The organism is Saccharospirillum impatiens DSM 12546, assembly GCF_000423605.1.
Lineage (GTDB): Bacteria > Pseudomonadota > Gammaproteobacteria > Pseudomonadales > Natronospirillaceae > Saccharospirillum > Saccharospirillum impatiens.
The window spans coordinates 1-57,671 of sequence record NZ_AUIH01000013.1; the positions used below are offsets into that span (position 1 = coordinate 1).

Consider the following 57,671-nt stretch of genomic DNA (forward strand, 5'->3'; position numbering starts at 1 on the left):
GTGGCACGCTCATGGGCTATCAAAGAACATTTCCGACCCTTTTGGGACTACCACAGTAAAGGTTGGGCGAAACGCTATTTTGAGAAGTGGTACAGCTGGGCTATTCGTTGCCGTTTGGAGCCCATCAAGAAAGTGGCCAGAATGCTAAAAGCGCATAAAAATGGCTTGTTGAATTACTTCGATCACCGGATCAGCAATGCCGTCGCCGAGGGATTAAACTCAAAGATTCAGACGGTAAAGTCCAATGCTCGAGGTTATCGTTCTTTCGAAGGCTTTAGAACGAGCATACTGTTTCACTGTGGGAAGCTGGATATGCTGCCATAGGGTTCCACAGAGTTTTACGAAGAGCCATAATTTGATCAGTACTGGCTTCTGTTAGTGGATCTGCCTTGCGAAAAAATGGACATTCAAGTCGAAAGTGGGGGGTTTTTCCACCTAGGCGATCAGTGTCGGCCTCGAAACATGTACGTTTAGAGTTCCAAGCCCGAGGGTGCATGGTCACAGACAGTCCATCGAGTTCCTCATCCCAATCAAATTCTATTATATTGTATGTGAACGTGAAAATGGCATCAGATTTGAAAGGAACAGTGGCACCGGCAGCCACCATCATTAAATCGTTACCATCTTCGACACGGTCAACCGAAACCTTTGGATCATGCTCATGACCTGAAATGAAAACTCGTGCTCTACTCCGGATGTAAGACTTCACTTCACCTTGATCTTTATACCAATGCAAAGGGTGGTGAACCAAAACCACATTCTCTACTCCTTCAGTCCGAGGAATAGTGAACTGACGCGCACCTATCATCAGCTCAGGGTGTTCATCCCGTTCCTCTCCATGACAAAGGAGTGCAGAATTAAGTCTGATAAATCGAATTGAGCGACCAGGTGCTAGCTTAACCTCCATTCCTGTCCCATATGCGCCTTCATCATTGAGGGGGCAATTGTACCCAAAGCTAAACTGGCCATAGTCTTCGAACCGTGCAAAAAGAGCCGCTCGGTCAGTCGAATTGCTGAGGATTTTCTCGTATTCAGTAGCACCGCCTTTGCGAATGTAATCTAGTATCTGCCCACCTGAATATGATAGCTTGGATCGGTCCAGATCATGATTGCCAGGTACCATCTGTACACAGTGGATTTCAACACCGATACTCGCAGCCAAATCGTCTAGCCATTTGCCCGCTTCCTCATACTCAGCTTTCTTGCCTGAATGAGCGATATCTCCAGTTACTAAAACACCACTAGCAAACCCACCTGCAATACCGGAAACCACCTCTCTTGCGTCGTTAATCAATTGCTGTTTTACATCGTTATGTATGTGAACCCGGTCATCCCTCTCTTGACCGAAATGGATATCAGAGACGTGAACAAATACTGCGGACATGCATCCCCCTTCATAAAGGCTCACATATACCAAGCAGAAAGCATGCTAGCTAGTAGAGCAAGATCTACCTTTTCTGCAACTGTCGACTTGTCATACTAAGTTGAATTGAGAGAGACTACAACATACCTTATTGGAGTATTTCATTGATTCTGGACACCAATGTTAGTGGTAGTATTGACACCTTAAGCTAGGTGTCTAATGGCCAGGAAACGACGTTACGTTACTCCTAAATTCAAGCAGGAAGCGGTCCATCAGGGGTATGCTCAACGGTCGTGGTGTTGTCATTAGACGCCTCAAGGCTCTGACCTGCCCCCAACTTTCTAATCCACCCAGAACTTAGTAATGTTCATCACCAGAGAGGACGATGAACATGAAGAGGCTGATTCGGAGCCTGAAGGCTAAATAGATACTAGATTGGAGTATCGGAACATGCCTGAAGCCCAAAAAGGATGCAGGTGAACAACTGATGACCTACTACAACCGGCAGCGACCTCACACATTCAACGACGTCATTTCACATACTGCTGCTAAGAAAATTTTCAAATATGTCCGGGATTTGTTGACCTCTACACTGACCTCCTACATTGGGAAGCAGCTACTGCGAGACGGTTCGGAGGTCGAATATGTCGCCGTTAGGTCCGGGGCGCCCTCCCAGCAAGGCGCGGGATAGTGAGCAGTTAGTTGGCTAGCGTTAGCTGATGGCGTTTAGTTGGTGGCTACAACCGCCTCACAGCCTCAACAGCCACCTCATTCAACCCATCACCCCCAGCCTCCAAATACGCCTTCACCTGCACCTTCATCGGCTTCGCCCAAAACTTCCGCAAATGCCCCGCCACTGCCTCCGCAGTAGCCTCCGGCGTCTCCTGCCTCGGCGCATTATCCGCAATCTGATTCACCATCTTAATCAGCGTATCAATCTGGCGGCTCATGAAGCGCTCTCTTCAGTCGGTTTCAACAACCCCCACTGCTTCTTGTGCTGCGCCCGGTGCCGCTCCTGCCAGGCACTCGGCTGCGCGACTTTCTCGCACTGAACTGCTGTTACCTTGTACTCGGGGCAGTTGGTGGCCCAGTCTGAGTTGTCAGTAGTAATCACGTTGGCACCGCTCACCGGGTGATGGAAGGTGGTGTACACCACGCCCGGTTGCATGCGGGTGCTGATTTTCGCTTGCAGCACGGTGTCGCCAGCGCGGCTGGTCAGGCCGACCCAGTCGCCTTCGTTAATGCCGCGTTCTTCAGCGTCGTGGGGGTGCAGTTCAATGATGTCCTGGTCGTGCCAGGTTTGGTTTTTGGTGCGTCGGGTTTGCGCGCCTACGTTGTACTGGCTGAGGATGCGGCCTGTGGTCAGCAACAGCGGGAACTTGCGGTTGGCGCGTTCGGTGGTGGGCACGTAATCGGTCACCACGAAGCGGCCTTTGCCGATCGGGAAGTCTTCTTCGTGCATGATCGGGGTGCCGTTCGGGTGCTCGTCGTTGCAGGGCCACTGAATGCTGCCGAGTTCGTCGAGCTTTTGGTAGGTCACGCCCTTGAAGCTCGGCGTCAGGCTCGCGATCTCGGCCATGATCTGTTCCGGGTGTTCGTAATGCATGTCGTAACCCAGGGCGTTGGCGAGGTCCTGTGTGATTTCCCAGTCTTCCTTGCCGGCGAGTGCGGGCATCACTTTGCGCACGCGGTTGATGCGGCGTTCGGCGTTGGTGAAGGTGCCGTCTTTTTCCAGGAAGGACGAACCCGGCAGCAATACGTGCGCAAACTTGGCGGTCTCGTTCAGGAACAGGTCCTGCACGATCAGGCATTCCAATGAGCCGAGCGCCCGCTCGACATGCTGGGTGTTCGGGTCGGACTGGGCGATGTCTTCGCCCTGCACATACAAGCCCTTGAAGCTGCCGTCTATGGCGGCGTCGAACATGTTCGGAATGCGCAGGCCGGGTTCGGAATCGATGGTCACGCCCCAGGCGGCTTCAAACGCCTTGCGCGGTGCCTCCTGGGATACGTGCTGGTAGCCCGGCAGTTCGTGCGGGAAGCTGCCCATGTCGCAACTGCCCTGCACATTGTTCTGGCCGCGCAGCGGGTTTACGCCCACGCCTTCGCGGCCGATGTTGCCAGTGGCCAGTGCCAGGTTGGCAATGCCCATCACCATGGTCGAGCCCTGGCTGTGTTCGGTGACGCCCAGGCCATAGTAAATCGCGCCGTTACCTGCGGTGGCGTACAAGCGGGCGGCTTCGCGAACGCTGGCCGCTGGCACACCGGTAATGCTTTCGGTCGCCTCCGGTGAGTTGCGCTCTTCTTTAATGAAGGTGTTCCAGGCCGCGTACTCTTTCGAATCACACCGCTGCGCAATAAACAGGCGGTCTTCCAGGCCTTCGCTGACGACGACGTGCGCCAGGGCGTTTATCAGCGCGACGTTGGTGCCGGGCTTGAGTGGCAGGTGAATGGCTTCGCCGCCGTGGGGCGTGGTCATCAAATCAATCTGGCGCGGGTCGGCGACAATCAGTTTTGCGCCCTGGCGCAAGCGCTGGCGCATCTGGGAGGCGAACACCGGGTGGGCGTCGGTCGGGTTGGCGCCAATCACCACAATCACGTCGGACTTCATCACAGAGTCGAACGTCTGGGTGCCAGCGCTTTCGCCGAGGGTTTGTTTCAGGCCATAGCCGGTGGGCGAATGGCACACGCGGGCGCAGGTGTCGGTGTTGTTGTTGCCAAAGGCGGTGCGCACCAGTTTTTGCACGAGGTACGCTTCTTCGTTGGTGCAGCGTGAGGAGGTGATGCCGCCCACGCTGTCGCGGCCGTATTTGGCCTGAATGGTTTTGATGCGGTCGGCGGCAAAGGCCAGGGCTTCGTCCCAGCTCACTTCGCGCCAGGGTTCGTCGATGTGGTCGCGAATCATCGGTGCAGTCAGGCGGTCCGGGTGGGTGGCGTAGCCGAAAGCGAAGCGCCCTTTTACGCAGGAATGGCCATGGTTGGCGTGGCCATCCTTGAACGGAACCATGCGCACCAGTTCGTTGCCTTTCATTTCGGCCTTGAACGAGCAGCCCACACCGCAGTAGGCACAGGTAGTGACGACCGAGTGCTCCGGCTGGCCCTGCTCGATCACGGTATTCTCCATCAGCGTGGCGGTTGGGCAAGCCTGCACGCAGGCCCCGCAGGAGACGCATTCGGAATCCATGAAGTCTTCGTCTTGCCCGGCGGATACAGTCGATTCAAAACCCCGGCCATCGATGGTGAGCGCGAAGGTGCCCTGCACTTCTTCACAGGCGCGCACGCAGCGCGAGCACACAATGCACTTGCTCGGGTCGAAGGTGAAATAGGGGTTGCTGGTGTCTTTTTCCGCGTCGAGGTGGTTTTCACCTTCGTAGCCGTACCGCACTTCGCGCAGGCCGACGGCACCGGCCATGTCCTGCAATTCACAATCGCCATTGGCGGAGCAGGTCAGGCAATCGAGTGGGTGGTCGGAGATGTACAGTTCCATCACGTTGCGGCGCAGCCTGGCGACGCGGTCCGTCTGGGTGTTCACGCTCATGCCTTCGGCAACGGGTGTGGTGCAGGAGGCCGGCAAACCCCGGCGCCCTTCAATCTCGACCGCACAGAGGCGGCAGGAGCCGAAGGCTTCCAGGTTATCGGAGGCGCACAGTTTGGGGATCTGAATGCCCGCCAGCGATGCCGCGCGCAGCACGGAGGTTCCCTCGGGCACCTGTACCGGTTTGCCGTCGATGCTCAGGCTAACAGTGCCTGCGCTCACGGCCGGTGGTGGCGTGCCCAGGTCACGATCTGTCGCGGTATTGGGGTCGTAGATGTGCAGCATGGTCAGCTCTCCTCCGTCGTGGTCGACGGGGTGGTGCGGGCAAAATCGTCCGGGAAAAACTGCAGCGCACTGCGTACCGGGTTGGGCGTCATGCCGCCCATGGCACAGAGTGAGCCGTCTTCCAGGGTGTCGCACAGGTCGTGCAACAGAACGAGGTTGGCATCGCGGTCCTGGTTGTCGCGGATGCGGTCGATCACTTCTACGCCTCGTGTCGAGCCAATGCGGCACGGTGTGCATTTGCCGCAGGATTCAACGGCGCAGAATTCCATCGCGAAGCGGGCCTGTTCCAGCATGTCAACGCTGTCGTCGAACACGACAATGCCGCCATGGCCAACCACGGCGCCCACGTCGGCGAAGGCTTCGTAATCGAGCGGGGTATCCCACTGGCTTTCGGGCATGTAAGCGCCCAGTGGCCCACCCACCTGTACGGCACGCATGGGCCGGCCGGAGGCAGAGCCACCGCCGTAGCCTTCGAGCAGTTCGCGCAGGGTAATGCCAAAGGCGAGTTCAACCACCCCGCCCCGCTCAATGTTGCCGGCCAACTGGAATGGCAGGGTGCCGAGCGAGCGCCCCTGGCCGTAATCGGCATAGGCCTGGCCGCCTTCGGCCAGAATATAGGGGATGGCGGCGAGCGTGAGTACGTTGTTCACGGCCGTCGGTTGACCAAACGCGCCTTTTAAAGCCGGTAATGGTGGCTTAACCCGCACCTGGCCGCGCTTGCCTTCGAGGCTGTCGAGCAGGGAGGTTTCTTCACCGCAAATGTAGGCACCGGCGCCGAGGCGCACTTCCAGATGAAACGCCTTGCCGGACTTCAGCACGTTATCGCCCAGGTAGCCTGCGGCTTTGGCCCGCGCAATAGCGTCGTTCATGACCATCTGCGCCAGTGGGTATTCGGAGCGCAGGTAGATGTAGCCGGTTTCAGCGCCAACGGCGAGGCCGGCGATGGTCATGCCTTCAATCAGCAGGTAGGGGTCGGCTTCCATCACCAGGCGGTCGGCAAAGGTGCCGGAATCGCCTTCGTCGGCGTTGCAGACAATGAACTTCTGGCCGGAATAGCGGCTGTGTTCGCTTTGTGGGTTTGCATCCAGCACGGTTTGCCATTTGATGCCCGCCGGAAAGGCCGCCCCACCCCGGCCACGCAGGCCGGAGGTTTTGACTTCATCAACAATCTGCTGGGAAGTGGATGCCAGCGCCGTAATCAGGCCATTGAAGCCGCCGTGGGCGCGGTAATCGTCAATCGAGACCGGGTCGGTAATGCCAGCGCGGGCAAAGGTGAGCCGTTGCTGGTGCTTTAAATAGGGGATCTCTTCAGTAGGGCCAAGGTACAGGGCGTGACCCGCGCCGCCTTCGAGCATGCCACTTTCGATCAGCGAGGGCACGTCTTCCGGCAGCACCGGGCCATAGGCGACGCGCCCGGCATCGGTGTCGACTTCGACCAGGGTCTCCAGCCAGAACAGGCCACGCGAGCCATTGCGCACCAGGGTAATGTCGGCGCCCTGAGCATCCGCTGTTTTAGATAGTACCCGTGCGACGTCGTCGGCACCCAGGGAGACGGCGGTGGTATCGCGCGGCACGTAAACACGGGTCATGCGTCGCCCTCCGTCAGCGGTTCCGGGTCGAGCGGCACGGTGATGGCGTCGTCGAGGATGGCATCGAAGCGCGTGGCGCCAACCCGGCCATGAATGTGATTGCCAATGCGTACCGAGGGGCCAGTCGCGCAGTTACCCAGGCAATAGACGGGTTCCAGCGTGAATTCGCCATCGGGTGTGGTCTGGTGGTAATCGATGCCCAGGCGTTTGCGGGCGTGCTCTTCCAGCGCCCGACTGCCGCGTGCCTGGCAGGCTTCGGCCCGGCAAATTTGTACGCGGTGGTTGCCGATCGGCTGGGTATTGAAATCGTGGTAGAAGCTGATCACCCCGTGCACTTCGGCGCGGGTGATTTGCAGCCCTTCGGCAATAACGGGCACCGCCTCGGTGGGAATATGGCCCAGGGAATCGCGCACCTGGTGCAAAATAGGCAACAGGGCGCCGGGCATGTGTTTCAAGTCGGCAACAATGGCCTGCACCCGGGCCCGGGTGTTTGAGGGGGTTGCTTGGGGCATTGCGGCTCACCTGTGGTCTTGTTGTAGTCGGGTGGTGCAGTCGGGTGGGTGTCGACCCCTCTTGTAAAAAAGGTGCACACGGACACGTCTATCCAGTGTACACCTCCAATACGGGCGCTTGTACTACCCTCAGTGCAACGCTGCGCCCATGCTCGGCTGCAGCAGTCAGTCAGGCCGCGAATGAGCCGTGCGGATCAATCACGAATTTCTTGGCGGCGCCGCCGTCAAAATCAGCATAACCCTTGGGCGCCTGATCGAGGTTGATCATCTGCACGTTGACCGCTTTGGCAATGTGCACGCGGTCGAACAGAATCGCTTGCATCAGTTGGCGGTGGTATTTCATCACCGGGCACTGGCCGGTGTGGAAGGAGTGGGATTTCGCCCAGCCCAGGCCAAACCGCATGCTGAGCGCACCTCGCTTAGCCGCCTCTTCCTCGGCACCCGGGTCATCGGTCACGTACAAGCCGGGAATGCCAATCTGGCCGCCGGCGCGGGTGACACTCATGGCCGAATTCAACACGGTGGCCGGTTGCTCATGGGCGTGGTTATGGCCGCAGGCATGTGCTTCGAAGCCCACGCAATCGACAAAGCAGTCGACTTCCGGCTCACCGAGAATTTGCTCAAGCATGTCGGGCAGCTCGGCATCCTGTTTCAGGTCGATGACTTCACAGCCAAAGCTGCGCGCCTGGTCGAGCCGCTCGTCGATCATATCGCCGACAATCACACAGGCCGCGCCCAGCAAGCGAGCACTCGCTGCCGCTGCCAGCCCCACAGGGCCCGCACCGGCGATGTAGACCGTAGAGCCCGGGCCGACGCCTGCGGTTACACAACCGTGGAAACCGGTGGGGAAAATGTCTGACAGCAGGGTCAGGTCCTGGATCTTTTCTTTGGCCTGGTCCCGGTCCGGGAACTTGAGCAGGTTAAAGTCGGCGTAAGGCACCATGACGTATTCGGCCTGGCCACCGACCCAGCCGCCCATGTCGACGTAGCCATAGGCCGCACCCGGGCGCGACGGGTTAACGTTGAGACAGATACCGGTGCGGCCTTCCTTGCAGTTGCGGCAGCGGCCGCAGGCAATGTTGAAGGGTACCGAGACGATGTCGCCTTCGTGCAGAAACTCGACATCCCGGCCGCATTCGATGATTTCGCCGGTGATTTCATGGCCAAGCACCAGGCCGGGTTCAGCGGTGGTGCGGCCACGCACCATATGCTGGTCGGAGCCGCAAATGTTGGTGGTCAGTACTTTCAGAATCACGCCATGGTCACAGCGGCGCTGGCCCAGGGCCAGTTCCGGGAAGGCGATGGATTCAATGGACACTTGGCCGGGGCCCTGGTAAATCACCCCGCGGTTGGCTGCGTTGCTGGTCATTGCGTGTTCCTTTTTTTGTTGGGTGTAGTGGAACGGTCGATTGTTGGGTGTTGTGGAACGGTCGACTCCACTTTAGCCGGTGGCGATGGATTGAATTGCCCCGTTGCGACACTTTCCACCCCGGGAGCGCACGGCAATCGCGCCGCTTTTAACACGCTGTATGAATGCTGTGCCCGCACGTCACTGCATTGCCACTCAGCAGATACTGTATTAATATCCAGTATCGAATTGACCAATCCGCCGCACAGGCCCGTGCCAATTGCGGCACGGGCACACGGCGACTCATGGGAGTAGTACCTTGGATTACCAACTGATAGGAAAAACCTTGGAAAACACCGGCAAAGACATCCAGAAGCTGAACAACAAACTCGATAAAGTCCTGGAAAAGTTGCTGGAGGTCGAGACTCTGGAAGAGCGCAAAGCCGACGCCATTGCCCATATTGACAGCGGCGATATCACCGAAGCGATCAACATTCTGAAAACGGTCGAGAAAGACCAGTCCAAAGCCGAAGATTTGAAGGTTGAAGAAGCCAAGCTGCGCGAAGAGCTGGAAGCCTTGCGGGTAACGGCTGAAAAAGCGGCCAAAGGTGAGATTGAAGAGGCGGGAACTGAAACTACAGAGCACAATACCGTTGAAACGGATACCACCAAAGACAGTGACGCCGCCTGATCAGGTAAAACCCGAAGCGTACCCTCTCCCCGGCCCTCTCCCGTGGGACGGGAGAGGGAGCAATCAGTTGGGTGAATGTAACCTAAGCCAATCGCTCGCGACACTGAATGCAACAGTTCTCTCTCCACCACCGGGGGAGAGAGCTAGGGAGCGGCGTAGCCGTTCGTTCTTCTCCAGCCCCGCCTGACCTCCACGCCACAAAACCATCAAGAAAATAGAACGGTGGCCGTTATTCTCTATTACTATTAATGAACTCGAGCAGGCTAAAACCGGCCCGGCACCCCTCGATTCACCCAGTCCCTGGAGCGCAAGCATGATCCGACAACTGTCCATCGGTATTCGACTGACCCTCACCTTTGTGCTGGCTGCAGCGCTCTTTGTCGTACTGGGCGTGTTCAGTCTGTTCCAGTTGAACAGCCTGAAGCAGCAGATTACCGAGATCGATGAGGTGCTGGTGCCCAAACAAGTTCTGCTGGGGGATATGAACAGCGAATTCCTGCGGCTTCGGGTTAACCTTGGCAATGTGGTAACGAACCTGATGGGGTCGCGCCAGCAGGAATTTCGGGATGCCGCACAGAACGCGCTGGACAACATGGCATTGGCCAAACAGGGGTACCTGGACCTGATCGATAACCCGGCTGACCGCGACGCCTTTGCCGAGTACGAAGCCGCCGAAGCACAGTACCTCGATATGGTCGACCAGCTAAACGGTTTCATCGATGATCGCCAGTTCGCGATGGTCTCTGATCTGCGTAATGACGAGATGGCACCCGCGGGGTCCAACATCAGTGCCCTGATTCGCGGCTTAATCGACGTGGAAAGCAGCCGGGTGGAAGCCGCATCCGTTCAAGCCGACCGGGTTTACGACCAGGCGTTGCTCACCATTGGTTCAGCCATCGTCATACTGGTTGCGCTGCTTGCAATGGCCGCCTGGGCGCTAACGCGCAGTATTACCGGGCCACTGCGTTCAGCGGTTGACCTGGCCGACGCCATCGCCGACAACGACCTGACCTCAACCATCAGCAACGGTGGCAAAGACGAAATCACCCAGTTGGTCACTGCGATGGCGCGCATGCAATCGGCCTTGCGCGATACCCTGGCTCAAATCAGTTCCAGCTCGGAACAGCTGGCCTCTTCTTCCGAAGAACTCAGCGCCGTAACGGATGACAGCACGCAAAACCTGCGTCGCCAGAATGAAGAAATCGAACAAGCCGCCACGGCCGTGAACGAACTGACCGCTGCGATTGAAGAGGTCGCCAACAATGCAACAGGCACCGCTGAAGAATCTCACGAGGCCGAAAGCCAGACCCGCATCGGCCTGGACAAGGTGAGCGGCACCGTCGCCGCCATTGAACGGCTGGCCAAAGCGATCACCGATACGGCCAGCAACATGGAAGCGCTGGCGTCGAAGGTGTCTGACGTGGGGTCGGTGCTGGATGTGATTCGCGGTATCGCCGAACAAACCAACTTGCTGGCATTGAACGCGGCCATTGAGGCGGCCCGGGCGGGCGAAGCCGGTCGAGGTTTTGCCGTGGTGGCCGATGAAGTACGGGCCCTGGCAAGCCGCACGGCGGATTCGACCAAGGAGATTGAAACGATTATCGAGGCCGTTGAAACCGGCACTGATCAGGCGGTCACCGCCATGCGCGACAGCAACACCAGCGCGACCAATACGCTGGAAGCAGGCCGGGATGCCGGCGATGCGCTGCAGGCCATTGCCGCCCTGATCGAGAAGATCAACGAGCGCAATACCGCCTCGGCCAGTGCCACCGAGCAGCAAGCCCAGGTGGCGCGCGAGGTCGACCGGAATCTGGTGTCGATTCGGGACATTGCCGTGCAGAATGCCACCGGGTCCGATCAGACCCAGGCCGCCAGCAAAGAACTGGCGCGCCTGGCCGACAACCTGAACAAGGTGGTGTCACGCTTTAAGGTGTAACCCACGGTAGAATTGGGCTTGTGGCAATGGCCCGCAGCGGCCACCGGGTGGTCCCTTGTGGGGTCGGCGTGAACCCTTCCATGGGGCCTAGACCACAACATCCATGTTGTGGACTCCCCCACAAGGGACCACCCGGCAACCGCAGCTAGTCTTCATTGGCAAACGCATCAACCGGATGCCCGGTCAGTTCGCGACGATCTCGATTCGACTACCTGCCTGCGATGGCCGCACGTCGATGCGTTGCGGTATCTGCTCTTTCAGTTCCGAGACGTGCGAGATGATGCCCACGCTGCGCCCGTTGGCGCGCAGCTCCATCAGGGTCTCAATGGCCAGATCCAGTGAATCCGGATCCAATGAGCCGAAGCCCTCGTCGATGAACAAGGCATCCAGCCGAATGCCGCCGGCATAGGCTTGCACCACATCCGATAGCCCCAGCGCCAACGCCAGTGCGGCCATAAAGCTTTCCCCACCGGAGAGCGTATTCACCGGGCGGGATTTTCCGGTGTAGGCGTCTTCGACATCCAAGTCCAGACCCGATGCCACATTGCCCTTGGTTCGGTCTTGCCGGCGCAGTAACTGGTAGCGGCCCTTGCTCATGGTGGTCAGCCGGTGGCTGGCTTCGATCAAGACGTCGTCGAGCAACACGCTGAGTACGAACCGCTGCAGGCTGATGCGCTGGCCGTTTCGGCCACTGGCGACGTCGGCCAGAGTGCCGGTTACGCCATAGTCGGCCTCCAGCTGTTTGATTGTCTGCAGGGTTTCCGCCATGCGTTTTTTAACGTCGGTAGCGGCTTTTAGCAGGGCCTGCTGTTCATCGTAGTGGCGGGTGGCGGTCTCCAGAACCGTCCGCGTCTGTTTCCAGTCGGTGTCCAGTTGCGCCAGGTCTGGCTGAGTTTGCCCGGCCAGCGCGGCTTCCTGTTGTTGAATGCTCCAGGTGAGTTTTTCACCCGCCTGGCGATGCTGCTCGATCTCACCTTGCCATTGCTCCAGCTCGGTTTCGTCCCGCCGCGCTGCGGTGAACTCCGCTTCCGTGGCAAAGGGGCTGTCTTCAAGGGCTGTCTGCCAGCGTTCTGTGGCCCCCGTAAGGTCTCGTGTCGCGTCGGCCAGTCGACGTTCCTGATCCGACACCCGGGCCTGGGCTGCGGTCAACGATTCCTGGAACCGGCTTTGCCGCTCCCGGGCCTGCTCCCAGCGTGCGCTGATCTGGTCGATGTTTCGGCCAACGTCGGCCAGGCGGGCTTCCAGCGCCCCGGCTTCCCGGTAGGCCTCCGGTATGGCGGCTTCCAGACTCTCGACCGATTGCTCGGCCGCTGCCCGCTCAGCAACCGCCTGCTCGCGCTGAGACCGGGCCTGTAACTCTTGCTGGTCGATCTGGCTGATGGCCTGGCGAGTGCTTTCCAACTCGGTTTTGGCGGTTTCCAACGTCTGTGCCTGTTGTTGCAGGGCTTTCAGTTGGCGCTGGCTGGTTTTGTAATCCTGCTCCAGATCCGCCATCGACCGTTCGGCATACTCTTCCAGATCTTCCTGCAGGCGCTGCGCCTGCTGGCTAACTTCTTCGGCACTGTGTTGCGCCCGGTCACGGCTTTGCCGGGCCTGGTTAAGCGTCTCCGCCTGAGCGTCGAAGGCAGCCCGGGCCTGCGCCACCTGCTCCCGGTTGACGGGCTCTGCATCGGCAGCGGCGGGTTTTGGGTGGGCCTCACTGCCGCACACCGGGCAGGGCTCGCCTTGGTTTAACTGAGCCGCCAATTGCGCGGCCTGGCCCAGATGCCAGGCCTGCTCCACCTGCAACGCTTCGGTTTTCAGAGCATCGGCCCGGGCCTCTGCGGCGGTGAGATCTTGCTGCCAGCGCCCGGCCTCGGCCCGGTGCCCGGTGGCGGCCTCGTTTAATTCGACCCAACGCCGTTTCAGCTTACCCAGACGGGTCAGGCGTTCCAGCCGGTGCTGGAGCGTCAGTTGGTCGGCGGCCAAATCGGCGGATTCCGCTATCTGGCGCTCCAGTGTTTGCAGTTGCTGGCTCAGCGTCGCCTTTTGCTCGGTTCGCGCCCGGGCGGCCTGGTCAAATTGTTCAACCGTTGAACGCGCACTCGCCAGCCGGGTTTTGGACGCTCGCCATTGCTCACTCTGGGTACGCAACCGGGTCAGGGTCTCCTGTTCCGATTTCAGAGCATCGAGCCCTCCGTGGACTTCCCGGGCGGACTCCAGCTCGGCCTGGATGGCCGGTTTCTGTTGTTCAAGATCGGCTACCGCTTGCGTCAGTTGCGTCAGGGTTGCCTGCTCTTTCCTCTGGTTGCGCTGGCTCTGCTGCCAACGCTCCCAGACCGGCTGTTGCTTCTCAGCCTGCCGGGCAGCGGTGATCCGGGTTTCTTTTTCGGTGATCGCTTTGGTGGCCAATTGCCAGTCGTGCTGTGCCGCCCGGTCTTTCGCCAGTTGCTCGAACTGTTGCTGCAGCGCCTGGCTGTCGTCAAGCGCGCGCCGGGTTTTGGCTTCGGCCTTGAGCGCCTCTGCCTGCGCCTTGCGGGCGGTGTCTACCACCGGCGCCAGCTCATCCAGGCGTTCATCGAGCGCGTCGGCGGTTTCGACCCCGGCTGAATCGAGGTGACCGGCCAGTCGCTCGGTCAGTTTTTCGCGCTGGTTGCGAATCCCGGACGCTTGTTCTTTTAACCGGTCTTCGATGGCCTTGAAGGTGTGCGTCTGGAACAGTTGACTGAAAATGGCTTCGCGGTCGTTCGACGAGGCCAGCAACAGTTCGCGAAACTTACCCTGCGGCAATACCATAACCTGGCGAAACTGATCAGCATTCAGGCCGGTCAGGGTCTGAATTTCGTCGTTGATCTCACGAACGCCTTTCAACGGCAGCAACTCTGCTTCCTGCTCGTCAAAGGGGCGCGCTAGCAAGGCCGGCGGCATACGCCAGAGTCTGGCATCTGCCTGGCGAACGGTGACGCCTTCTCCGCGTTTCTTGGCCACTTGCTGGGTGGGCGTGCGCTCAATACGGTAAAGAGTCTCTCCCAGTTGGAAGTCGAATACGATGCAGGTATCGAGATCATCCGGTGCCTGGTCGGAGCGCATGCTCGCTGGCTCGCGCTCGCCCCCGGTGGTAACGCCATAAAGGGCAAAGCAAATGGCATCGAGCAGGCTGCTTTTCCCGGCCCCGGTCGGGCCATTAATGAGATACAAAGCTGATTCACCAAAGCGCGTGAAGTCGACCACCTCTTCGCCTGCGAACGGGCCAAAGGCGCTGATACTAAGACGCTGTGGTTTCATGCCTGGCCCTCGCTCTGGTGCACCGACTGAATCACCGTTGTCAGAGCTTCGCGCTGGGCATCGCTCAGCGCCTCGCCCTGGGTTTGCTCGAAAAAGTCGGCAAAGAGTTCCAGCTCAGTGCGCTTCAATTGCTCGCGAGAGGCCAACTGGGCGGGCCTGTCGGGCGCCAGACCCGGCTTTTCAAGGTGCAGCACATTCGGGTACACCTGGCGCAGTTGATTCAGCGTATCGAGAATGGCGCGAGTGTCTGTCAGGCGCACCAGTAGGTAGTCGTCATGGCGCGGGTCGTCTTTGCCTTGCGCCATCAGGGTATCGAATTCCCCTTCCAGAATGCGCAGATCGTGGCTTGGCGCCAGTGGCAAAGCGGTGACGTCGACATCCCCGCTGGCCGGCAAGTCCACCCGGGTTACGCCTTTTTTCTGCGTCACTTCGGAGAAGCTATACTTCATCAGCGAGCCGCAATAGCGAATGTGGGCCACACCCCGGTATTGCGGCGCGTGCAAGTGGCCCAGGGCAACGTAATCAAACTCGCGCATGGGCTGCCAGCGAACCGTGTCGGCACCGCCCAGCGACAGCGGTCGCTCTGAATCGCTTTCCTCGGCCCCGCTGACAAAACAGTGAGACAACAACACCCGGCGCTGACCGGGCTGAAACGCCGACTTAACGCGATCGACCAGAAAGGTATGAGCCTCGTCGAAGCTGCGCACATTTTCGCCGAACACAGACCGAACATGCTCGGGCTGACAATAGGGAATGCCATAAAACGCCACGTCGCCATCGGCGTGTGGAATGACAACCGGGGTATCGACCTGCGCCAGATCACTGAGTATGTGCAAGCCCGCGCCCTGCATCATTCCAGCCCCGAAGCCCAGGCGCTCGGGGCTGTCGTGATTGCCGCTGATCATGATCACCGGCACGGCTAGGTCAACACAGAGCCGCCGCAGCGTCTGGTTGAGCAGCGTCACGGCTTCCGCCGGGGGGACTGACCGGTCGTAAATGTCGCCGGCAATGAGTACCACATCTATGGATTCGGATTCGACATAGGCGATGAGCTGGTCGAGTACACCGGCCTGATCGGCCAGTAAAGACTGGTTGTGAAATTGTCGGCCCAGGTGCCAGTCGGAGGTGTGCAGCAGCTTCATTGCGTCGGTTCCAGATTCGGGTCGCCAACCTTAGCCGGTCTCGTGGCCGGATTAAACCCGTTCATGTTCGCCTTCAGGGCGATACTTACCGTTTTCGCACCTATGTTCGTTCGAACAATTATCAGCCAATAACGACTAAAATAAATCCAAAACGATCATAAAACTGTCATTTTTTGTCTGTATGGTCGAATTCGCTTGTCATTTATTTTCGTTCGATGCTACTTTTCAGGCTCGTTCGAAAAAATTAGTAACAACAAACTCAAGTCACACCCACAAGAGTGAGAACGTCTGATGAACAAGAAACTGTTAGTCCTCGCGGTCAGCGCTTTGGGCGCTAGCCAGGCTTTTGCCGCCACCGAAATCGAACTCTGGCACGCCATGGGCGGCGCGCTGGGCGAAAAAGTCGATGAAATCGTATCTGAATTCAACGGTTCCCAGTCCGATTACGTGGTCAATGCCAGCTACCGTGGCAACTACAACGACACCATGACCGGCGCGATTGCCGCCTTCCGGTCTGGCGAGCAGCCCGACATCGTTCAGGTGTATGAAGTCGGTACCGCGACCATGATGGCCGCTGAAGGCGCCATTTACCCGATGTACCAGATGATGGATGAGCTGAGCGACGGCTTCGACCAGGACGATTACCTAAGCACGGTGACTGGCTATTACGCCGATGAAAACGGCAATATGCTATCGATGCCGTTCAACAGCTCAACGCCGGTGCTGTACTACAACAAAGCCATGTTCGCCGACGCTGGCCTGCCCGACCGCGGCCCGCGCACCTGGGAAGAAATGGACGAATTCGGCAACAAACTGCTTGAAGCGGGTTACGACTGCGGTTTTACCACCGCCTGGCAATCCTGGATTCACCTGGAAAACCTGTCGGCCCGTCATGACGTTCCGTTTGCGACGCAAGCCAATGGTTTTGGTGGCCTGGACACCGAGCTGGTGTTCAACTCCGATGTTCAGGTGGCACACATCGAGCAAATGGGTGAATGGCAGCAGGAAGGCATTTTCAGCTATTCCGGTCGCACCAACGAGGGCTCGGCCAAGTTCTACAGCGAAGAGTGTGGCATGTACACGGAGTCGTCTGCGGGCTATGCCGGTATTAACGCCAACGCACAGTTTGAATTTGGCGTAAGCCCACTGCCGTACTGGGCGTCCGCCATCGATACACCGCAAAACACCATCATCGGTGGTGCCACCCTGTGGACACTGCGCGGTCAGGACGACGATCACTACGAAGCCGTAGCGGCGTTCTTCGACTACCTGTCACAACCTGAAGTACAGGCCGACTGGCACCAGTTCTCAGGTTACCTGCCGGTCACCTATGACGCGATTGAACTGACCCGCGAACAGGGTTTCTACAGCGAAAACCCGGGCACCGATACCTCGATCAACCAGATGACATCGGTTGAACCAACGGCGAATTCACGCGGTCTGCGACTGGGTAACTTCCCACAAATTCGCGGCATCATCGATGAAGCCCTCGAATCTGTCTGGAACGGCGATGCCACTGCTCAGGAAGCGCTGGACACCGCTACCGACCGCGGCAACGACCAGTTGCGTCGTTTCGAGCGCGCCAATCGCTAAGCGGCTTTGCACTGACGGTGCATTGCCATTGTACGATTCTGTGTTGTACGACCCTGTACTGCGATGAACAGGAGCCTCCCGGCTCCTTTTAACGCCGGCCCGAACGGGTTCTTTACTCCGGTAAGCCGGCGTCCTTTTTCACTTTTGCGCAACGAGCCAAACCATGCACGACAATGCGGTTTTCAGCCATAAAGTGCTGCCCTATTTTCTGATTGCCCCCCAGTTGATCATTACGCTGGTCTTTTTTATCTGGCCTGCTGGCCAGGCGCTCTATCAATCGTTTTTGATTGAAGATGCCTTTGGATTCTCGGTGGAGTTTGTCTGGTTCGAAAACTTCATCTACTTGCTTGAGGACCCGGAATACTGGAACAGTGTCCGCGTCACCTTTGTGTTCAGTGCCCTGGTGGCACTGGTCGGTATGATTCTCGCGCTGTTACTGGCGGCTATGGCCGATCGGGTGGTAAAAGGTGCTGGCGCTTACAAAACGCTGTTGATCTGGCCTTATGCCGTCGCGCCTGTTGTCGCCGCCGTTTTATGGTGGCTGATGTTCAACCCCTCCATGGGCGTGCTGCCTTTCTGGATGGACTTGTTTGGCTACGACTGGAACCACTATGTGAACTCCGGCGAAGCCATGACCGTGGTGGTCATCGCGTCTGCCTGGAAGCAGATCAGTTATAACTTTCTGTTCTTCCTCGCGGGCTTGCAGGCCATTCCCCGCTCGCTGATTGAAGCGGCCGCGATCGATGGCGCCAGCCCGTTCAAACGGTTCTGGCAAATTGTGTTCCCACTGCTGTCGCCCACCGCCTTCTTTTTGCTGGTGGTGAACATCGTGTACGCCTTCTTCGAAACCTTCGGTGTGATTCACGCCACCACGCTTGGCGGGCCTGGCAGTTCCACCAAAACGCTGGTGTACAAGGTATACGAAGATGGCTTTGTCGGGCTTGACCTGGGCGGTTCGGCCGCGCAGTCGGTCATTCTGATGATCATCGTGATTACCCTGACCGTGGTGCAGTTCCGCTACGTTGAGAAGAAGGTGCAATACTGATGGTAGAGAATCGTCCCTGGCTTACCGTGACCCGGCATCTGGTGCTTATTCTGGGTGTGTTTGTCATTGGTTTCCCCATCTGGATCGCGCTGGTGGCCTCCACCAATTCGTCCAGCGAGTTTGTCTCTGGTCTGATGCCACTCTGGTTTGGCGATGAAGGCTTCGGTAATTTCCGGCGCGTACTCAGCAACGAAGAGCGCGTGCTTGGCGTCAGCGTCTCGGCTTCGTGGATGATGTGGAACAGCTTTATCATGGCCATGGTGATCGCGGTCGGTAAAATTGTGATTTCCATTCTCTCGGCCTATGCCATCGTCTATTTTCGCTTTCCGTTTCGCAAAACCTGTTTCTGGCTGATTTTTCTGACGCTCATGCTGCCGGTGGAAGTGCGCATTCTGCCGACCTATGAGGTGGTGGCCAGCCTGGGTATGCTCAATTCCTATGCCGGCCTGACTATTCCGTTGATCGCCAGTGCAACCGCGACCTTTCTGTTCCGTCAGTTTTTTATGTCGGTACCCAGCTCGCTGATGGAAGCGGCGCGCATTGACGGCGCTGGCCCATTCAAGTTTTTTAAGGATATTTTGCTGCCCTTGTCGGTGAACAACATTGCCGCCCTGTTCGTCATTTTGTTTATTTATGGCTGGAACCAGTACCTCTGGCCTTTGCTGATCACGACCGATGAAGACTACTACACCATTGTCATGGTTATTAAACGCCTGATGTCGGCCGGTGAAGGCAACATTCCCTGGAACATCATCATGACCACCACCATTTTGGCCATGCTACCACCGGTTATTGTGGTGCTCGGCATGCAAAAACTATTCGTCAAAGGCCTGATTGAGCAGGAAAAATAAAGGGGACTACGTGTGGCCACTGTTTCATTAAAAAACATCAACAAAACCTACGCCAACGGTCATCAGGCTATCGAGAACTTAAACCTCGACATTACCGATGGCGAAATGCTGGTACTGGTCGGCCCGTCGGGCTGTGGCAAGTCGACTTCTCTGCGCATGGTCGCGGGGCTGGAAACCATTTCCGGTGGTGACCTCTACATCGACGATGTTCGAGTCAATAATCTAGAGCCTTCCGAACGCGACATCGCCATGGTGTTTCAGAACTACGCACTCTACCCGCACATGTCGGTTTATCAGAACATGGCTTACGGCCTGAAAAACCGCAAGGTGCCCAAAGACGAGATCCAGAAAAAGGTTGAGAAAGCGGCCGAGATTCTGGAAATCACCAATTTACTGCACAACAAACCCGGGCAGCTCTCTGGTGGTCAGCGTCAGCGCGTGGCGATGGGTCGGGCCATTGTGCGCAACCCCAAGGTGTTTCTGTTTGATGAACCGCTGTCGAATCTGGACGCCAAATTGCGGGTACAAATGCGCATCGAGATCAAACGTCTGCAACAGGAATTCGCGACAACGGCCATTTACGTGACGCACGATCAGGTAGAAGCCATGACCCTGGCCGACCGTTTGGTGGTGATGAACGAGGGTAATGTCGAGCAGGTCGGCCCGCCGATCGAGCTGTATGAAAAACCAGCAACGCAATTCGTCGCAGGCTTTCTCGGCTCACCGGCGATGAACTTCCTCGATGCCAGCCTGAACGGCAACCGGCTGACTTTGTCGCCCGATGTGGTGCTGGATCTGAACGACCCGAACCTGCCAACCGGCGCGCACGATCTCGAGGTTGTGCTGGGTATTCGGCCGGAACACATGGAAGCCTGCGACGAAGCCGGGGCTGACTTCACCCTGAGCGTCGACATGATTGAACCGCTGGGTGCCGACACTTTGTTGTATGGGTATTTCCCGGGTACGGACACGCTGATCACTTCTGAACAACCCGGCAAGCAGCAATTCAAGCGCGGCCATCGTCTGGCATTGCGCATTGACCGGGAACGCTGTCACCTGTTCGACAAAGCAACTGGCAAGAGGCTTGGCTCATGATTGCCAGCCCCCTGATTGCACACCGGGGCGCGTCATTGCTGGCACCGGAAAATACCCTGGGGGCGATGACCAAGACCCGGGACATTGGCACACCCTGGGTCGAGATCGACGTCAACCGGCTCGGCGATGGTACCCTGGTCATGTTTCACGACGACCAGCTCGGGCGACTGACCTCTGCCCGCGGCAGGCTCTGCGATCAGCGCTGGGAAGACGTTCAGTCGCTGGACATCGGCAGCCATTTTTCAGCCGACTACAGCGGTGAACGCATGGCAAGGCTGAGCCAGGCGCTGGATCACATTCAGGCACTGGATCTCGGTCTGAACCTGGAAATTAAGGTCTACCCGGAGTTCACGCCCGAGCAAATTGTGTTCGATACCATCAAAGCACTGGATACACAGTGGCACAATTTTGGCAAACTACTGATCTCGAGTTTTAACACCGAGGTGTTGGATCTGCTGCATCACTGGCGGCCAAGCTGGCAATGCGGCCACCTGTGGGAGCGCATTCCCAACGACTGGGCACGCAGAGCCGATGCATTGAATCTGGTCAGCGTGCATTGCGACCACCGGTTTCTGACGCCCGAACTGGCGCGCAGCATTCGCGCCAGCGGCCTCGACCTGTATTGCTACACCGTGAACGACCGGGAGCGTGCAGCGCAGCTTATGGACCTGGGAGTCGATGGCATCATCACCGACGACCCTGTGCTGCTCGGCAGTACCCGATAGCGACTACCCGCTGCCGGGTTGCGTTGTGATCCAACCTAGTATGTACCCTGTTTTTGCACCGGAACCGTGATCTCATGAAAGTCACTGAACGCCAACAAGCCATTCTCGACTGGGCACAACGACAAGAGCACCTGGAGGTGGATGCCCTGGTGGATCGTTTTGGCGTGACGCCGCAGACCATTCGGCGAGACATCAACCAGCTGTGCGAGAGCGGTCTTTTGCGGCGGCGTTATGGCGGGGTCAGTCTGCCGTCTTCGGTAGCCAACCTGTCGTTTACGTCCCGCCAGGTTCTGAATCAGCTTGCCAAGCAGTCGATGGCTCGCAAAGTCGCTTCGATGATTCCGGACAACTCGTCGGTGTTTCTCGGCATCGGTACCACGCTGGAATTTGTCGCACGGGAGCTGTCGCAGCACCAGGGGCTGAAGGTGCTGACCAACAATCTCAACATTGCGTCGCTGCTGTGCAACAGCCCCAACATCGATGTTATCGTCTCCGGTGGCCAGTTGCGCCACAACGACCACGATGTGGTGGGTCAGGAGACCACCCGGTTTTTCACCGACTACTACGCCGACTATGGCCTGATCGGCACCGGCAGCCTGGATCCGCAACGCGGCCTGATGGACTTCGACATGCGCGAAGCTCAAATCAGCCGTGCGATTCTGGACAACAGCCGACACCGGGTACTGGTTGCCGATGTCAGCAAATGGGAACGCCAGGCACTGGCCCGGGTGGCACCCTTCACCTCGCTGGACTGGTTTGTCACCGATGAATTACCCGACGCCCCGGCGCAATGGAGACCACCGGCGCTGAAGGTCATCGAGACAGGCACACCAACCGACGAAGCCTTGCCAGCCCCTACTGAAAACGAGGTCAACCCCAACGAATGAACACTCTGGATTTTAGCCAGGCGCGGTTTTTGTTAACCGACGTCGATGACACCCTAACCAGCCATGGCCGGTTACTCCCGCAAACCTATCAGGCACTCTGGGCCCTGGCCGACGCTGGCATTCACATCATTCCGGTTACTGGCGGGTGCGCCGGCTGGTGCGATCAGATCATCCGTACCTGGCCCGTTGCCGGTGTCATCGGCGAAAGCGGCGGCTTCTACATCGTAAAAGACTCAGAGCACCGCACGCGCTGGCATTACTGGCAGGATCTGATGTCCCACCGGGCCGATCAGGCGGCCATCGTGCAAACCATCGATAACCTGCCCTTGCCCTTTGACGTACAGTACGCCAAAGACCAGTCGTTCCGGCACGTCGATGTTGCCATTGATTATAATCAGGATGCCCGCCTGACTCCGGACCAGGCCGACACCGTGGTACACTCGTTGCGCCAGGCCGGATTCAGCGTGAAGCAAAGCTCAATCCACATTAATGTTTGGCGCGGTGCGTTCGACAAAGGGGCCATGGCTCGCCGATTGTTGGCCGAGCAATGGCAACTGACCGATACCCAGATGCAACAGCAGGTTGTCTTCGTCGGCGATGCACCTAACGATGAGAGCATGTTTGAGTTTTTCCCCAACTCCGTCGGCGTTGCCAATATTGCCCGGCATCTTGAACACATGACGCACCACCCAAAAGCCATTACACCCTCTGCCTCTGGCGATGGTGTTACCGAACTGATTCAGACCTGGCTAGCGAGCAAGGGCCAGGCAACAACACTGGGACAATAACGGAACATGGGAGTTCTGATTCAACTGGCCGGCGCCATTGCCTTGCTGCTGTGGGGCATACGCATGGTCCAAACCGGTTTCAGCCGGCTGCTCGGCAGCCGCATGGAACGCCTGCTGCGTAAAACCACCCGCAACCGTCCACTCGCTTTCAGCAGCGGTGTCAGCGCGGCTTTTATGCTGCAATCGTCAACCGCTGTGGTGTTGATGGTCGGTGGTTTTACGGCCGCGAACATGATGACACTGACGGCGGCCCTGGCAACGGTTCTGGGCGCTGAATTCGGTGCCAGTCTGGCGGCGTTCCTGCTGAACCTCGATGTTCAGGCACTGGCGCTGCCGCTGGTGTTGCTCGGCTTTGTCTTCTTCAAAAACAGCACCAGCCGTGCCTGGAAACACGCCGGGCGGATTACCATTGGCATTGGCCTGGTGTTGTTGTCGCTCGATTTGATCGGCGATTCCACTTCGGTGTTACGCGACAGTGACATCATGGCGCTGTTGATCAACCGGGTCGAATCCGATTCGGCGTTGGCCATTACCCTCATGGCCATTATGACCTGGCTGATTCACTCCACATTGGCCAGCGTATTGCTGATTGCCCAGTTCGTCAGCGACGATGCGATCAGCATGAATGCTGGCCTGTTCATGCTGCTCGGTGCCAACCTGGGTGGCGCCATGCCCGCGCTGATCGCGGGCTGGTCACTGAATCGCAAGGGTCGTCAGGTGGTGATCGGGAATCTGATCTTCCGGGGCGTCGCCATGGTACTGGGCCTGCTGATACTAACGCTGACGGCGGGCCTGCTCACCGATTACCTGCCCGGGGGTTCTCTGGGCATAGTGGTCGCCCACAGCGTGCTGAATCTGGTCAACGGCCTGGTGCTGATGCTGTTCCTGCCCTGGCTACTGCCGCTGATCAGCCGCACCGCACCCGGCGAGGAGACAGGCACCGATTTGTCGCAGGAACAGGAAGCGCCAATCTATCTGGCCATCGACGACATTCACAACCCGCGCCGCGCGATGGCCAATGTGCGCAACGAGGCCATGCACATTGCTGAAATTGTGTTTCGCATGCTCAACAACAGCATGGATGCCTTTGACGACAAGGAACTCGCGCGCCAGATCAGTGAACTGGACGACGACATCGACCGGCTGCACCGCGAGGCGCTGAACTACATTCTGTCGATTGATGCATCGGATCATTCACAATCGACCCAGCCGTTGCGGCGCGAAATCATTATTTACATGACCAACCTGGAACACATTGGCGACATCGTCGATGCCAGCCTGATGCATCAAGCGCGCACCAAGGTCCGCAACAATGTGGATTTCGATGCGGAGCAGAAAGCCGTGCTCAACCGGTTGCACGATGAACTGGTGGATGCGTTTCGCTTGTCGCAGGCGGTGTTCACCAGCGACAGCCTGACCCTCGCTCAGGACTTGCTCGCGGTAAAGCGCAACTACCGCACCGAGATCATGGCGGCACGCCATGCTCACCTCGATCAGTTGGGTGGCCACCATTCGGAGAACCTGCTCTCGACGCAGATTTTCATCGACGTACTGCGCGACATGCAACGCATCTGCTCGCACCTGACCGCAGTGGCCTACCCGGTGATCAAGCGCAAGAAAGCAGAAGTCGCCTCGGTATCGGCCAGTTGACTGCAAGCCTTCTAAATACAGAGACTTCAAACTCCGGAATTAAGTGCTCGTGCAATGCGAGCGTTGGATGCCGGTGATGCCTCTGTGGGGAAGTCCGCAGCAGGGATGCTGCGGCCTAGGCTCCATGGACGGATTCACGCCGACCCCGCAGAGGCATCACCGGTGTCCGACGCGGACCTTTACCATTCAAAAGACTCAATGGGGGAACTTTAAAATCAAACCCCTTATATCAATTAGTTACCTATAGATTCTTTTTAATTCATTTATAGAATCACTGACCTTGGTTACTCTTGGGGTTTTCCGAGCGGGAGCACCCCCTGAATGACCTGGCAAGGCTGCGCCACCATAGTGCTGGCACTGATCGCCCTGGCGACGATGGCCAGCGGGCGCTATGCGCCGCACTGGGTGATGCTGGCGGTGATGATTGTGCTCAGTGCCAGCGGCATCATCAGCCCCGAAGCCGCCCTGGCCGGGTTCAGCAACACGGGTCTGATGACCGTCGCTGCCCTGTTTGTGGTCGCCGCCGGTATCCATAACTCAGGTGGGGTGGATGTGCTGGTCAACCGGTTTCTCGGTCGGCCAACGTCGGCGCGGCGGGCCCAGGCGCGCATTATCTTCCCGGTCGCCCTGCTCAGTGGCTTTCTGAACAACACCCCCGTCGTTGCAACGCTGATTCCGGCCATTCACGCCTGGTGCCGTCGCATCGGCATTGCACCGTCCAAGCTGATGATTCCTCTAAGCTATGCGGCCATTCTGGGCGGTACCCTCACACTCATGGGCACCAGCACCAACCTGGTCGTTAACGGCCTGTACCGGGACCTGACCGGCGATACGTCGCTCTCGCTGTTTTCCATTACCGCCATTGGATTGCCCGTTGCTCTGATTGGCCTGGTGGCCATTGTCTGGGTGTTTCCGCGCGTTCTGCCGGAGCGCCAGGATGCCCAGAAATTCGGCTCGCTGCGGGAGTTCACACTGGAGGTTCGGGTGAACCCGGAAGGTCCGCTGGTGGGTAAAACCGTCGATTCGGCCGGGTTGCGCAACCTCGACCGCTTGTATCTGGTTGAGATTGAACGCCAGGGTAGCGTAGTCACCGCGGTGCCGTCTGAAGAACGCCTCATGGCCGGCGACCGACTGGTGTTTGCTGGCGAGACCCAGGCGATTTCCGACCTGCTGCGCATCCAGGGCATTGTGCCCTCTACCCACGACGACGAACCCAGTCTCGACCAGCACCGCGCCGAACGCCGCCTGGTCGAAGCCGCCCTATCGCCCCGTTCAGATGTCATCGGCCAGACCATCCGCGACGCCCGCTTTCGTGACCGCTTCGGTGCCGTTGTGCTGGCTGTTGCCCGTCACGGGAAACGCGTACAGGGCAATCTCGGTAACATCCGTTTGCAAGCGGGTGACGTCTTGCTGCTGGAGGCCCGCCCTGCTTTCGTTAGTCGCCAGCACTACGCACAGGATTTTTTGCTCATCAACGACCTGGAGACAGAGCGACCCCGCCACGACAAAGCGGGCCTCGCCTGGGTAATTCTGGCCGCTGTGGTCCTGAGCGCCACCTTCGGCTTGCTCAGCATTCTCAACGCTGCCCTGCTCGGCGCCTCGACGATGATTGCCACCGGTTGCCTGCGCGTCAGCCAGATTCAGAAAAGCCTCGATGCTCCGGTATTGCTGACCATTGCGGCCTCGTTCGCGCTCGGCAACGCGCTTCAGATCACCGGGGCCGCGGGCGTGATCGCCCAGTGGCTGGTCTCCTTGAGCGGTGGAGACACCTTGCTGATGCTGATCATGGTGTATTTTACCGTCTCGGTGCTGACCGAAATCATCACCAACAACGCCGCCGCTGTGGTCATGGTGCCGATCGTGCTGTCGATCACCAGTGCCGCCAACGTCGCAACCGAGCCCTTTATCATAGCCGTCATGATGGCTGCTTCAGCCAGCTTTGCCACGCCCCTTGGCTACCAGACCAACCTGATGGTGATGGGGCCAGGTGGTTACCGGTTCAGTGATTACCTAAAGGTGGGGCTGCCGATGAATCTGCTCATCGGCGTCTCTACCCTGGTGGTGATCAGCCTGCGTTACGGGCTGGTGTGAGCGGTTACTTACGCCTTACGCATGACGCTTAACCAGATAATCCCACTGAGTACCACGGCCCCGCCCAGCAACTGAACCGGCGCCAGCACCTGCCCCAGAATCACAAAGCCCAAAAACAGCGATGCCACCGGCTCCAGATTCATCACCGGGGCATTGCGGGCCATGTTCAGGCGCGGCACCAGCACGAATAAAACCGTCGAGGCAGTGCCATACAGGGTTGCCAGGCTGGCCAGGGCTATCCAGCCTGCCTGGCTCTGCGGCAAATTCAGGCCGCCCGGCACGATACCCAGCCCACCACCGATGGCCATTAACGCCAGAACCGTCACCATGGTGAACACGCTGCGCACGGCACCGGGCAACTGCGACAACCGGTTTTCGGTTACCCAGATAGCCACAGCAAAAAACAACGCCGCTGATTCAGCCATAATTACGCCCGGCAACCAGCTCGGGCCCATAGCGGTCGGGTCTGCCAACCAGGTGCCCAGATCCAGCACCATCACCAGGCCGACCAGAATGACCGTCATGATCAGCGCATAGCGCAGCGTTGGCCGCCTCCCGCCCAGCAACCAGGTTAACAACGCATACAGGAGCGGCCAGGTATTCACCAGCAACAAGGCAACCGCCACGGGAATGCGCGCCACCGCTGAATACAGGCACAGGCTTTGTCCGGCAATCATCGCCCCCAGTAACAGCTGCCAGCGGCGCTTGCCCGCCGGGATGCTGAGCCGGTGGCCTTGCGCCAGCACCAGCGTCAACATCATTAAAAAGGCCAGGCTGCCCCGCGTCAGAATGGCCAGTAGCACACCGGTGCCGTCATCAAAGGCCACCCGGGCCGCGACGTGATTGGCGGCAAACAGGCAGGCGGCAGACACCAGGATGATAATGGCCAGGGGGCGGGCCAGATGTTGTGAGGCATTGGGCATGATGTGATGGCGACTCAGTTGGTGGTTCGTTCAGGCTATCATCTTACACCCAAGGTCAATATCGGGCCGTGGTGGAGTAAAATTTTCCTAGTACCGGGCGCCGCATCCCCCTAAACTGATTTAAGGAGTCTCTGAACAACTCCCCCGGGGCTCCTTCAGCACCCAGTAATGCGCTGTTCGTAGCAAGGCCAGTAACCGGGCACCCGCCTGTGACAGTCACGGTCAGCGCAACAACAACGACCCGGAGGATGGGGATGCCGACCGTATTAAGTTTTGACGACCTCGACAACCTGATCGAAGGCGCCGCCTTTATGGGCAGTGGCGGGGGTGGCCCTCTGCCGCTGGCACGCAGCTTGCTGGCGACGATGAAGCAACAAGGCATGAACCCGACACTGGTGGAATGGGCTGAATTGCCCGCCAACTACCGGGTCGCAACCACAGCGGGCATTGGCTCTCCCAATGCGGCGGAATCCGTTCAATCCCCGTTCACCACAGCCCCAAAACGCATGATCGAGGCGCTCGAAAGTGCCCTTGGGTACTCCATTGAGTGCCTGATCCCCGGCGAAACCGGCCCCATGAACAGCCTGATCCCCATGATGGCGGCGGCTCAGCTGGGCAAACCGGTGTTGAACGGCGATGGGGCCGGGCGGGCCATGTCCACTCTGGCTATGAGTACCTTCAATGCGGTCGCACCGATACAACCCTATCTGCTGGGCAATGAGACAGTCACGCCGGAGGATCAGGTAACGGCCCAGCTCACCGTCCATACCCCCGAACAGGCCGATGCCCTGACGCGTGGCGTTGTCAGCGAGGCCAGTTTCGGTTCCAGTGGCGCTTTTGCTACCTGGCCATCCACCGTCGGTAAACTCGCGCAAGTGGCGGTAAAAGGGTCGGTCGGCCAAGCCATAGACGTTGGCCGCCTGCTGAAACAGGTGCGCGCCCAGGGTGTCGACCCGCTGCCCGCCCTGCAGAACTATTTTGGCGGGCGCATGCACTGCCTCTATACCGGCACCCTGACCCAGGTCGACAGCCACACCGCCCAGGGCTTCGACATTACCCAGATTCGAATGGCCTGCGACGGTCAACCCGGTTTAACCCTGTATGCGCTGAACGAATCGATGATGGCCTGGCGCGACGACCTGGCGCACCCCTTGGCCGTCGGTCCAGATAGCCTGTGCTGGGTGACTGAGAATGGCGTACCGTTTACCAATGCCACTCTGAGCGATTTCATGGGGCCAGCAGCACCCAAGCTGCACCTTGTCGGTCTCAGTGCCGTCACTCAGATACTGACACCCAATATTCTGGCCGCGTACCGGGCTGCGCTATCCCCGATGGGTTATCCCGGCCCCTATCAGTCAATGTCTTACTGGGAAGAAGCTGAACATGGACGTACTTGAGCAGCTTTTTTTCCGGGGAATGTGGCAAAACACCCGGGACACCATGTTTCTGCTATTGGTGAAAGACGATGACTTCTTCATCCACAACATCAACCCGGTGCTGGAGGCAGTGGTTGGGGTCAGCAGCGATCAGCTAAAAGGAACCCGGGTGGCAGACTTCCTGCCCGATCATGAGGTTCAGATTGAACGCTACCGCAACTGTCAGCGCGAAGACAAAACCATTTACTATGAAGAAGCAGGCGTCGCGCCCGATGGCTCTGTGCACTATTTTCACACCATGCTGGTCCCGATCTGGCATGAGGGTCACCAATACCTGCTCGGTTCGTCACGCAACATCGATGACATTAAAGAGGCCGAAACCGTTTTAGCCCATGCCAAAGAAGAAGCTGAATCCGCCAATCGGGCAAAAAACCTGTTCCTGGCGAATATGAGCCATGAACTGCGCACGCCGCTCAATGGCATTGTCGGCACGGTCTCGTTGTTGCGGGCGCGCGGTCGGGACCCAGAGTTACTCGAACACCTCGACCTGGTCGAGCGATCTGCCGCCGCCATGGAACGACTGACCGCAGATATTCTGGACTTGTCGAAGATAGAAAATAACCGTCTCGACATCGATCTGGCGCCTTGCAACCTGCGTGAGCCCGTGCGGGATTCGTATGTTCTGGTGCAACAACAAGCCGAAGACAAACAACTCGACTATCACTGCGCCATCGACGATAACCTGCCCGGGCAGGTACTCGCCGATTCAGCCCGCATTCGTCAGATCCTGTCTAACCTGCTCACCAATGCGATCAAATTTACCGACAGTGGCAAGGTTGAACTGGCGGTGCATTATCAGCAAACAACGCCGGAAACCGGCCTGGTTAACTTCGTGGTCAGCGATAATGGGATCGGCATTCCACAGGAAAAGCTGGCAAACGTGGGTATCCCGTTCTACCAGATCAGTCCAGAGCGTAACCGGGGGCACGAAGGCTCGGGGATTGGTTTGTCGGTGTGCAAATCCCTGGCTGAATTAATGGATGGACGCTTTCATATTGAAAGCCAGGCCGGAAACGGAACCCGGGTAAGTGTGCACATTCCGGTTCGCCTGCTCATTGACACACTCGATTCGGACAAGGTACCCCAGCCCGGTATTCCCAGTGGTCTCAGTATTCTGGTCGCTGAAGATAACCCGGCCAACCAGATCATCATCCGCCGTATGGTCCAGTTCCTTGAGGCCGACGTTGAAGTGGTCAAAACCGGATTGGATGCCGTGCGCCGGATTCAGGAAAAAACGTTCGATCTCGTATTGATGGACATCAACATGCCCGAGATGGACGGCATCACCGCTACCCGACAACTGCGCGCCGAAGGCTATACGCTGCCAATTGTCGCCTTGACGGCGGCGGTGATCGATGAAGAGCGACAAGCCTGTTCCGACGCAGGCATGAACGGCTTTGTACCCAAGCCCGTTCGCATCGAAACGCTCAGAGCGGCCATCCGCGACGCGTTCAGCTGAATCACCGGACCGACTCAGACACGGGCAGGTACCCAAACAGACGTGAGTTTGTAACGAGTTCCCGGTACAGTTGACTCACACGCAAGACGTTCAGGATTCTGCATCATGTTACGACTGTTTAAACTCGACCAGAACACCATTCACCAGTTCCCCAACGATGAGCTCACCGAAAAAACCATTGCTGATGCAGACTGGCTGGACGCCCACGAACCCGATGCTGGCGATCGCGAACTGATCAATGCACTGATGCGTTCAGATCTGCCGCAAAGCAGTGATGTGTCGCAGATTGAATCGTCCGCCCGTTATTTTGTCGACGATGAAGGCGTACACGTGCATTCCCTGTTTCTGAGTCACTCCGAAGGTCGACACAAGACCGCAACGGTCGCCTTTATTCTGCAAGCCAAACGGCTGATCACCGTGCGCGAAGGCAAACTCGCCGACTTTCGTTTGCTGCGCCTTCGCGCCCGGCGCGGCCAGGTAGAAGCCACCTCGCCGGCCGACCTGATGATGACCATCTTCGAACAGAAGGTGGAGAATCTGGCCGACTTCATTGAAGACATTCATCGTGACCTGGAAGGCGTCAGCAAGGTGGTGTTGGAAGAAGAAGACTCGGACCTGGAATGGGCCATTGACCAGCTGGCCAAACTGGAGGACAGCAACGGCAAGATCCGCCTGTGCCTGATGGACACACAACGCTCCCTGACTTTTCTGCAGCGCCAGATTCGCAGTCAGCTCAACAGTCCCGAGCTGTGCAACGAAGTACTGCACGATATCGAAACCCTGCTCACCCACACCAGCTTTCTGTTCGATAAAATCAACTTTCTGATGGACTCAACCCAGGGCTTCATCAACATCAATCAGAATAAAATCATCAAGACGTTTTCCATCGCGGCGGTGGTATTTCTGCCACCCACCCTGGTCGCCAGCATCTACGGCATGAATTTTAACGTCATGCCGGAATTGAACTGGATGCTGGGCTACCCGATGGCTCTGGTACTCATGCTTGCCTCCGGCATAGCACCTTACTGGTTTTTCAAACACAAAGGCTGGCTATGACAACTGATCAAACAAACAAGGTGCTGATCAGATAGCCGGTATAGGCCAAATACGCGACCAACAAGGCACCACCTTCAATCCGGTTGATTCGACCCGGGCCGCGCAAGCCATATCCGAACACAAAAAGCACCAGCGTCAGACCAGCCATCATCATGATGTCGCGGTAAAACACTTCCGGGCCGACAGACAGCGGGCTGATCAAGCCTGCAATACCAACCACTGCCAGAGTATTAAACAGGTTGGAACCAATGATGTTACCGAGCGCAATGTCATGCTCCCCCTTTCGCGCCGCTATGATCGACGAGGCAAATTCAGGCAATGAGGTGCCCACAGCCACAATGGTCAGCCCGATAATCAGGTCACTTACGCCCAGACTCTGAGCGATGGAGACCGCGCCCCAGACCAGGATGCGCGAACTGATAATCAGCAACACCAGGCCAACACCCAACCAACCCAACGCACGTTTCAGCGGCATGGGTTCAACTGACAATTCCGCTGCCACTTCAGTTGCCAGAGCATCACCCTGCTGACGCAGACTCTGACGAATGGTCCAGCCCATCAGGGCAGCAAACACACCCATCAGGATAACCGCATCCAGCCGGGTCAGTTCACCATCCCAAATCTGCCAGCCGGCGAGTACAGTAACCGCCATCAGAATGGGAAGCTCCTTGCGCAACACCTGAGAGTGCACGGCAATCGGGCTGATCAGCGCGGTAACACCCAGAATCAACGCAATGTTGGTAATGTTCGAACCGTAAGCATTGCCCAGAGCGATCCCCGGGTTGCCCTGGGTGGCAGCCAGCGCCGAGACCACCATCTCCGGAGCCGAGGTACCAAACCCGACCACCACCATACCAATCAGTAGCGGCGGCATTCCGAAATGACGGGCGGTTGAGGAGGCGCCGTCGACAAACCGGCCCGCACTCCAGACCAGCAAAATCAGGCCGAAGGCGATAGCAAACAGTGGCATTAACATGGTGGTTCCTTAAAAAACGTGCAGAGGCAGACTCGAATGAGCGCTGCGTGGTCGGCGTACCCCGACCGGAGCAGTGTAATAAACTACATGAGCCTGAACAGGTGGATTTTTACGAGCCGGCCCACCAGTCCCAATAAAAAAGCCCGAGGCTTCACCGCGGGCTTTTTATGCCGGATCATTTGAGAAGTCGGTTGAGTCGCGACCCCGCTAACGCGCTCCGGCCAGCATCGCAGCAGCCATTCGCCCGGCAATGCCTCCCATGACAATGGCGTGCAATAACCCGTTCCCCGACAGGTAGCCGGTATCGTTACTGCCCGACACGCCACGGGCGGCGCCACCGGCGGCCAAGAGGTTGGGCAACACATGCCCGGTCTTATCAAGCACCCGGCCTTCGGGCGTGATCTCAAGCCCACCCTGGGTATGGAACAAAGCTCCGGTTACCCGGATGGCGCAGTAAGGCGGCTTTAGCAGATCTTGCGACGCAAAGGTGCGCCCGAAACGATCGCTCTGGCCACTGTCAGCCAGGCTGGTCATTTCAGAAAACGTCGACTCCAGTGCTGACAGATCCATGTTCAATTCACGGGCCATGTGTTCGAGTGACTCGAAGGTTTTGACCGATCGCGTCGCCATCGCATTCTGGTAGTCCTCGAACTGGGTCAGGTAGTCGTGAATACGATCATCGTAGATATTCCAGGCGTATTGGGTCGGCTGCGCCAGCACCTTGGCAGCTTGCTCGGAGTACCCGCCGTGCTCATTGGAAAAGCGCTGACCGTGAATATTTACCTGAATACCGCCTTGCATCATCACCGCCCAGGAAATCAATGTTTGCGGTGGATCGGCCAGAGAACCATGCCCCTGAAAAGCCCCCAGGTCTTTCAAACTGGCCCCCAGTTGTTCGCCCCAGCGAAGGGCATCGCCCTGGTTCCCTTCGTGGCCGTAATAGAGGGCTCGCTCCATCTGAGGCAGATACTGTTTCACCAGGGATGGATTGCCGCCATAGCCATTACAGGCCAACAATAGCGTGTCGCACCCCAGCGTTTCCCGCGAGCCGTCCGGTTGCTCGTAGGTCAGCCCAGTAATGCGACCGTCGGGGTTTGCATAAAGATCGGTGACCAGGGCATCGGTGATGATGTCGATGCCCGCGTTTTCGGCGGCATTGAGTAAGGCTCCCATCAATTCTTCGCCGGTTCGACGAGGCGTACAATGCATGCGCTCCGCGCTGTGGCCCGGGTACAAAAACCCCTGTACCAGCTCAAACGGAATGTTGTGTCGATCGGCCAGCCATTCGATGATGCCTGCGGACTGTTCAGCGAGGGTGTTCACAATGGCCGGGTCTGCTTCTTGGCCATTCTTCTTTTGAATGTCGCTGGCCATCAACTCTGCAGAGTCAACGACACCAACGGCCGTCTGAAAGCGAGTGCCTGCGGCGGGCACAAACCCGGAAGACATTGACGTACTGCCGCGAGGAAAGGCGTCACGCTCCAACACCACCAGATCAATGCCGGCTTCTTTGGCCGCCAGGGCGGCTACCAGGCCACAGGCGCCGGCACCAACAATCACGAAGGGCATACTGAATTCGAAGTCTTTCGATTCAGCCCCGCTATGCACAGCACTCATAACGGACCCTCACTACCGGAACCCGCCTGGGCTTGAAAGGCACTCAGTATCTCACCCGAACCGGCCTGCCAGACAGCTTCATGACCAGTGATGTATTCCAGCACCTCTTCCAGGCATCCAATGCGATGCGGTTGCCCCATCATCCAGGGGTGAATGTTCAGCCCCAGCATCCGCCCACCCTGAGTGGCCGATTCTTCCATCAGAAAATCGAAGGCATCTTTCACCTGTTGCACCCATGAATCTTCCGAGTGCAGGTTATTGCCAATAATGAACTGATCTTCAAGCTCCGTAGGCAGTGGCATCATCATAAGATCGCCATGATCGGTCCTGAACCGATAGGGCATGTCGTCATTCACCCAGTCACAGCAATAGCGAATGCCTTCGGCAGTCAACAGATCCGGTGTGTTGTCACTCTGATTTTTGGCCGGACTCAACCAGCCCTCAATGGATTGCCCGCTGTGTTTGCGAAGCGTATCGAGTGTGCGTTTGATCTGCTCTGTTTCTTCGGTTTTATCCTGCCCGCCGTAGTGCAGGTGATCCATATTCCAGCCGTGCGCCAGCAGTTCCGCACCGGTATCGGCGAGCCGACGCATCAAACTCGGGTATCGCTCCGCCACCTGACCGTTCAGCGCGTAAGTGGGCGTGATGTTGTACCGTTCAAAGGCTTTCAGAAACCGGAATATACCCACCCGGTTACCGTAGTCCCGCAGTGAATAGTGCCGCAGATCAGGGTAAGGCATGGTCATGCCATTGGGCACTTTAAACGGAATACCCCGCTGATTCAGCGGATAAAACTCAACCGACACATTCACCCAAACCGCCAGTCGTTTTCCATTGGGCCAACGGACCTGGGGGCGATCGGTCAACATAGACCAGTCGTAGCGGTTGTGATCGTTGCCGTATTGGCGCCAGGGGTATTCAAGGTAGTCGTCTGGCAAGCTCATCAGCGCTGCCCTCCGTTCTGGTGGGCAATCGCATCGCGAGCATCATCATAGCCATTGGCCAGGTAATGCTCGGCAATCTCCCGCCCGGTTGCTACCCACACGTCCGAATGGCCGGTAATATACTCAAGGGCTTCTTCAAACGCTTTGATCCGGTGCGGGGAACTGATCTGGTAATTGTGTGTCGGTATGCACATGACCGTGCCTGATTCGGCTCCTTCTTCATACAAGCGGTCAAAGTGCCGTTTAAGCATGTTCAGGTAATGACGCGGCTCCACCTTATTCACGGCGTACACAATGGTGTCGTTCATCTCAAGCGAGTACGGCATTGACATGAAGCGTTTCCCCGACCGTACATGCACTGGCGTGGGCTGATCGTCATGAAACAGATCGCAGGTGTAGAAACCGGCGTCATCGCCGAACAATTCAGAGCCCACCTCGGCAAACAGATCCAGAGTGTGCTCGGAATGCGACAGCGCCGGCGCCAGATAACCCGCGCACTTCTGACCGGTATGCCGATGAATGGTCTCGATGCTGTCGCGGATCATCGCCCGCTCCTGCTCTTCACTCATGTTGTAGGTGTAACGCGTGTTGTAGATACCGTGACTGAAAAACTCCCAGTCGCGCTCTTTGCAGGCAGCAATGATTTCAGGATGGTGATCGCACAAGGCAACCGATAAGGAAACCGAACCACGAATGCCGTACTTTTCAAGCAGATCCATCTGGCGTTTATGGCCTACCCGATTACCCCAGTCACGTAGGCTGTAGCCTGGCACCGCCGGATTGGGTTGCGGCCAGGCTTTTCGCGATGGATTGGGTGGGGGATTCAATTCGTAGAACTCGATATTGGGCGCTACCCAAAACGCGACCCGGGCATCGTTGGGCCAACGTATTTTAGGCCGATTCTCGTACGCGTAGTAATCGTAGGCATTCAGTGATTCCATCATACGGAGCTCCTCTTACTTGGTGATTTCCTGATCCAGCCAGGTTTTCACATCCGCGACGGTCATCACGTCGGCGTATTTCAAATGCAGATCGGTCAAATTCGCGTAATGGTAGCTTTCGTGTTTGTCGGCAACGCATTCTTCCGGAACAATGGTCCTGTACCCGCGCGACAAACTTTCCACAGCGGTGGCGCGAATACAGCCAGAAGTAGAACCGCCGGTAATAATAACGGTATCCACCTGGTGCCAAACCAGCAAAGACTGCAAGGGTGTTTCAAAAAAAGCCGACGGCATGCGCTTGGTGTAAATGGGCTCAGTGGTTGGGTCGATGTCGAGCCGGTCATCAAACTCGGCACGCTCTGAGCCATGCTTGATGTTTTGCAATGAGTCCGGCGTGTCGGTTCGGGTTCCCCAGACACCGGCGTCATCGGCGTTGTCCATAAAAGCGACATGCGTCCAGACGACCGGCCAGTTAAGTTGGCGAAACCGTTTTACCAGATCCATCACATAGGTCATCTGGTTCGGGTCATGTTCATACGCAGTTTTGAACAAATCGGTACGAGTATAGGCTTTTTGTGGGTCCACATTAACCAGCACCGCTTTCTTGCCAAACCCGAATGGCACACGCTGCGGGTTAGCCATCACCTCATGGAAAATCTCTTTTGCCGTCTTGTCGGTGGTAATCATACGTTGCCTCCTGTTCGATTCATTGCGTCTGCTCCCGGGAGTCTTCGTACTGCTGACCCAGCTCCAGCATAGACTGAGTGCCGAGGTAATCGTTCAACTCGGTAAAATTCAACATCTGATCCCGAAAATTGTCGGTGGTACCATCCCGCTTAAGGGTTTCAAAAAATCGACTGGCCATAAAGGTGAATGCACGAACCAGTGCTCCCGGGAAAATCACCATGGAGAACCCTTGCTGCTGCAGCGATTGCGCATCCTGCAGCGGCGTATCGCCCCCTTCGACCATATTGGCCATAATCGGCACCTTACCCTGAAAAGCCTTCATCACCTGGGTAATCTGCTCCGCTGAGCGAATGCCTTCCACGAATACCATATCGGCACCGGCTTCATAATAGGCGTGCGCCCGCTCCAGCGCGATATCAATACCGTCGGTGGCAATGGCATCGGTTCGACCAATGATCAGTGTCTGGTCACTGTCACGGGCATCAACCGCCGCCTTAACCTTGCCTGCCATCTCACTGGCACTGACCAGGCTTTTTCCTTTCAGATGTCCACACCGTTTCGGGTACGTCTGATCTTCCAGTTGTATCGCATTGGCACCGGAGCGCTCCAGCAGCCGAACACTGCGCATGACGTTCAGGGCGTTGCCAAAACCGGTATCACAATCCACCACGATGGAGACATCGTTGCGTTCACGAATGTGACCCAGAGTGTCGTTCACTTCCGACAAACTCATCAGGCCAATATCCGGCCTACCCAGCTTGGTGTAAGCCAGGCTGGCTCCGGACAGGTAAACGGTATCAAACCCGGCTTGCTGTGCCAGGGACGCACTCAATGCATCGTAGACACCCGGCGCAACGACAATATCAGAACGGTGTAATCGACTTTTCAGGCTCGATGAGTGGGGGGTGCTCTGGTCTGCTTTCATAAATAGGATCATCCAGATTGGTTCATTATGATGTGCGAATGTGCACGTCAGGCCGACTCCGACTTGACGCTTTATATTTCATCCTGTGCCAGCGCTCACGATTTCGTTTGATCGTCATGCGCGAGTGGAAGAGTCTCCACTGAAGTCTTATTCGCGGGCATTGGCCAGATCGTTCCAGACATCCTGGCGAACCAGCAGACCCGCCTGCAGTTCAAAACGATCGATGAACCGAACGTCGCTGAATGCAACGCCATCGGGCCACTGGCCAGCCAGGGTGCCGTGGGTGGTGACAACGGTGGTGTCCATTCCGTAGGCAACATCGGTCGCGGCTATCGTTTTTTGGACATACCGGTACCGCCCCCTGGCCCAGTCAACCAATTGCGCCAGCGAGGTGAGCTCACCGCTTCCGGGAAACGACATGACAAAGTCGGCAGCCAAAAACGTCTCCGCCTTCTGCAGATCCCTGGCCTCCATTGCCGCCAGATAGTCGCTAACCACGGCAGCGGCATCAGGGGCACCGACACCCGGCTGGCGTGGTTCGCCACCCCGACTGTATTGATCGGACCCGACTTCATGAATCCAGACGGTGATCGCATCGGGACGGGCCTGGGTAATGCCTCTGACCACGCAGGTCAGAGCGCGCATCAGCCGGTGCTTGATGTCTGGGCTGTATCCGTTAAGCAGGTTGACCTGAAGCATTGGCATAGGGGATTCTCTCCGAAGCTGCCGTAGTGACGCACTGTTCACTCACAGCAATTGTCTTATTCTAATGTACTATACTTAATACATTTATATGTGCTATACCTGTGGCCTGTCAAGTAAAGACAGTCGCAGCGTTAGAGAGGAACTTCCATGGATGCACCCCTTCGCTCAGGCGGGCCCGGCGGCACCAAGTCGCATCAGTTGTTTTTACTGCTCAAAGACGCGATCGTGAATGGCCGCATGACACCGGGTACGAAACTGCCCGGAGAATTAAAACTGGCGGAAGAACACCGGGTATCGCGTGTCACCGTTAGACGGGCGATGGACGCCCTGACAGAAGAAGGCCTGATTTACCGGAAACCGGGCATCGGAACCCGCGTCTGCGAGCGGCCCGTAGGCGCTACTGTCATGACCGCAAGCGTCTCAAATTTGCTGCCGAACATGGTCAAGCTGGGCGAGAACTCACGAGTTCGCCTGCTCGAATTCGTGTATGAGCAACCCTCTGAGACCATTCGAGAACGGCTCGGACTGGGCGAAAATGACCGTACCCAGCGTTCGATCCGGGTCCGGCTTTCCGAAGACAAACCTTTCTCCTATCTGGTCACCAACGTGCCTGAACACATCGCCCTCAACTACAACGAAAGCGATTTGGCCAGTACGCCTTTATTCGTTTTGCTCGAACGCAGCGGCGTGCATGTCGATCATGCGTCGCAGAGCATATCGGCAACGCTTGCCACCAAAGAGGTAGCCCGGGCACTGGACGTCTCGGTGGGTTCACCTTTGATATCGCTAAACCGGGTGGTGTTTGATAAAGCCGGCAATGGAGTTGAGCACCTGCAGGCACTCTACCGCCCCGATCGCTATCGAATTCAGATCGACCTTAATCGCGCTGGCACAGAAGATGACCGCTACTGGCAGACGATTGACTCTCTGGACGGATAAACCTTTCAGGCCTACACGTACCTGAATGCGATGCGAGTGTTGACAGACCTGAAAACCTTGGTATACCTTTAATTGTACTATTTCTAATACATTTAAAACGACTACCTTAATGATCTTTGTCTTTCGAATCAGGGATCAACGGCCAGAGTAAACCAACCGTCGGGGCAACGTGGAAGTGACATGAGCAGACAGACCTTGTTCGACAAAATCTGGCAAAGCCATGAAATTTGCCAGAATGATGAAGGCCAGAGCTTGCTGTGGGTCGACCGGCATCTGGCTCACGAAGGGTCGTTTCACGCCTTTAATAAGCTTGCCGAGCGTGGCCTGACCGTGCGTCACCCGGAACTGACGTTGGGCATTGCCGATCACTATGTGCCGACCCTCTCGCGCTCCCTCACGGATGTGAATGAAAAAACCCGCAACGTTATTGAACAACTGATCAGCAACACCCGGGCTCACGGGGTACCGTTGATCGGGATGAACGATCCGCGCCAGGGCATTGTTCATGTCGTAGGCCCGGAGCTTGGGCTCACGCAGCCAGGCCTGGTGATGGTTTGTGGCGACAGCCATACCTCCACACACGGAGCATTGGGTGCCCTGGCATTTGGTATTGGTGCCTCGGAAGTGGCCCACGTACTGGCCACACAGACATTGTGGCAGAACAAACCCAAGCAATTGCGCATTCGTATCAATGGATCGCTGTCGCCAGCCGTGTCGGCCAAAGACATTGCCCTGGCCTGGATCTCACGGCTAGGCGCCGACGGTGCCCGGGGCTACGCCATCGAGTACGCCGGATCCGCAATCGATGATCTCAGCGTTGAAGCCCGCCTCACCCTGTGCAATCTCTCCATTGAGGGTGGGGCTCGCTGCGGCATGATCGCACCGGACGAGAAAACGATCGAGTACCTGCGTGATCGACCCATGGCGCCAAAAGGCGAAGACTTTGAGTTCGCCTCAACCTGGTGGCGAACGCTGGCCACAGATGCAGACGCCAGCTTTGACCGCGAGGTCGAACTGGATGCCTCAGATATAGCACCTCAGGTGACCTGGGGTACATCACCTGAAGAAGCAATGCCGATTACGGGCCGAGTACCTAACCCGGACGACGAGCACTCTCCCGATAAAGCACGGCAACACCGCGACAGCCTGGAGTACATGGGTCTGAAGCCTGACCAGCTATTAACCGACATTGTTATCAACCGGATATTCATTGGCTCCTGCACCAACGCTCGCATTGAAGATCTTCGCGCGGCTGCGGCTGTGCTCAAAGGCCGAAAAAGTAAAGTGCCCGGGTTAATCTCTGCCGGTTCAACTCAGGTAAAAGCGCAGGCAGAGGCTGAAGGGCTGGATCAGATATTCATCGATGCGGGCCTGGAGTGGCGAGAATCAGGGTGTTCCATGTGCGTGGGTATGAACGGCGACCAGTTGAAGTCGGGCGAGCGCTGTGCATCGTCCACCAACCGGAATTTTAAAGGACGGCAGGGCCTCGGCTCCCGCACTCATTTAATGTCACCGGCTATGGTCGCGGCGGCTGCCGTAGCCGGACACCTGGCCGACGTGCGCCCCTTGCTTCAGGAGGTTTCTCAGTCATGACGCCTTTTACCCAATTGACCGCCCCCGCTTGCCCGCTGGTAAGAAGCAATGTGGATACCGACCAGCTAATACCCGCGCGCTTTATGAAAGAACCCCGCCGGGTTGGGTACGGTCAGTTCCTGTTATACGACCTTCGCCACGATGACACCGGCAAACCCATTGGTGATTTTATATTGAACCAGCCCGGGGCCGACCAGTCTCAGATCATGGTCACCCGTCGAAACTTCGGTGCCGGGTCTTCTCGCGAAGCGGCTGTCTATGCACTGGTGGATTTTGGATTCCGGTGCGTCATCGCGCCCAGCTTTGGCGATATTTTCTCTTCAAACGCCGTCAATAACGGCCTGCTCCCCGCACTGGTGAGCGAGGCTGATGCCGATCGCCTACTGAACGCGCTGGAGACCGAGCCTACCCACATCACTGTGGATCTGGCAACACAACAGATTCACTTTGCTGACCAGATTATCCCATTCGATATCAATGCAGTTTGGAAAACCAAGTTGCTGAACGGCTGGGATGATATTGATCTGACCGAAGGATACAGATCGGCAATCGACAGCTTTCTGTTGACGTATCAAACACGGTATCCCTGGACTCAGGGCCAGCCGGAAGGAGCACTCGGGCTAATCGCCCGCGACAATCGATGACGCAAACCCCAAATAACCCGGACCTAGCCAGCCTAAGCAGTAATCGGGCTTACAGAACAACAGGCAGCACCCGGATTCATAACAACGAGAGGTAATAATAATGAAGCAGTCATTCCTGAAACATACCGCCATGGCAATTGGCCTGGTGTCTGCCCTATCGGTCACGAGCATCGCTTCGGCTGAAGAGCGCATTACCGCTGTTCATGCCTTTAACACCTCGCTGATCTATACCCGCAGTTTTCTGGAGTTTGTCGACAAGGTTAACGAGCGTGGCGAAGGCGTCATTGAAATTGACGTGCGCGGCGGCCCGGAAGTCATTGGCCTGAGTGAGCAACCCGACGCTGTGCGCAATGGCATCGTCGACATGGCCTATACCGCAGCCAGCTTCTACGGCGGCACAGTACCAGAGCGGGACATCATGGTCGCTTCCAACGCCAACGCCATTTATGCCCGTGAAAGCGGCGGCATAGACCTGTTGAATCAGATTCACCAGGACAAGATGGGTGTGTACTACCTGGGCTGGTTCGACAGCGGCGTAAGCTACAACCTCTACACGGTCGACGAACCCACCATTGGTGATGACGGACGCCTCAGTGTCGACGGTCTGAAATTGCGCTCCAACCCGGTTTACGATGCATTCTTCCGTGACTACCTCGGTGCCGAACCGATCAGCCTGCCCACAACCGATGTGTACGCCGCCCTGGAACGTAACGTTGTAAACGCGACGGGCTGGACTGAGATTGGCCTTGCCGATCTGAACTGGGACCGGTTCCTGAACTACCGGATCGAGCCTTCGTTCTTCTCAACCGACATGGGTGTGATCATCAACCTGGACAGCTGGAATGCGCTAAGTGATGAAGCAAAAGCCATCCTCCAGGAAGTGGCCATCGAACATGAGCGTGACAGCGCCCTGACGTTGGCAGAGGATGCAAAAACACAGCGTGCAGAAATGATCGACAATGGTATGCAAATCGTCGATCTGCAGGGTGACGTTCGGGATCAGTTTTCCGAATCAGCTCGTGAAGCTACCTGGAACCGCATGCGTGGCCTGATGGAGCGTCACCCAATGGGGCTGGAGCACTACGACTCACTGGTAGAAATGTTCAACGAACTCTAATAGGTTGTTGAAAAGGCTTCCTGCCTTTTTCAAACCAAGCTACGACAGGTACAGCACATGCTGGTGTACCTGTCGTCCTTAACGGCTGCCAGCAGGTGAACATCATGCGCATTGCCAGCAAGGCCTACAAGGCCCTGATTGATCTACTCGCCATCATCGCCGGCGCTATGCTGGTATGGCTGATGGTGGCCATCGTCCTCACCGTCGCATTACGCAACCTCGGCTTGCAGCCTTCGGCCTGGTTTTTTGTGTCTACCGAATACGCCATGTTCTATCTTACCTTGCTGGGCGCGCCCTGGCTGGTTAGAGAAAAAGGGCACGTTTATATCGAATTGTTCACGGCAACACTGCCCAAATCCTTCCTCAACATTCACAGTCGAGCCGTCTCTCTGTTTTGCGTTGTGGTCTGCCTGGTACTGGCCTGGAAAGGCTATGACCTGGTGATGCAGAATCTCAGCCGGAACGACTACGATGTGCGCGCTTACTTCGTACCCAAATGGATACTCACCATCGTCTTTCCCTTCTGCTTCTTCCTGATGGCGACCGAGTTCTTAAAGTTTGTTGTTGGAAAAGACATATTGCACAGCGGTGAAGCGGGGATAAAAGAATGATGGAATGGTATTTTGCACTGGGCTTTCTGCTGTCACTGATCGTTCTCTTTATGGGCATCGGCACGCCCATCGCACTGGCCTTTCTCGCTGCCAACGTCATCGGCTCATGGTATTTCATGGGTGGGCAGAACGGCATTATTCAACTGCTTAATAACGGCTTCGGATCGCTGTCAAAATTCAGCCTGGTTCCCATACCGTTGTTTCTATTAATGGGGGAACTGTTCTTCCGCTCCGGGCTTGGCATGAAGATGTTCAATGCCATCGACCAGCTCATGGGCAAAGTACCGGGCCGGCTTTCTTATGTCACAGTCGTCGGTGGCACAGCATTCAGCACCCTGAGCGGTTCATCCATGGGGTCGACCGCTTTGATGGGCTCATTGCTCGTCCCGGAAATGACCAAGCGGGGCTACAAAAAACACATGTCGATCGGACCCATTCTGGGTACTGGCGGCCTGGCCATCATCATTCCGCCTTCAGCACTGGCTGTATTGCTGGGTACGCTGGCGAAAATCGACATTGCCCAATTGCTGATAGCGGGCATCATACCGGGGCTGATACTGGCACTTTTCTACATTATCACCATTTGGGTGCGTACCCGGCTCGACCCGGACGCTGCGCCCGTCTACGAGCTGGAACCGGTACCATTTCTAGCAAAAATCAAGCTAGTGCTGACCGACATAATTCCCATGGTGGGTGTCATGGTCATCATCGTTATGATGATGCTGTCTGGTCTGGCAACACCGTCGGAGTCTGCAGCCTTTGGTGCACTGGGTGTGATTATTCTGGGCTTCGTTTACCGAAAAATGAGTTGGGGCGTGTTTACCCAATCGGTCAGTGGTGCATTGAAAGTCACATTAATGGCGTATCTGATTGTCTTTGGTTCTGCGACTTTCAGTCAGCTACTGGCGTTTTCGGGAGCCTCAAGCGGGCTGATCGAATGGGCGACCTCTTATGACCTGGCGCCAATCTATATGCTACTGGCCATGTTCGGTGTGCTCTTACTGCTCGGCACATTCATGGAGCAGATTTCGATCATGATGCTGACGGTTCCCTTCTTCTTCCCACTGGCAGAAACACTGGGGTTTGACCTGATCTGGTTTGGCATCATCATCTTACTGGCACTCGAAATCAGCTTCACCACTCCACCCTTCGGCTTATTGCTGTTTGTGATGAAAGGCGTTGCACCGGCAGGCACCAGCATGCGGGAAATCTATACAGCAGCCATTCCCTACATTCTGTGTTCCATGTTGCTTGTCGCGCTGATGATTATCTACCCGCCGATAGCTACCTGGTTGCCGGGGATGATTAACTGAAGGTTGGGTTAGTCAAATGTAAAGTGGGCGTGAGCAGCTATTCGGTTAATCACCAGAACAGAGCAGACCTCAAGATGGTTCTGGCTATCATGACCCACTTTACATTCAAACTGGCACAAGGATTTCCAAGGGTAATGAACCTTCCTGGCGTCTATAACCGACCGTTCATTTAGTTCAGAGAGTTCTTGGTGGATAAGCTCCGATCGAAGTTTACTGGGTAGCGTTTAGCGCCCGATTGTTACACACTGAAGTAGCGTGCAACAATTACTGCAACGACAGGCGATCCTATGTCCCAACCAGACCTGAACCTCATTCGAGTCTTCGTCATGCTGTACGAAACGCGCAGCGTTACCCACTGTGCGCAACGATTAAATGTGACACAGCCCTCGGTCAGTTATGCTCTTTCAAGGCTGCGCGACCAGCTCGATGACCGGTTATTTGTGCGCCGCCAGCAGTCCATGACACCCACCATGACAGCTCACCAGATCTATCCTGACCTGAAAGCTGCGTTGCAGACGCTGGAAACACACTTGAACAGCCGGCATCACTTCGACCCTGTCAATTGCAATATGCGTTTTAGATTGGCACTCACCGATCTGGGTGAGATGGTGTTCTTACCCACCATCCTGAATTATCTTCAAAAAGAAGCGCCAGACCTGGAGTTGGAAGTGGTACCGCTGCAAATAGAGGATGTTCCAGAATGGCTAACTGCAGGGCAAGTAAACGCTGTTATTTGCAGCCGTCCCATAGAACTGCACAGCCTGGAGCGACAGACTATCATTCGTGACCGCTATGTTTGCATGGCGCGGGCCGATACGTTCGAGGATGGGCCCATTGACCTTGAAACGTTCTCCCGACGCAAACAAGTGGTGGTTGCCGGAACTTCTGGCCACAGTCTGGTTGAAGATATCCTGCATCAGCTGAATGTTCAGCGCAAAGTGGCGTTGGAAGTACCGCACTTTTCAATTCTGCCCAGTTTGTTGATGGCCAGTGGCTTGTTGAGTGTGCTGCCTGTACAAATTGCCAACCAGTTTGCCGCTGGTCATGACCTGGCGGTAAGGTCGCTTCCTTTTCAGGTTCCGGATTTTAATGTCTCGCTGTATTGGCACACCCAAGCCAACCGCTCACCGGCACAGCACTGGTTTTGTCAGGCCGTGCTGGAAGCGGTACGTTCAATGAATATACCGGAACCTGATGTACTCATTGATCGCTTGTTTGGCAAAGCAGGAACGCCATCCAACTAATCACCAAAGGTGGTAGTAACTTCAATCAAAAATGGACGGTTGTTCTGGTTTAATGCCTGTTGAAACAGGTCCTCAAACGCTTCTGCATTGTCTGCTGCTCCAGAGTCCACACCATAACCTCGGGCGATAGCACAAAAATTCAGATCAGGCACATCCAGCCCGGGAGAATCTTCTGCACCGAGCAGCGAGGCGAAACCACGCAAGGCTCCATAAGTGCCGTTCTTCAGAATAATAAATATCACGGGAACCTGATACTGAGCAGCTGACCACAGAGCCGTAATACCGTAGTTGGCGGAGCCATCACCAATAACGGCAACCACTCGACGGTCAGGCATACCCAACTGCACACCCACTGCCGCTGGCAGACCAAACCCAAGACCTCCTGCAGCCGGGAAGAAGTAGCTGTTGGGTTCAGTCATTTGAATATGAGACCAGAATGCCTCCTTGGTGGCCGTCGCTTCTTTAACGTAGGACACGTTTTTAGGTGCCAACCGGTTCAGCAAGTGGAATAGATTCTCCGGATTCATTGCCCCTGGTGGGTCTTTGGGCAGCGTTGGCTTGGCCATTGCTTCTGGAAGCACTCGACCCCTCACATCAAGCGTATCGACCAGAGCGGCCAGCGACCGTTTTACACTGGCCACCAGTGCTTCGCCAAAAGGAGCTCGGGCCGCTTGATGGGTATCACCAGTCAGGTGCAGTACCCGGGCCCCGACTGGCAGGTAGTTGCCCGGAATGTCCTTGTGATAGCGAAAGACGGGGGCACCCGCCACGAGAATGACATCGTGCCCTTCAAGGTGCTCACAGACTTCCCGAATGGAAATGGGCAATACACCTCTGAACGCCGGGTGGTTCGTCGGAAACGGACAACGGGATTCAGACGGCGCCACCCAGACTGGCGCCCCCAGTTTATTGGCAAGCCTTACGGCATCGGCATTTGCCCGCTGCGCGTCTACTTCAGGGCCGAGGACAAGTACCGGGTTTTCAGCCTGAGCCAGCAAGTCGGCCCATGCCTGAACTTGCTTCTGACCAGGTTCAGCACCCACCTGGACTTCACGTTCCAGCAAGTGAGCCATATTGGCATCAACTTTCTTGTCCCAGTCGTTGTGTGGGATCGACAGATAAGTCGGACCGGGGGTTGGCAAAGTGGCCTCCTGTATGGCCTGGCTCAGAGCCCTCGGTACATCAGCCGCCTCCATTGGCTCAAAGCTCCATTTCACCAGCGGCTGCGGCAACTGAGTCGCATCCACGTTAGTCAGCATGGCTTCGACACCGACCAGATTGCGGGCCTGCTGGCCAGCGGTTACTACCAGTGGGCTTTGCGAGTAGTACGCATTGGTTAAAGCTCCCATAGCATTACCGGTACCAGCTGCCGCATGCAGATTGATCATAGTGGGTTGCCCGGTTGCCAAGGCGTAGCCATCCGCCATCCCCATGACAGCCCCTTCATGCAGCCCGAGTATATAGCGAAAATCGCTTGGGAAGTTTTTCAGAAACGGCAATTCATTGGAACCGGGATTCCCGAAAACCGTGGTCATACCGTACTTTCTCAATAACTTATAAGTAAACGCGCGAATCGAATTGTCGGTCATATCTGAAAACACCATTACATACTATTGGGTAAGACCAGGACGAGCCACGGAAACAGCAGCAAGATGCCCAGCCGGACAAAATCAGACAGAACAAAAGGCAGCACACCCTTATAGATCTGCCCCAAAGAAACATCAGGTGCAACGGACCGGATGATGAAGCAATTGATACCAATGGGTGGCGTAATCATGCCCATTTCTACGGCCACTACCACCAGAATGCCAAACCAGATCGGATCAAAACCAAGGCTTTGAACAACAGGAAAAACAATCGGTACCATGAGGATGATCATGGCCATGGGGTCAAGCACGCAGCCCATCACGATAAAGGCCGCCAGTATCAGTAGAAGTACTCCGTAATCACCGATAGGCAATGCTACGAGCCAGCTGGTCAAGGTTTGGGGGGTTTGTGTTACAGCCAGGAAATAGCTGAACAACATGGCACCCACCAGGATAATGAAGATACTGACCGAGGTACGCAGTGCTTCGATCAGGCACTTTATCGTTGTGTTGAAATCCAACCGACGTCTTACCACACCGATAATATAGGTACAGACCGCACCCAACGCAGCGGCTTCTACGGGTGTGACGATGCCCAGGTATATCCCGCCAACAACCGCCATAAATAGCAGGATGACAGCCCAAACGCCTTTGAGTGCGTCCAGCTTTTCACGCCAGTCACTGCGCTCACCGGGCGGCATCGAATCCGGCTTGCGCCAGGCGATGATCAGGATCACAGCAACCTGAACCAATATCGCAAGGATGCCGGGAATAATGCCGGCAACAAGCAGCTTGCCGATATCCTGTTCAGTCAGAAACCCATAAAGCACCAATACCACAGACGGGGGAATCAAAATCCCCAGGGTACCACCCGAGGCGATTACTCCGGCCGCCAGGCTGTTGCTGTAACCCTGACGTTGCATCTCAGGCAAAGCCACTTTTGTCATGGTCGCCGCGGTGGCAACAGAGGACCCACAGATCGCGGCAAATCCACCGCAGGCCGCCAGAGTCGACATTGCCATGCCTCCCTTATAACGACCCAGCCATGCTTGCCCCACGCGGAATAACTCCCGGCTCATACCTGTTGCAGTGGCGAATACGCCCATGAGGATGAACATGGGAATCAGGCTTAGGTTGTAATTGGTTACTGTGCGTATTGGTGAAGAAGCCAGCGTAGCCAGTGCCGGGTCAACACTGATAACGGCAGCAAAACCACCCAATCCGACCAGACCCATGGCAATACCCACGGGCACACGCAAAAAGATCATGGTAAACAGGGCAACAAAGCCCAAAATAGTTATGAGATCACGGTCCATCAGGTGGGTTCTCCCGCATTTTCAGCCGCTTCATCGGCAACGCTTTTCTTGGATGGCAACCCCGCTGGATTGACGATCAACAGCCAAAGTCGGGCGAGAATCAAGAGCGTAGATGCGGCAACGCCCATCCAGGCCATGAAGTAAAACGGCCAAACGGCGGTCCGGGTATCGACAGTCAACTCTCCACCGTTTCGGACCGAGCCAACCTGTTTCAAAAGCATCCAGCAAAACAGGCCAACAAAAATGAGGATCAGTACCTGACCCAGAACGTCCACGACACGCTTAAGTCCGTCATTCATTCCCATGTAGAGCAGATCCACGGAAATGTGTTCATCGCGCCAGGACGCGCTCGCCAGCCCCCACAAAAGGGCGACGCCCAGCATAAGACTGGCGAAGGCGTGAGCGTCAGGAATAGGGCTGCCAAGCACGTACCGGGCACCGGCAGACACAAATACCAGCACTGTAACAGCAGCAAGAAATACACCTGCGATGCGCTCCACCCAGGTAGCGAATGCGTTGAGTAAATGGGTAAATGGCATTATTCCGAGTTTCCTGTCAGGAAGGGAGAGCCAGCCAGGACAACCTGGCTGACTAGGTGTTACTTACTCTCCGTAAAGGGCATCAACCGCACGCAGGCGATCCATCAAATCATCCCAAAGAACATCCGGATCATCACCGTTGTCACGCACGGCAGCAGCCCAATCAGACTGAAGATCGCTGGAGGCTTCGACCCAGGCGGAAACTTCAGACTCGGTGGGTGTATAGACCTCGTGGTCCGGGTTAGCGATAAACTCCTGACGAGCCTTGGCACCTTCCTCACTCCAGACTTCAATCAACCGGCCAGACCACTGCGCACTGCAATGTTCATCCATAACCGCCTGTTCTGACGCAGACATATTATTATAGGTATTCTGATTCATGATGAGCCCGAACACATTGACGTATAGCGGCACATCAAGATGGTAGTCGGCCGAATCACTGATGCCGAACGTCTTCAGGCTGTCCCAGGGGAAACCGATACCATCGACGACACCACGGGCCATCGCTTCGCGGGACTCAGGTGCAGACACCTGAACGTTACTGGCTCCCAAACTGCTAAACAGGTTGCCCACATTGCCATTGGGCGGACGCATGCTCAGGCCATCCAGATCTTCTGGCAGTACCACACGTTCACCGTTCATGTGCAGGGCACCCGTTGGCTGCAAAAACAACATACAGACCTTGGCACCATCGACTTCATGAGTACCGTGTTCCTGATACCAGTCGTGGAATACGCCCGATGCAGCAATAGGGTCAGATATTACAAAAGGGATTTCTGCAGCGCCGGCAATTGGAAAGCGACCTGGTGTATAGCTGAAGTTGGTGTACGAAATGTCTGAGATACCATCGCGTGCCATATCGTGGTGGTCTGCTGACGCACCCAGCTGCTGTGCTGGATACAGAGTGAAGGTCAAAGACCCATTGGTAGCTTCGGTAATGGACTCCATCCACGGTTCAAAACCACCAGTTGACAGTGGATGACTGTCAGGCACCCAACTTGCCAGGCGGATATCAGTTTCTGCATGGGCTGACGACCCTACAGCTGCCAGTGCTGTCACCGCCGCCAGTGATACACAGAGTTCATTGAGCTTGAAAGACATAGGAATTCACCTTTTAGTTGTTGTTTTGCAGTTTTTTTAGCTCGCTGATCAAGACAGTTTTCGATCGGCAAGCCAGTCGAAATAATCATCAAATTGGGTAGTGACGAGGCCCCATCTGCACGGTCATCCAGCGCAGCTCTGTAAATTCATCAATACCAGACCGGCCACCGAATCGACCGTAACCGCTGGCTTTGACACCGCCAAACGGCATCTGCGGTTCGTCGTGTACCGTTGGACCATTAACGTGACAGATACCAGATTCAATTTGCTGGCTCACTTTCATAGCCCGGGCTATATCCTTGCTGAAGACGGCAGCTGAGAGTCCATATTCCGTGTCATTGGCGATACGAATGGCTTCAGCATCATTCCTTACCCGGATCACAGACAACAATGGTCCGAATGATTCTTCTGTGTAGAGCCGCATCTTGCTGGTAACGCCATCGACAACCGTAGGTTGCATGATGACCCCTCGGGCCTCGCCGCCCGTGGTAACCCGCGCACCCAATTTCAAAGCGTCGTCAACCAGAGCATTCTGCTTCTTGCCCGATTCTTTACTGATCAGGGTGCCTAGCTGATTAGACTTGTCTGCCGGATCACCGGCTTTGAGTGTTTTCACTTTTGCTGTGAGCTTTTTAACAAACTTATCCGCCACTTTTTCATCAACGATCACTCGCTCAGTGGACATACAAATCTGGCCCTGATGGAAAAAAGCACCAAAGGCTGTAGCCGCTACGGCCTCATCCAGGTCGGCATCATCCAAGACAAGCAGCGGTGCTTTGCCACCCAGTTCCAACAACACTGGCTTGAAGTGCTCAGCCGCTTTTTGGGCAATCACCTTCCCAATACCGGTCGAGCCGGTAAAGTTCACACGACGAACGGCCGGCGCTTCAATAAGGGCGCTAACCACTTTGGCGGCATCTTCCGGGGCGTTTGTGATGCAGCTGACTTCCCCGTTATTCAAGCCAGCATCATGCAGCACCTCAGCAATTAAATGATGAGTGGCCGGGCACTGCTCAGAAGCCTTGAGGATTACGGTATTGCCACAGGCCAGTGGTGTCGCTATCGCTCGGGTGCCCAGAATAATGGGGGCGTTCCAGGGTGCTATGCCAAGTACCACACCACAGGGAACCTTCACGCCCATAGCCATGTTGTCGGGCACATCCGATGGAATGATGCTGCCCTGAATCTGCGTAGTCAGTGATGCCGCTTCACGCAGCATGCCTGCCGCAACCATACAATTGAATCCGGCCCAACCTGCAGTAGCGCCAGTCTCGGCGACCATGCGCTCGATGAAGTCACCCTGACGGGCCTCCATCAGGTCAGCAGCCTTTAGCAAAACCTCTCGCCGCTGACTCGGCCCGGTTTTAGACCAACTGGCAAATGCTCTTTCTGCTGCCAATACAGCACTTTTGACATCCTTTCGACTTGCAGCAACCGCCGTTGTGACTGTCTTTTCAGACAAGGGGTTGGCCCGCGTAAAGGTTTTTTTCTTTGCACCCAGCGCAGATTGGCCGCCGATCAGGAGTTTGAGATCAAACATGCTATGCCTCTTGTGATTATTGGACTCGAGTACGAATGCGACAAAGCCTTGAGAACGGTGGCTTGAACACAGCTTTATTGTCTTTTTTGTAGTTTTTTGATCTTAGGTTGACGAGATAAATCAATCAAATCGATAGTATTTCTTCTATATATAAACAGTATCTATTTACCAGAAGAACCCGGTGGCGCCATCCGGTGAATGAGGTGGGCAAAAATGGACAACAAAGCTTTCTTAGCAAGTAACCACTAACCGGCAAAAACCTACATAAAGGGCTCAGCTCTGTTATTCGGAATTGAACGGCATTCATTCGACAAAGATCAATTTACCCCGAGGCGCTGGCAACCACCGCTCAGCGACCGGGAGTGACATCGAAAAATGCGATCATGTACGTTCCGTTCCTGGCAGCGACTAAAAAAAGCGTTGAACAGCCCGGGTTAACATCGTATTGCGCTAATAAGGGCTCATGCCTGAGTCTGTTTTGGAGAGAAGGTGAACGTGATAAGGGATGTGGGGGACTGGCTTGTGTTGCCCTGTGAGTGTGCTTGTTGGGCTGGGCACGGCGGCGGGTCCATTCGTTCCCGGCGAATGGTCGACTAAATTGCCTGGAGCAATTTTGCATGAGCGAAGCGAGCCCTAAGGGCAGCCGCCAGGGATGGTGGCTGTAACCCGGCGCTGTGATTCCGCGCATCCTGCGCTCCACCCCTCTGGGGTCATCGGCAAAGCCGATGCTCAAAAACGCTCCAGGCGTTTTTGTAGCGAACGATTCCTACCGCCTCCACCACATCCAAAAAAAAAGCCACTCTGTGGAATGAGTATTCTTGTTGGGCTGGGCACGGCGGCGAGAATGATTCGGCACATCCATGTGCCGAACCCCTGCGGGGCGCCCTTTGGGCGTCCAAATCGGCAATCCTGCCGATTTGTCGAACCCGGACGCTGTGAGCGAACGATTCCTACCGCTTCGCGGATCAAAAAAAAGGGCCACCCCTGAGGGTGGCCCTTTTTTTGATTGGTGGAGGCGGCGGGAATCGAACCCGCGTCCGCAAGTCCTCTACTCTCGGTCCTACATGCTTAGTCACTTCTTTAATTTACCCTTGCCGTTACCGAAGGACAGGTGCGACTCGGGGAGCCTGGAATTAGGTTTTAGCAGCTCCGGCCCAGACAACCTTATGCTGCGATCCTGAATTATTGACAGTCAGCAGCCCCGTTCAGGCACAGGACAGTGACCGCCGGACCGGTTAAAGGGTCCAGTTTGAAGGATTATGCGGCTAGCGCGTAACCTTCGTAGTTGTCATCGTTTGCAACTATGAGTTTGCAGCTTTGGTTTTACGAGATTGGCTACCATCTCGGCATGCACCTTGAGCTTTGTAACCCGCGTCGAAGCCATGTCGCCCCCGAAACTGGTGTGTCATTCATCCGTGATGACCAAACTCTGGTGGTTCTTCCTGATTGTCTACTACTGGACTATTCCAGTACCTGTTTAATGGTGCTGAACTGATGGAAGTTCAAGCCCCTTTCAACAGCAGCCTAGTCTAGCACGAAGGCGTTAGTGATTATACGCCTTCAATACACGCTGTTTCTGACGACCCCATTCGCGCTCTTTAATGGTCGCCCGTTTATCGTGCAACTTCTTACCCTTCACCAGGGCAATGTCCGCTTTAACCTTGTTCTTCTTCCAGAACAGGGATAAACAGACCGCCGTATAGCCATCCTGCTCGGACTGGCGGGCAATTTTGTCGATTTCCTTGCGGTTCATCAACAGCTTGCGCGTGCGCGTCGGGTCAGCGATCACGTGGGTCGAAGCGGCTTCGAGCGGTGTTAAATGGGCACCGATCAACCAGGCCTCGTTATCCTTGAAAATAACGTAGCTGTCGACCAGTTGCGCCTTGCCGGCGCGCAGGCTTTTAACTTCCCACCCCAGCAGAACCAGCCCGGCCTCATACTTTTCTTCAATATGGTATTCGTGGCGGGCTCGTTTATTCTGGGCAATGGTACCGCCCGTGTGGACGGTCTTTTTCTTGGATTTACTCATGACCGGCATTATACAGGCCTTCCCCCCGGCTGGCGCAAGCGGTTGATTGAGGAATTCATCCGGTGAATCAATCAGTTGCGGCATTTGCGCTGATCCAACACACGGTTTCAGGCACACTGAGTGCCCATCGAATAAAGCAGGATTAAGGCAATGGTTCTGGGTTTTCTGGTGTTGCTGGTCTATTGGCTGGCTGGCGAAGCGCTGTCACAGTGGATTGGCTGGCCCATTCCGGGCAATGTGGTGGGTCTGGTCCTGCTGTGGATCACGCTGACTCTGCTGAAAAAGGTACCTCAACCGGTCGCCGAGGCCAGCAAAATGCTGATCCGCTACCTGACTCTGCTGTTTGTCCCCGCGGGTGTTGGCCTCATTGAACACTGGGACCGCTTAATGGCCAACGGTCACTGGATGTTGCTGATCATCGCCATCAGTACCGTGCTGGCAGCACTGGCCATGATCGCCACCTTCAAATTGTTTCGGGTGAATGCCTCATGAGCGTGTCGATCAACCTGTTACTTGCTATCAGTATGACCCTGGGTATCTATCTGCTGGCAGAACAGATCTATCGCCGTGCCGGGCGGTCTGCGCTGCTGCACCCGGTAATTGTCAGTATTTTCTCAATCATGGGCGTCATCACCCTGCTTGGCTGGGATTACCCGCAATATCAGCGCGATACACAGATGATCCACTTCTTACTCGGCCCTGCCACTGTCGCCCTGGCCGTGCCACTGCATGAGAACATGGCGCTGATCCGCAGGATGGCCGTGCCGCTGCTGGTTGCCTGCTTCACTGGCGCTCTGGTGGCCTCGGCCAGCGCCGTTATTCTGTCCGATCTGATGACCGCTGACGACGTACTGTCACTGAGTATGAGCGGCAAGTCGATCACGACACCCATCGCCATAGGCATGGTCGATAACCTCGGCGGCAGTGGGTCATTGGCAGCTGGGTTGGTACTGCTGACCGGCGCAATCGGCACCCTGTTATTACCAACGCTTATGCGCCTGTGCAAGCTGACTGATCATGCGCTCTATGGCTATGTGCTGGGGTTGACAGCTCATGGGTTTGGCACCGCACAGGCCTTTGAAAAGTCAGCGACCTGCGGTGCCTTTGCTGGCCTGTCGATGAGTTTGACCGGAGTGGTTACAGCGTTTCTGGTACCGCCACTGGTGCCCTACTGGATGGTGTGGTTCTAGTCTCGCTGCTATCCGTCGCTCTCTTGACCTGAATCAAGCACCAACCCTTTTTCTGGACTAGGCTGAGCCGATAATAACGATAATAAGCCATGGAAAGGGAGCTGTGCGTGTGAAACCTGCAACTGTCAGTCTGATTGGGCTGGGCCTCTTTGCGGCGGCCCTTCTGTTAGCGATGATACTCGGTTCGAGTGTCAACGTATCGCCCGATGCCACCAGCAACCCATCGCAGGCAAGCCTTCACGAGGGAGTCGAGGGCTTTCCGGCCGATTGCGCCAGCTGCCATGGAGACCGCCCGGACTACGCGCTGGCGGGTGCCCGGACTCAATATGTAGAATCAGGGCACTTTCTGGGATTTGACCTGGAAACGCCGCACGCTTACTACGCAAACGGGGGCGGTTGTCAGAGTTGCCACACACACGAAGGGTTTCTAGAGTTCCTCGATACCGGCCAGCGCGAAGCCACCCCCTACATTGAATGGCCTTCTCAACCGGGCTGCTTTACCTGCCACGAACCGCATGAAACCGGTGACTTTTCACTGCGCACCACCGCTGCGGTCAGCCTGATCAACGATCGGACCTTCGATGAAGGCGCATCCAACCTTTGTGCAAACTGCCATCAATCCAGAACCGACGCCATGACGGCGGTCAAAGCCACCCCCGCCAACCAGGTACGCAGCTATTTTGGTCCTCACTACGGTGTTCAGTCAAACCTGTATCTGGGTACCGGTGCCTATGAATTCAGCGATAAGGCCTACAGCAGCTCTCAACACCGCTTTGTGGTCGAGGAAGCCTGCATTGGATGCCACATGGCCTTGCCAGAAGGACGGTACAGTTTAACCGCTGCGCTTGGCGGACACAGCTTCAACATTGGCATTGGTGAAGCAGAACACAGCCAGCTCAACCCAACCTCGTGCGCCAATTGCCATGAGGGCATTGGCCAGCTACCCGGTACCCGACTGTTCGATAGCCCTGCCAATGACGACTGGGACAACGACGGCAATCTCGAAGTGGCCCAGGCTGAATTTAGAGGCTTGCTCGAACGACTGGTGAACGAAAACGGATCCGGCTTGCTGCAACAGGGCGAAGCCCCCCTGTTCACCAACACAGGTGAATTCAACACCCGGGCTCCAGAAGGTCTCATGCGCACTGAGGCAGAAATGGCCGCACTGTTTAACTACAAATTTATGAGTTCAGACCGCAGCCTTGGCCTGCACAATATGGTCTATGGGGTACAGATTCTGCAGGACACCATTGCGGCCCTGGATCCGACTTTCGATACCAGTACCCGGCCACGCTGACGTATGAAGATGAGACAGTTCTGGACATCCTTGTGGAAGATGCCTGCGAAGTGGCGCTGGCTGCTGCTGCCATTGGGTGGCTGGCTGGCGCTGATGATCGGAGCTCTCGGCTGGGCATCGTTTAACGGTGTCATGCACGTCACCAGCACCAACGACTTTTGTTACAGCTGCCATATTGGCAGCGATACCATTGTCGAAGAGTATCAGGCCTCGACGCACTTCAACAATGAACATGGCTTCGTGGCGACCTGTGCCGACTGCCATATCCCCCACGAGTTTGTGCCAAAACTCATCACCAAAATAAAGGCAACGGGGGATGTTTACCACCAGATCGCAGGAACGATCACGCTCGAAAATTTCGAATCCCATCGCCCTGCGCTGGCACAAGGCGTATGGGATGACATGACGGAAAACGATTCTCGCGAATGCCGCAATTGCCACAGCCCCGACCTCTGGCAAACCAGCCTGCAATCAACCCGTGCTCAGAACAGTCACAACCCGGCATTCTGGGCAGAACAGGATCTAACCTGCATCAGTTGCCACAAAGGGCTGGCTCACGCTTTACCGCAATAGCCCGTAAGCCCCTTTCGCAGGTTGCTGAAAAAAGGCTTCCTGCCTTTTTCAAAACACGAGATCCAAAAGTTGCAATTTTGCCTCTCTCACACAACCAATGACTTAACAGTAATTAATTTTGCCGGAACGCCCGAATTGTCGGACCACAGGTTCCAGTAGCAGGCCGCCGAAATTCTACGAATTTCAACCGCCTGTTGGCGATATGGGCTTTAAAAGCAGTACATCGCTTTCGTGGGCCAGCACCAGCTTGTCGGTCAGGTGCGGGCTTTGAGCATCAGACCAGCGCGCTCGCCAACGGGCACTTTCGGGTTGGGAAAGACAATGTATTCCGGTTCGGTGCCTACCCGATACTCCTGACTGCCATCGCGCCAGATCAACGTGCCGGGTGCATACTCGGTAAAATTCAATGCATCATCAGGAATGAAAAACTCCCATTGATCACTGGTAACGTCGATGGTGTGGCACACCTCAAACTCCGTGACCGGCCGTTTGGGCTGCTCCGGTAACGGCTCACCGGCGATCAACTCGCGCAACGCAAAATCGATACCACGGTAACGGGACAGATCATTTTCGCCAAAGGGCTTGACCGACCCAAGTTCGAGCGTAAAACTTTCGGCACCATAACGCAGCGATGAGAACGATGAAAACGTATTGGCTTCCTGTTGCTGCAATAGAACAGCGTCGATATCCGCCCGTGCCAGGAACGCTTTCTGATTGTCTGGCAACTGCCGCCCTTCAACAAAGGGGTATATGCCAAAGCGCTCACGCTTGCTGGCGCGTATAGCCGTATGCAGATCATAGTGAAAGCGTTGTTTAACCGTTACCGGCTCTTCTGCAAAGAAATTGGCAACATAGGCTTCCAGTTTGGCGGCCCGCTTCACCTCCTTGAGCGAGGTATCGTATTGTTGCCAGTCGCCCGCGAACAATCGATTCATATTGACGTCTGTAAAGCGCCTGGCGATGTTCATCGACCAGGGGTTCCC

General features: G+C 56.3%; 49 protein-coding genes and 1 other RNA gene (1 of these 50 running past the window's edge). 26 read left to right on the forward strand and 24 right to left on the reverse strand.

Annotation, left to right across the window (positions count from 1 at the left end; all coding sequences use genetic code 11):
* On the forward strand, nucleotides 1-324 hold a 324-nt coding region (locus G565_RS23790; protein ID WP_211227159.1), incomplete at its 5' end, for a transposase.
* On the opposite strand, the gene G565_RS23795 is transcribed toward G565_RS23790, so the two are convergent.
* The 6 genes from G565_RS23795 to fdhA all read right to left on the reverse strand — a co-directional run bounded on the left by G565_RS23795 (nucleotide 275) and on the right by fdhA (nucleotide 8,650).
* Nucleotides 275-1,384 carry a metallophosphoesterase family protein gene (locus G565_RS23795; protein ID WP_211227160.1) on the reverse strand — a complete coding sequence of 370 codons (1,110 nt, stop codon included), beginning with the start codon at nucleotides 1,382-1,384 and terminating at the stop codon, nucleotides 275-277. The genes G565_RS23790 and G565_RS23795 overlap by 50 nt on opposite strands.
* Before the next feature lie 716 nt (nucleotides 1,385-2,100).
* Nucleotides 2,101-2,313, reverse strand: a complete 213-nt coding sequence (locus tag G565_RS0110580; protein WP_028670898.1) for a formate dehydrogenase subunit delta — start codon at nucleotides 2,311-2,313, stop codon at nucleotides 2,101-2,103.
* Entirely contained in the window at nucleotides 2,310-5,180 is a 2,871-nt protein-coding gene (gene fdhF / locus G565_RS0110585) for a formate dehydrogenase subunit alpha (RefSeq protein WP_028670899.1), read from the reverse strand. The genes G565_RS0110580 and fdhF overlap by 4 nt, the downstream gene beginning before the upstream one ends.
* A gap of 2 nt (nucleotides 5,181-5,182) precedes the next feature.
* Entirely contained in the window at nucleotides 5,183-6,769 is a 1,587-nt protein-coding gene (locus tag G565_RS0110590; protein WP_028670900.1) for a formate dehydrogenase beta subunit, read from the reverse strand.
* Nucleotides 6,766-7,281, reverse strand: a complete 516-nt coding sequence (locus G565_RS23800) for a formate dehydrogenase subunit gamma (protein WP_037338788.1) — start codon at nucleotides 7,279-7,281, stop codon at nucleotides 6,766-6,768. Before G565_RS23800 ends, G565_RS0110590 begins: the two co-directional genes overlap by 4 nt.
* Before the next feature lie 169 nt (nucleotides 7,282-7,450).
* Nucleotides 7,451-8,650, reverse strand: a complete 1,200-nt coding sequence (gene fdhA / locus G565_RS0110600; protein ID WP_028670901.1) for a formaldehyde dehydrogenase, glutathione-independent — start codon at nucleotides 8,648-8,650, stop codon at nucleotides 7,451-7,453.
* Nucleotides 8,651-8,948: 298 nt separating this feature from the next.
* Between fdhA and G565_RS0110605 the strand changes: the two genes are divergently transcribed.
* Nucleotides 8,949-9,320, forward strand: a complete 372-nt coding sequence (locus G565_RS0110605) for a hypothetical protein (protein ID WP_028670902.1) — start codon at nucleotides 8,949-8,951, stop codon at nucleotides 9,318-9,320.
* 313 nt (nucleotides 9,321-9,633) lie between these two features.
* Nucleotides 9,634-11,256, forward strand: coding sequence for a methyl-accepting chemotaxis protein (locus G565_RS0110610; RefSeq protein WP_037338794.1), 1,623 nt, complete (start codon nucleotides 9,634-9,636; stop codon nucleotides 11,254-11,256).
* 183 nt (nucleotides 11,257-11,439) lie between these two features.
* On the opposite strand, the gene G565_RS0110615 is transcribed toward G565_RS0110610, so the two are convergent.
* Nucleotides 11,440-14,520 carry an AAA family ATPase gene (locus G565_RS0110615; RefSeq protein WP_028670904.1) on the reverse strand — a complete coding sequence of 1,027 codons (3,081 nt, stop codon included), beginning with the start codon at nucleotides 14,518-14,520 and terminating at the stop codon, nucleotides 11,440-11,442.
* Nucleotides 14,517-15,662, reverse strand: a complete 1,146-nt coding sequence (locus G565_RS0110620; protein ID WP_028670905.1) for an exonuclease SbcCD subunit D — start codon at nucleotides 15,660-15,662, stop codon at nucleotides 14,517-14,519. Before G565_RS0110620 ends, G565_RS0110615 begins: the two co-directional genes overlap by 4 nt.
* 288 nt (nucleotides 15,663-15,950) lie before the next feature.
* On the opposite strand from G565_RS0110620, the gene ugpB reads away from it, so the two are divergent.
* The 9 genes from ugpB to G565_RS0110665 all read left to right on the forward strand — a co-directional run bounded on the left by ugpB (nucleotide 15,951) and on the right by G565_RS0110665 (nucleotide 26,387).
* A complete protein-coding gene (gene ugpB, locus G565_RS0110625; RefSeq protein WP_425413975.1) occupies nucleotides 15,951-17,255 on the forward strand; it encodes a sn-glycerol-3-phosphate ABC transporter substrate-binding protein UgpB in 1,305 nt (434 codons plus the stop codon).
* Between the two features lie 163 nt (nucleotides 17,256-17,418).
* A complete protein-coding gene (gene ugpA / locus G565_RS0110630) occupies nucleotides 17,419-18,300 on the forward strand; it encodes a sn-glycerol-3-phosphate ABC transporter permease UgpA (protein WP_028670907.1) in 882 nt (293 codons plus the stop codon).
* Entirely contained in the window at nucleotides 18,300-19,151 is an 852-nt protein-coding gene (ugpE, locus tag G565_RS0110635; RefSeq protein ID WP_028670908.1) for a sn-glycerol-3-phosphate ABC transporter permease UgpE, read from the forward strand. The genes ugpA and ugpE overlap by 1 nt, the downstream gene beginning before the upstream one ends.
* Nucleotides 19,152-19,163: 12 nt before the next feature.
* Nucleotides 19,164-20,246, forward strand: a complete 1,083-nt coding sequence (locus tag G565_RS0110640) for a sn-glycerol-3-phosphate import ATP-binding protein UgpC (RefSeq protein WP_028670909.1) — start codon at nucleotides 19,164-19,166, stop codon at nucleotides 20,244-20,246.
* Nucleotides 20,243-20,971 (forward strand): glycerophosphodiester phosphodiesterase family protein, encoded by a 729-nt coding sequence (locus G565_RS0110645; protein WP_028670910.1) that lies wholly within the window; start codon nucleotides 20,243-20,245, stop codon nucleotides 20,969-20,971. The genes G565_RS0110640 and G565_RS0110645 overlap by 4 nt, the downstream gene beginning before the upstream one ends.
* Nucleotides 20,972-21,045: 74 nt before the next feature.
* A complete protein-coding gene (locus G565_RS23805) occupies nucleotides 21,046-21,858 on the forward strand; it encodes a DeoR/GlpR family DNA-binding transcription regulator (protein ID WP_051207771.1) in 813 nt (270 codons plus the stop codon).
* Nucleotides 21,855-22,646, forward strand: coding sequence for an HAD family hydrolase (locus G565_RS0110655; RefSeq protein ID WP_028670911.1), 792 nt, complete (start codon nucleotides 21,855-21,857; stop codon nucleotides 22,644-22,646). The genes G565_RS23805 and G565_RS0110655 overlap by 4 nt, the downstream gene beginning before the upstream one ends.
* Nucleotides 22,647-22,652: 6 nt before the next feature.
* Nucleotides 22,653-24,296, forward strand: a complete 1,644-nt coding sequence (locus G565_RS0110660) for a Na/Pi cotransporter family protein (protein ID WP_028670912.1) — start codon at nucleotides 22,653-22,655, stop codon at nucleotides 24,294-24,296.
* A gap of 321 nt (nucleotides 24,297-24,617) precedes the next feature.
* Nucleotides 24,618-26,387, forward strand: coding sequence for an SLC13 family permease (locus G565_RS0110665; RefSeq protein WP_028670913.1), 1,770 nt, complete (start codon nucleotides 24,618-24,620; stop codon nucleotides 26,385-26,387).
* A gap of 8 nt (nucleotides 26,388-26,395) precedes the next feature.
* Here G565_RS0110665 and G565_RS0110670 read toward each other — a convergent pair whose 3' ends face one another.
* Complete coding sequence (locus G565_RS0110670) at nucleotides 26,396-27,310, reverse strand: DMT family transporter (protein ID WP_028670914.1); 915 nt, start codon at nucleotides 27,308-27,310, stop codon at nucleotides 26,396-26,398.
* 254 nt (nucleotides 27,311-27,564) lie between these two features.
* Here G565_RS0110670 and G565_RS0110675 point away from each other — a divergent pair, with 254 nt between their 5' ends.
* The 3 genes from G565_RS0110675 (at nucleotide 27,565) to corA (ending at nucleotide 31,261) form a co-directional block, all read left to right on the forward strand.
* Complete coding sequence (locus G565_RS0110675) at nucleotides 27,565-28,707, forward strand: S-methyl thiohydantoin desulfurase domain-containing protein (RefSeq protein WP_028670915.1); 1,143 nt, start codon at nucleotides 27,565-27,567, stop codon at nucleotides 28,705-28,707.
* Nucleotides 28,694-30,205: an ATP-binding protein gene (locus tag G565_RS0110680; RefSeq protein WP_028670916.1), complete on the forward strand. Its 1,512-nt coding sequence runs from the start codon at nucleotides 28,694-28,696 to the stop codon at nucleotides 30,203-30,205. The genes G565_RS0110675 and G565_RS0110680 overlap by 14 nt, the downstream gene beginning before the upstream one ends.
* Before the next feature lie 105 nt (nucleotides 30,206-30,310).
* Nucleotides 30,311-31,261: a magnesium/cobalt transporter CorA gene (gene corA / locus G565_RS0110685; RefSeq protein ID WP_028670917.1), complete on the forward strand. Its 951-nt coding sequence runs from the start codon at nucleotides 30,311-30,313 to the stop codon at nucleotides 31,259-31,261.
* 7 nt (nucleotides 31,262-31,268) lie between these two features.
* Here corA and G565_RS0110690 read toward each other — a convergent pair whose 3' ends face one another.
* From G565_RS0110690 to G565_RS0110720, 7 genes are all read right to left on the reverse strand, one after another.
* Entirely contained in the window at nucleotides 31,269-32,237 is a 969-nt protein-coding gene (locus G565_RS0110690; RefSeq protein WP_028670918.1) for a calcium/sodium antiporter, read from the reverse strand.
* Nucleotides 32,238-32,444: 207 nt separating this feature from the next.
* On the reverse strand, nucleotides 32,445-33,854 hold the full coding sequence (locus tag G565_RS0110695) for an FAD-dependent oxidoreductase (RefSeq protein WP_028670919.1): 1,410 nt from the start codon (nucleotides 33,852-33,854) through the stop codon (nucleotides 32,445-32,447).
* Complete coding sequence (locus G565_RS0110700) at nucleotides 33,851-34,798, reverse strand: polysaccharide deacetylase family protein (RefSeq protein ID WP_028670920.1); 948 nt, start codon at nucleotides 34,796-34,798, stop codon at nucleotides 33,851-33,853. Before G565_RS0110700 ends, G565_RS0110695 begins: the two co-directional genes overlap by 4 nt.
* Complete coding sequence (locus G565_RS0110705) at nucleotides 34,798-35,742, reverse strand: polysaccharide deacetylase family protein (protein ID WP_028670921.1); 945 nt, start codon at nucleotides 35,740-35,742, stop codon at nucleotides 34,798-34,800. The genes G565_RS0110700 and G565_RS0110705 overlap by 1 nt, the downstream gene beginning before the upstream one ends.
* 12 nt (nucleotides 35,743-35,754) lie before the next feature.
* Nucleotides 35,755-36,426, reverse strand: coding sequence for an isochorismatase family protein (locus G565_RS0110710; RefSeq protein ID WP_028670922.1), 672 nt, complete (start codon nucleotides 36,424-36,426; stop codon nucleotides 35,755-35,757).
* 19 nt (nucleotides 36,427-36,445) lie between these two features.
* Nucleotides 36,446-37,351, reverse strand: a complete 906-nt coding sequence (locus G565_RS0110715; RefSeq protein ID WP_028670923.1) for an isocitrate lyase/PEP mutase family protein — start codon at nucleotides 37,349-37,351, stop codon at nucleotides 36,446-36,448.
* Between the two features lie 147 nt (nucleotides 37,352-37,498).
* Nucleotides 37,499-38,056, reverse strand: coding sequence for a nuclear transport factor 2 family protein (locus G565_RS0110720; RefSeq protein ID WP_028670924.1), 558 nt, complete (start codon nucleotides 38,054-38,056; stop codon nucleotides 37,499-37,501).
* A gap of 147 nt (nucleotides 38,057-38,203) precedes the next feature.
* On the opposite strand from G565_RS0110720, the gene G565_RS0110725 reads away from it, so the two are divergent.
* The 7 genes from G565_RS0110725 (at nucleotide 38,204) to G565_RS23810 (ending at nucleotide 45,517) form a co-directional block, all read left to right on the forward strand.
* Nucleotides 38,204-38,995 carry a GntR family transcriptional regulator gene (locus G565_RS0110725; protein WP_028670925.1) on the forward strand — a complete coding sequence of 264 codons (792 nt, stop codon included), beginning with the start codon at nucleotides 38,204-38,206 and terminating at the stop codon, nucleotides 38,993-38,995.
* 180 nt (nucleotides 38,996-39,175) lie between these two features.
* The gene (leuC, locus tag G565_RS0110730) at nucleotides 39,176-40,588 is read left to right on the forward strand and encodes a 3-isopropylmalate dehydratase large subunit (RefSeq protein ID WP_028670926.1); all 1,413 of its coding nucleotides are present in this window, start codon (nucleotides 39,176-39,178) and stop codon (nucleotides 40,586-40,588) included.
* Nucleotides 40,585-41,232: a 3-isopropylmalate dehydratase small subunit gene (gene leuD, locus G565_RS0110735; protein ID WP_028670927.1), complete on the forward strand. Its 648-nt coding sequence runs from the start codon at nucleotides 40,585-40,587 to the stop codon at nucleotides 41,230-41,232. Before leuC ends, leuD begins: the two co-directional genes overlap by 4 nt.
* Before the next feature lie 100 nt (nucleotides 41,233-41,332).
* Complete coding sequence (dctP, locus tag G565_RS0110740; RefSeq protein ID WP_245584165.1) at nucleotides 41,333-42,349, forward strand: TRAP transporter substrate-binding protein DctP; 1,017 nt, start codon at nucleotides 41,333-41,335, stop codon at nucleotides 42,347-42,349.
* Between the two features lie 104 nt (nucleotides 42,350-42,453).
* Entirely contained in the window at nucleotides 42,454-42,960 is a 507-nt protein-coding gene (locus G565_RS0110745) for a TRAP transporter small permease (RefSeq protein ID WP_028670929.1), read from the forward strand.
* Entirely contained in the window at nucleotides 42,957-44,273 is a 1,317-nt protein-coding gene (locus tag G565_RS0110750; RefSeq protein ID WP_245584166.1) for a TRAP transporter large permease, read from the forward strand. The genes G565_RS0110745 and G565_RS0110750 overlap by 4 nt, the downstream gene beginning before the upstream one ends.
* A 287-nt stretch (nucleotides 44,274-44,560) precedes the next feature.
* Entirely contained in the window at nucleotides 44,561-45,517 is a 957-nt protein-coding gene (locus tag G565_RS23810) for a LysR family transcriptional regulator (protein ID WP_084649330.1), read from the forward strand.
* On the opposite strand, the gene mdlC is transcribed toward G565_RS23810, so the two are convergent.
* The 7 genes from mdlC to smpB all read right to left on the reverse strand — a co-directional run bounded on the left by mdlC (nucleotide 45,514) and on the right by smpB (nucleotide 53,628).
* Nucleotides 45,514-47,106, reverse strand: a complete 1,593-nt coding sequence (gene mdlC, locus G565_RS0110760) for a benzoylformate decarboxylase (RefSeq protein ID WP_037338833.1) — start codon at nucleotides 47,104-47,106, stop codon at nucleotides 45,514-45,516. The genes G565_RS23810 and mdlC overlap by 4 nt on opposite strands.
* A gap of 14 nt (nucleotides 47,107-47,120) precedes the next feature.
* Nucleotides 47,121-48,419: a TRAP transporter large permease gene (locus G565_RS0110765; RefSeq protein ID WP_037338801.1), complete on the reverse strand. Its 1,299-nt coding sequence runs from the start codon at nucleotides 48,417-48,419 to the stop codon at nucleotides 47,121-47,123.
* Entirely contained in the window at nucleotides 48,419-48,958 is a 540-nt protein-coding gene (locus G565_RS23815; protein ID WP_051207772.1) for a TRAP transporter small permease, read from the reverse strand. The genes G565_RS0110765 and G565_RS23815 overlap by 1 nt, the downstream gene beginning before the upstream one ends.
* A gap of 63 nt (nucleotides 48,959-49,021) precedes the next feature.
* Nucleotides 49,022-50,059: a TRAP transporter substrate-binding protein gene (locus G565_RS0110775; protein WP_028670933.1), complete on the reverse strand. Its 1,038-nt coding sequence runs from the start codon at nucleotides 50,057-50,059 to the stop codon at nucleotides 49,022-49,024.
* 88 nt (nucleotides 50,060-50,147) lie between these two features.
* Nucleotides 50,148-51,599: an aldehyde dehydrogenase gene (locus G565_RS0110780; protein ID WP_028670934.1), complete on the reverse strand. Its 1,452-nt coding sequence runs from the start codon at nucleotides 51,597-51,599 to the stop codon at nucleotides 50,148-50,150.
* Between the two features lie 1,007 nt (nucleotides 51,600-52,606).
* Nucleotides 52,607-52,992, reverse strand: a transfer-messenger RNA (tmRNA) gene (ssrA, locus tag G565_RS26370).
* A gap of 150 nt (nucleotides 52,993-53,142) precedes the next feature.
* Nucleotides 53,143-53,628 carry an SsrA-binding protein SmpB gene (gene smpB / locus G565_RS0110785; RefSeq protein ID WP_028670935.1) on the reverse strand — a complete coding sequence of 162 codons (486 nt, stop codon included), beginning with the start codon at nucleotides 53,626-53,628 and terminating at the stop codon, nucleotides 53,143-53,145.
* Between the two features lie 150 nt (nucleotides 53,629-53,778).
* On the opposite strand from smpB, the gene G565_RS23820 reads away from it, so the two are divergent.
* From G565_RS23820 to G565_RS0110805, 4 genes are all read left to right on the forward strand, one after another.
* Entirely contained in the window at nucleotides 53,779-54,120 is a 342-nt protein-coding gene (locus G565_RS23820) for a CidA/LrgA family protein (protein ID WP_051207773.1), read from the forward strand.
* Complete coding sequence (locus tag G565_RS0110795; protein ID WP_028670936.1) at nucleotides 54,117-54,818, forward strand: LrgB family protein; 702 nt, start codon at nucleotides 54,117-54,119, stop codon at nucleotides 54,816-54,818. Before G565_RS23820 ends, G565_RS0110795 begins: the two co-directional genes overlap by 4 nt.
* A gap of 109 nt (nucleotides 54,819-54,927) precedes the next feature.
* Nucleotides 54,928-56,115: a cytochrome c3 family protein gene (locus G565_RS0110800; RefSeq protein WP_028670937.1), complete on the forward strand. Its 1,188-nt coding sequence runs from the start codon at nucleotides 54,928-54,930 to the stop codon at nucleotides 56,113-56,115.
* Nucleotides 56,116-56,154: 39 nt separating this feature from the next.
* Nucleotides 56,155-56,688, forward strand: coding sequence for a NapC/NirT family cytochrome c (locus G565_RS0110805; protein WP_211227161.1), 534 nt, complete (start codon nucleotides 56,155-56,157; stop codon nucleotides 56,686-56,688).
* 254 nt (nucleotides 56,689-56,942) lie between these two features.
* Here the strand turns inward: G565_RS0110805 and astE are convergent, their stop codons facing one another.
* Nucleotides 56,943-57,671 carry the 3' portion of a succinylglutamate desuccinylase gene (astE, locus tag G565_RS0110810; RefSeq protein ID WP_037338806.1) on the reverse strand. The gene runs 276 nt beyond the window's last position, so 729 of the gene's 1,005 nt are visible here — the last part of the coding sequence; the start codon falls outside the window, past its right edge; its stop codon occupies nucleotides 56,943-56,945.

What these genes read in the sequence shown, in the direction of transcription:
- leuD (WP_028670927.1), top strand. Translation starts at nt 40,585, where the DNA reads ATGACGCCTTTTACCCAATTGACCGCCCCCGCTTGCCCGCTGGTAAGA.
- G565_RS0110645 (WP_028670910.1), top strand. Translation starts at nt 20,243, where the DNA reads ATGATTGCCAGCCCCCTGATTGCACACCGGGGCGCGTCATTGCTGGCA.
- G565_RS23810 (WP_084649330.1), top strand. Translation starts at nt 44,561, where the DNA reads ATGTCCCAACCAGACCTGAACCTCATTCGAGTCTTCGTCATGCTGTAC.
- mdlC (WP_037338833.1), bottom strand. Translation starts at nt 47,106, where the DNA reads ATGACCGACAATTCGATTCGCGCGTTTACTTATAAGTTATTGAGAAAG.
- G565_RS0110720 (WP_028670924.1), bottom strand. Translation starts at nt 38,056, where the DNA reads ATGCCAATGCTTCAGGTCAACCTGCTTAACGGATACAGCCCAGACATC.
- corA (WP_028670917.1), top strand. Translation starts at nt 30,311, where the DNA reads ATGTTACGACTGTTTAAACTCGACCAGAACACCATTCACCAGTTCCCC.
- G565_RS0110655 (WP_028670911.1), top strand. Translation starts at nt 21,855, where the DNA reads ATGAACACTCTGGATTTTAGCCAGGCGCGGTTTTTGTTAACCGACGTC.
- G565_RS0110710 (WP_028670922.1), bottom strand. Translation starts at nt 36,426, where the DNA reads ATGATTACCACCGACAAGACGGCAAAAGAGATTTTCCATGAGGTGATG.
- G565_RS23805 (WP_051207771.1), top strand. Translation starts at nt 21,046, where the DNA reads ATGAAAGTCACTGAACGCCAACAAGCCATTCTCGACTGGGCACAACGA.
- G565_RS0110665 (WP_028670913.1), top strand. Translation starts at nt 24,618, where the DNA reads ATGACCTGGCAAGGCTGCGCCACCATAGTGCTGGCACTGATCGCCCTG.
- G565_RS0110675 (WP_028670915.1), top strand. Translation starts at nt 27,565, where the DNA reads ATGCCGACCGTATTAAGTTTTGACGACCTCGACAACCTGATCGAAGGC.
- G565_RS0110690 (WP_028670918.1), bottom strand. Translation starts at nt 32,237, where the DNA reads ATGTTAATGCCACTGTTTGCTATCGCCTTCGGCCTGATTTTGCTGGTC.
- fdhA (WP_028670901.1), bottom strand. Translation starts at nt 8,650, where the DNA reads ATGACCAGCAACGCAGCCAACCGCGGGGTGATTTACCAGGGCCCCGGC.
- G565_RS0110615 (WP_028670904.1), bottom strand. Translation starts at nt 14,520, where the DNA reads ATGAAACCACAGCGTCTTAGTATCAGCGCCTTTGGCCCGTTCGCAGGC.
- G565_RS23795 (WP_211227160.1), bottom strand. Translation starts at nt 1,384, where the DNA reads ATGTCCGCAGTATTTGTTCACGTCTCTGATATCCATTTCGGTCAAGAG.
- leuC (WP_028670926.1), top strand. Translation starts at nt 39,176, where the DNA reads ATGAGCAGACAGACCTTGTTCGACAAAATCTGGCAAAGCCATGAAATT.
- G565_RS0110700 (WP_028670920.1), bottom strand. Translation starts at nt 34,798, where the DNA reads ATGAGCTTGCCAGACGACTACCTTGAATACCCCTGGCGCCAATACGGC.
- G565_RS0110680 (WP_028670916.1), top strand. Translation starts at nt 28,694, where the DNA reads ATGGACGTACTTGAGCAGCTTTTTTTCCGGGGAATGTGGCAAAACACC.
- G565_RS0110745 (WP_028670929.1), top strand. Translation starts at nt 42,454, where the DNA reads ATGCGCATTGCCAGCAAGGCCTACAAGGCCCTGATTGATCTACTCGCC.
- G565_RS0110765 (WP_037338801.1), bottom strand. Translation starts at nt 48,419, where the DNA reads ATGGACCGTGATCTCATAACTATTTTGGGCTTTGTTGCCCTGTTTACC.
- G565_RS0110670 (WP_028670914.1), bottom strand. Translation starts at nt 27,310, where the DNA reads ATGCCCAATGCCTCACAACATCTGGCCCGCCCCCTGGCCATTATCATC.
- ugpA (WP_028670907.1), top strand. Translation starts at nt 17,419, where the DNA reads ATGCACGACAATGCGGTTTTCAGCCATAAAGTGCTGCCCTATTTTCTG.
- G565_RS0110580 (WP_028670898.1), bottom strand. Translation starts at nt 2,313, where the DNA reads ATGAGCCGCCAGATTGATACGCTGATTAAGATGGTGAATCAGATTGCG.
- G565_RS0110750 (WP_245584166.1), top strand. Translation starts at nt 42,957, where the DNA reads ATGATGGAATGGTATTTTGCACTGGGCTTTCTGCTGTCACTGATCGTT.
- ugpE (WP_028670908.1), top strand. Translation starts at nt 18,300, where the DNA reads ATGGTAGAGAATCGTCCCTGGCTTACCGTGACCCGGCATCTGGTGCTT.
- G565_RS23815 (WP_051207772.1), bottom strand. Translation starts at nt 48,958, where the DNA reads ATGCCATTTACCCATTTACTCAACGCATTCGCTACCTGGGTGGAGCGC.
- G565_RS0110695 (WP_028670919.1), bottom strand. Translation starts at nt 33,854, where the DNA reads ATGAGTGCTGTGCATAGCGGGGCTGAATCGAAAGACTTCGAATTCAGT.
- G565_RS0110725 (WP_028670925.1), top strand. Translation starts at nt 38,204, where the DNA reads ATGGATGCACCCCTTCGCTCAGGCGGGCCCGGCGGCACCAAGTCGCAT.
- G565_RS0110660 (WP_028670912.1), top strand. Translation starts at nt 22,653, where the DNA reads ATGGGAGTTCTGATTCAACTGGCCGGCGCCATTGCCTTGCTGCTGTGG.
- G565_RS0110780 (WP_028670934.1), bottom strand. Translation starts at nt 51,599, where the DNA reads ATGTTTGATCTCAAACTCCTGATCGGCGGCCAATCTGCGCTGGGTGCA.
- G565_RS0110705 (WP_028670921.1), bottom strand. Translation starts at nt 35,742, where the DNA reads ATGATGGAATCACTGAATGCCTACGATTACTACGCGTACGAGAATCGG.
- fdhF (WP_028670899.1), bottom strand. Translation starts at nt 5,180, where the DNA reads ATGCTGCACATCTACGACCCCAATACCGCGACAGATCGTGACCTGGGC.
- G565_RS0110620 (WP_028670905.1), bottom strand. Translation starts at nt 15,662, where the DNA reads ATGAAGCTGCTGCACACCTCCGACTGGCACCTGGGCCGACAATTTCAC.
- smpB (WP_028670935.1), bottom strand. Translation starts at nt 53,628, where the DNA reads ATGAGTAAATCCAAGAAAAAGACCGTCCACACGGGCGGTACCATTGCC.
- G565_RS0110610 (WP_037338794.1), top strand. Translation starts at nt 9,634, where the DNA reads ATGATCCGACAACTGTCCATCGGTATTCGACTGACCCTCACCTTTGTG.
- G565_RS0110590 (WP_028670900.1), bottom strand. Translation starts at nt 6,769, where the DNA reads ATGACCCGTGTTTACGTGCCGCGCGATACCACCGCCGTCTCCCTGGGT.
- dctP (WP_245584165.1), top strand. Translation starts at nt 41,333, where the DNA reads ATGAAGCAGTCATTCCTGAAACATACCGCCATGGCAATTGGCCTGGTG.
- G565_RS0110775 (WP_028670933.1), bottom strand. Translation starts at nt 50,059, where the DNA reads ATGTCTTTCAAGCTCAATGAACTCTGTGTATCACTGGCGGCGGTGACA.
- G565_RS23800 (WP_037338788.1), bottom strand. Translation starts at nt 7,281, where the DNA reads ATGCCCCAAGCAACCCCCTCAAACACCCGGGCCCGGGTGCAGGCCATT.
- G565_RS23820 (WP_051207773.1), top strand. Translation starts at nt 53,779, where the DNA reads ATGGTTCTGGGTTTTCTGGTGTTGCTGGTCTATTGGCTGGCTGGCGAA.
- G565_RS0110715 (WP_028670923.1), bottom strand. Translation starts at nt 37,351, where the DNA reads ATGAAAGCAGACCAGAGCACCCCCCACTCATCGAGCCTGAAAAGTCGA.
- G565_RS0110805 (WP_211227161.1), top strand. Translation starts at nt 56,155, where the DNA reads ATGCCTGCGAAGTGGCGCTGGCTGCTGCTGCCATTGGGTGGCTGGCTG.
- G565_RS0110795 (WP_028670936.1), top strand. Translation starts at nt 54,117, where the DNA reads ATGAGCGTGTCGATCAACCTGTTACTTGCTATCAGTATGACCCTGGGT.